Origin of the sequence: Kitasatospora sp. NPDC091335 (assembly GCF_044757205.1) — a bacterium.
Taxonomy (GTDB): domain Bacteria; phylum Actinomycetota; class Actinomycetes; order Streptomycetales; family Streptomycetaceae; genus Kitasatospora.
This window is the reverse complement of the sequence record NZ_JBIVUM010000002.1, coordinates 552,185-608,837: the sequence shown is the minus strand read 5'-3', so window position 1 is coordinate 608,837 and position 56,653 is coordinate 552,185. Positions and strand designations below refer to the sequence as shown.

Genomic DNA, 56,653 nt, shown 5'->3' with positions numbered 1-56,653 from the left:
CCCTGGAGCGCCAGGACGGCACGGCCTGGACCCCGGTGGACCTCAACCGGCGTGCCGTGGGCAAGCCGGACGTCGAAGGGAGCTTCGCGCTGCCCGCCGGGCAGAGCGTGACGCTGAAGTACCGGATGAAGCTGACCAAGGAGGACGGCGCCGGGGTGATGCCGGTGGTCGCGGAGGCCCTGCTGATCCCCGCCGAGGGCGTGCCCGACGTCCTCGGCGAGCGCAGCGTCCCGCTGCGGGTGACCGCGAAGTAGCCTGCCGCGGGCCCTCGTCGAGGCGCCGTGACCTGTGGTTCTCCCCGGTCGCGGCGCCTTTCGGCGTTCCGGGGAAGGCCGCGGAGAACATCCCGGACCCGGCTGCCGGCCGCGACCCCACGGTGGGACGGACGTGGCGGCGGACCGGCGCCGATGACCGAGGGCCCGGCCTCCCACTGCTCGGGAGGCCGGGCCCTCTCGGCTGCCGGCGGCCGGGTGCCGGTTGCCGGCTGCCGGTTGTCAGGCGCCCGTTGTCAGCTGCCGGGGCTCAGGCGAGCGAGGCCATCCAGGCCTCGACGTCCTCGGAGCGGCGGGGCAGGCCGGCCGAGAGGTTCTCGTTGCCGTCGGCGGTGACCAGGATGTCGTCCTCGATCCGGACGCCGATGCCGCGGTACTCCTCCGGCACGGTCAGGTCGTCCTGCTGGAAGTACAGGCCGGGCTCGACGGTCAGCACCATGCCGGGCACCAGCAGCGCGTCGACGTGCTCCTCGCGGCGCGAGTGGGCGCAGTCGTGGACGTCCAGGCCGAGCATGTGGCCGGTGCCGTGCAGGGTCCAGCGGCGCTGGAGGCCGAGCTCCAGGACCTTCTCGACGTCGTACACCGAGGCGTCCAGCAGGCCCCAGGCGAGCAGCCGCTCGGCGAGGACGCGCTGCGAGGCCTCGTGGAAGTCGCGAAACCGGGCGCCGGGCTTCACCGCGGCGATGCCGGCCTCCTGGGCCTCGTACACCGCGTCGTAGATCGTGCGCTGGAGCTCGGTGAACCGGCCGTTGATCGGCAGGCTGCGGGTGACGTCGGCGGTGTAGAGGGTGTGGGTCTCCACGCCCGCGTCCAGCAGCAGCAGCTCGCCGGGACGCACGTCGCCGTCGTTGCGCACCCAGTGCAGGGTGGTGGCGTGCGGGCCGGCCGCGGCGATGGTGCCGTAGCCGACGTCGTTGCCCTCGACCCGGGCGCGGCGCCAGAAGGTGCCCTCGATCCAGCGCTCCGAGGTGCTGACGGCCTGGCCCAGCTCGCGGACCACGTCGGTGAAGCCCTTGACGGTGGCGTCGCAGGCGGCGCGCAGCTCGCCGATCTCCCACTCGTCCTTGACCAGCCGCAGGCCGCTCAGGAACTCCTTGAGCCCGGCGTCCCGGTCGGCGTCCAGGGCGTCGGCGAGCGCGTCCTCCAGGCCGGCGTCGTAGCCGCGGACGATCCGGGTCGGCACGGCGGAGTCCGCGGCCTTCGCGGCCAGCTCCTCGGCGGCCTTGCGGACGTCGCGGGCGGGCAGGCCGAGCAGCTGCTCCTGCTCGCTCAGGCTGTGCCGGCGGCCGACCCACAGCTCGCCGTTGCCGTCCAGCCAGAACTCGCCGTCCTCGCGGTTCGAGCGGGGCAGCAGGTAGAGCGTGAACTCGTGGCCGGCCGCGCCCGTCGGCTCGCCGACCAGCACCGCGTCCTCGGTCCGGTCACCGGTGAGGTGGACGTACTCGCTGGCGGCGCGGAAGGCGTAGTCGCAGTCGTTGGAGCGCACCCGCAGGTTGCCGGCCGGGACGACCAGACGCTCGCCGGGGAAGGCGGCGGACAGCTTGGCGCGGCGCTCGACCGCGTACGGGGCCTGGGCGACCGGGGCGAGGCCGTGCAGCTCGGTGTCGGCCCAGCCGGACTTCATCGAGTCGGCCAGCGCGTCGGAGATCTCGCCGTAGAGGCCGTTCTTGCGGCCCTTGGGCTGCTCGGCCTCCTCGCCGCCCTCGGCCTCGGGGTTCTCGGCCACCGCGGGGGTACGGTCCTCGGTCACGTGCAACGCCTCCTTGGGGGTGGTACCGCCGCCCCTCGGGGGAGGTGTCGGATCGCGACACGCGCGGGCGGCCGTGCGTCCATGGTACGGACGCCCGGCCGCTCGTCTGTTCGGGCCCGGTCGGAGCGGCCCGCGGGACGCCCCGGAGCGGGCTCCGGCCGGCCGGAGCCCGGCCCGGGCTCAGTCGAAGCGGGCCGCCAGCAGCATCAGGTCGTCGGTGTCCGCGCCGACGGCCTCCGGGGCCGGGCAGACGGCCAGCAGGTGGGCGCAGAGCCGGTCCGGGTCGATCCGCACGTCGCGCGGGGCGTCGGCGGCGGCCCGGCGCAGGTTGGCCTGCCCGGCGTGCAGGGTCGGGCCGCAGCGACGGGCCAGCCCCTCCGTGTAGAGCAGCAGGGTGTCGCCGCGCTCGGCGGTGAAGTCCACCCCGGGGGCCTCCCAGCAGGTCAGCATGCCGAGCGGGGCGGAGAGCGAGGTCTCCACGAACTCGGCGCCGTGCCGGCCGACCAGGACCGGCGGGCAGTGCCCGGCGCCGGCCAGGGTGATCCGGCGCTCCTCGGGCTCCACCCAGGCGTAGACGGCGGTGGCGGTGCGGGTCGGCTCGGTGGTCTTGAGCAGCAGCTCCAGGTCGCCCAGGACGGAGACCGGGTCCTCGCCCTCCAGCACCGCGTACGCCCGTAGCGCGGCCCTGATCCGGCCCATCGCGGCGGCCGCGCCGGGGGCGGAGCCGGGGCCCGCGCCGGGGCCGTCGCCGGAGACGGAGCCGACGGTGAGGCCGATGGTGCCGTCCGGCAGCGGGATCGCGTCGTACCAGTCGCTGCCGCTGGAGCGGTCCAGCCCGGCCGGGACGATCCGGGCGGCCAGCCGCAGCCCGGCCGCCTGGGGGAGCCGGTCCGGCAGCAGGCCGCGGCGCAGCGCCTCGGTGGTGCGCGAGATCCGGTCCGCCTCCAGTTGCTTGGCGAGCAGCGGGGAGGCGATCTCGCAGTAGTGGCGGGCGAGTTCGCGCTGGCACTCGGTCGGCTCGGCGGGCTCGTCGTAGAACCAGAGGGCGGCGGCCAGCGGGCCGTCCTCTGGGGTGGCGAGCGGCAGGCCGAAGGCGCCGCCGAAGCCGAGGTGGACGGCGAGTTCGCGCAGCCGGGCGCCGATGGCCGGGTCCTCGGCGAGGTCGCGGGAGTGCAGCTGGGCGGGCCGGTCCCGTTCGCGCAGCAGCCGGGCCAGCAGACTCTGCTCGGTCGGGACGGTCTCCAGGGCGCCGAGGCTGGCGCGGTCGAGGCCGTGGCCGACCGGCTGGCCGGGGCCGCCGCCGGGCAGCCTGGTGACCAGCATGCCGCGGCGGGCGCCGAGCAGGGCCGCGCCGGAGGCGAGGACGGTGTCCAGGGTGGCGGCCAGACCGCGGGTCCTGGCGAGCCGCTCGGTGTGCTCGTGCAGGCTGGTGATATCGGACAGACGTCCGGCCAAACGGTCCTGCACCGCGGCGGACGGCGCCGTGCGGTCGCCCGCCGAGCCGTCGTCCGTCGTGCCGTCCTGGGCGTCGGCGGGGCCGGTCCGTCCCGGCGGATCGAGGACGGTGAGCCCGCCTGCGCAGCCGGGCTCGCCCGGTTCGGCGGTCGTCGTCGAGGGGAGGGCCGTCGACGGGTGGGACTCGTTCATGCCGCCACTCCTGACGCGGTGCTACGTGCCATGCGAGACCCCCAGATAGGCCGATGTGGAGCGAGCACGGCCAAAGGGCGTGTTTCGCCTCGATTCGCTACTACTCGTCATTGATCGACAGCAATGCCACCACTTCTACACAGGCCATTCGGGGCATGTCCAGATCCAGGACGAGGCCGGTGCCCGGTTCCGCGTCCAGCGTGACCCGGCCGGGGGCGCGAGGGGGTCGTGCGCGCGCCGCACGGGCCCGGAGGCATGGAGCGGACCGCGAGCGGGCAGAACGGGGAGGACGGCCCGGGCGGCCGTCCGGATCGTATGTCCGTGCCGCCCGCGAGCCGGGCCGGCCGGAACTCTCTCACTCGTACGGTGGAACCAAGCGCGCCCGGGCGGCGTCCATCCGGTCGCGTACGGGATTCTCGTTCCAAGGGCTGTGCCGGTGCGCGGCCCTTCATGTCGTGCTCCACACCTGTTCCACGTCGTAGCCGCGCCGTCCGCCCAGCCGCCCCGCCCCGCCCCGCGCCGCCCGGGGCCCGCGCCGCGGCGGGCCCGCGCGGAGGATCCCGACGGACGCCGACGGGGCGGAGCGAAGCGAGCGGTCAGGGAAAGGAACGAGCGCCATGCGTGAGAACCCGAAGGACCGGTCGGAGAAACGCGCCGCCCGGCTGACCGCGGCCCTGACGGCCGCCGTCGACCACCGCTGGCCCGTGGTGCCGGGCGCCGTGCTGCGCGAGGGCTGCTGCTCCTGCGGCGACCCGGACTGCACCGTCCCCGGCGCCCACCCGCACGACCCCTCGCTGCTGGCCGCCACCACGGACGCCCGGATGGTGCGCTGGTGGTGGGAGCGGAAGAGCCCGGACGCACCGGTGATCGTCGCCACCGGCCCCACGGTCTCGGCGGTCAGCCTGCCCGCGGCGGCCGGTGCGCGGGCGCTGGTCTACCTGGGCGCGCTGCGGCTGCCGCTCGGTCCCGTGCTGGCGATGCCGGGCCGCTACGCACTGCTGGTGGCCCCGTACTCACTGGACGTGCTCGGTGAGATGCTCGCCCAACTCCCCTGGGTGCCCGGGTCGTTGCGCTACCACGGGCCCGGCGGCTTCCTGTCGCTGCCGCCCGGCGGCGCGGCCGGGCCGGTGCGCTGGGTGCTGGCCCCGCGGCCGGGCGCCGGCGGCGGGGTCTGGCTGCCGCAGGTCGGGCCGCTGCTGGGGGAGTTGGTGGAGGCGACGGTCCGGTTGAACCACGGACGTTCGGCCTACTGAGGATCACCGGAACCGGGCCTGCATCGGGGCCGTCCACCGGGGTGTTACGGAAAACAAAAGATCCGGCCGCTGGCGACGGGGGATGCACCAGCGGCCGGACTCTTTAGACAGTAACAAGGATCCGCGCCCGCGCCAATTTCCAAGACGCCCTCCACGCCCGGAAATTGCGCGTTCAGCGCGACAATGTGACGCGTATCACGCGGATCCTGCGCGCTTTAGTTCAGGGTGACCTGACGGTTCACCAGGTTCGCGCGGGAGCGCCGCTCCTCGGCGGTCAGCGGGGTTCCGTCGGCGAGTACGGCGACGAGCCGCTCGGCGAACTCGGCGGCCGGCTTCTCGCAGTCGGCGGCGGTCATCGTGAGCGGGAGGTCCCACACCGGGACGGTCAGGCCGTGCGCGCGGAAGGAGCCGACCAGGCGGGTGTCCTGGCCGAGCGAGGCCTCGCCGGCCGCGTTCAGCCGGGCCAGCGCGTCCAGCAGCTGCTCCTCCGGCACGGTCATCACCCAGCGCAGGTGGTTCTTGTCCGGGGTGCCGCACCAGTAGGCGGCGTCGACGCCGGCGAGCTTCTCGGTCGGGATGGCCGAGGCGTTGGCGCGCTCCAGGGAGGCGGCGACCTCACCGGTGGCGGACTCGGCGTCCTCCAGCCAGAACTCGAATCCGGTGTGCACCACGGGCTCGAACCCGGCGGTGGTGTCCAGCAGGTCCTGGAGGCGGCGGCCGCCGGGGACGGTCCGGCGGGCCGGCACCGGGCTGCCGGGCTCGGTGGCCAGGGCCAGCTCCAGGGCGTCCGCGAGGTCGCGGCTGAGGTCGCCGGAGGCGGACTGGGTCTGGAGGCCGAGCAGCACCGAGCCGTCCTGGCGGCGCAGGGCCGGCCAGGCCAGCGGCAGCACGGTGGCCAGCGTCACCGACGGGACGTCGCCGCTCGCGCCCTCGGCCACCCCGGCGGCCAGCTTCAGCGGCACCGTGGCGGCGGGCACCAGCTCGCGCAGCGCCACCCAGTCGGCCTCGCCGGGCAGGCCCTCGAACGGGCGCTGCACCAGCTCCTGCACCGCGTGGGAGGCCTCCCGGCCGTGACACGCCTTGTACCGGCGGCCCGAGCCGCAGGGGCAGTCCTCCCGGGCCCCGACCACGGGGATCTCGCCCGTGACGGCGGTGGTGGACTGGCGCTGCGGCGCCTTCTTGGCGGCCTTCTTGCCCATGGTGCGGCTCTCCCGGGAACGGTGGTCCTGTGTTCCGGGAAGCCTAACGACACATTCCCCGGGCCCGGCTCACGCGCTACGGGCATCGCCTCCGGTGCGCCGGGCGTGCCGGGCTCTGGCGGGCAGCGCCGCCCAGACCGTGACCTCGCCGGGCGCGTCGCGCACGCCCCAGTCGCCGGCCAGCTGGTCGACGATGCTCAGGCCCCGGCCGCCGCGCGAGGTCAGCGACGGGCTCGCGGGCAGCGGCCGGGTGGCCGCCCCGCCGTCGGTGACCTCCAGGGTGAGCACTCCGTCGGCGTGGATCTGCCAGCGGACCAGCACCCCGCCGGCCGGCTCGGCCGGGCCCTCGGCGGGCTCCCGGCCGCCCGGTGCGGCGTGCGCCCCGGACGGGACGCCGACCAGCACCTGCCCGAGCACCTCGGCCTTGGCGCTGCGGCCCAGGGCCGGCAGCGGGCCGAGCGGACGGGCGTACCGACAGGCATTGCTCAACAGCTCGGAAAGGATCAGAACAGCATCATCGATGACCGGTTCCGGTATCTGCCGGTCACTCAGATCTCGACGCAGTCGGCGCCGTGCGACCCCGACACTCGCTGGGCCGTGCGGCACTGCCATGGTCGATGAAGTCGGCACTTCACGCGCCACCATCAACGCCACCCCCGGACCTCCTTCAGCGTATGCCGAGGGAGAGATGCCCCTTGGTAATGCGTCGGAAACGAGCACCGGACGATCCCGCGAGCCCATTTCGAGCGAAGCGACCGAAGGTGGACATCAGGTCATTCCGTGCTCACCCTCTGTCGCTCGCGCGCAAGAATTCCGGCAATTTCGTGCGAGGAAGGTTTGACTGCTGACCAGAGCGATCAGTCTGCTGCGGTGTGGCGCCGGGCGTGATGCCGGGTACGGCCGTGGGTACGGTGCCTGCGCCCGCTCACCGGCCGAGCTGCGCCAGCACCTCCGCGGGCCGGTTGGTGATGATCGCGGACACCCCCAGCTCCAGGCAGAGCTCGACGTCGGCCGGCTCGTCCACCGTCCACACGTGCACCTCGTGCCCGAGTTCGCGCAGCCGGGTCACCAGCTGCGGGCGGGCCCGGACCAGCTCGATGCCGGGGCCGGCGATCCGGGCCCCGCCCGGCAGCGGCGAGTCCGCGCGCAGCCGGCCGAGCAGCGGCAGCGTCCGCTCGAACAGGAAGACCCGCCGGAACCCGGGCGCGGTGGCGGCCACCCGGTTCAGCGCGACCGAGGAGAAGCTCATGATCCGGGCGGACGGGCGGTCGCCCTCCGGGGTCGCGCCGATCTTGAACCGCTCCAGCGTCCGCAGCAGCTCGGCCTCCACCCGGCCGCGGAAGCGCACCGGGTGCTTGGTCTCGATCGCCAGGTCCACCGGGCGGCCGCACTCCACCACCAGCTCCAGCAGGCGCTCCAGCCGCAGCACCCCGCGCAGCTCGGGGTCGGTGCTGGGGCGGCCGGTCTTCCAGGCGCCGAAGTCGTACGCCTCCAGCTCGGCGAGGGTCATGGCCGAAACGGTGCCCCGGCCGTTGGAGACCCGGCCGATCCGGCGGTCGTGCACGCAGACCAGCGCGCCGTCGGCGGTGACCCGGACGTCGCACTCCAGCGCGTCCGCGCCTTCGTCGAGCGCGCGCCGGTAGGCCGCGAGGGTGTGCTCGGGCAGCGCGTGGGAGGAACCGCGGTGGGCGATCACCTGGACGGGCGGCACGGTGCGCGCCGCCGTCGAGGACAGGTCTGGGCTGGTCACAGGGCCAACGATAGGCGGCGGAAGTGACGCGCAGACCAAGACGGCCCCAACCTGTGGGGCCGTCTTCGGGCGGTGGTGGCGCTGCCGGCCCCGGCGGTCGTGGCCGCTCCCGGGGGGCCCGGCAGACCCCGGTGAGCGCCGCCGGTGGCAGCCCCCGGCGTCAGCGCGCGGCGCGGCGGGTGAGCGGGGTGAGCGCCCAGGTGGCCAGGGCCGGCACCAGGAAGGCGAACAGCGAGGCCGAGGTCCACTCCTGCGGGGTGAAGTGCAGTGCCTCCCGGGCGGAGGTCCAGAAGTCCGTCCACCAGTCGGCCACCCCGGTCGGCGCGATGAGCTGGTAGACCGCGAAGCCCAGCGTCCACGGCAGCAGCATCAGCCAGCGGGACGGCGCGTCGGCGGAGAGGTTCCAGCCGTGGCGTCCGGCGCCGAAGAAGTAGTCCACCGCCAGCACGGCCAGCAGCGGAACGAACACCGAGCCGATCAGGCCGAGGAAGTTGCTGTAGGTGTCGGTGAACTGGTCGATCCGCAGCGCCAGCACGGTGGTCAGCACGCCGATCGCGCCGGAGAGCACCCGGCGGTCCGCCCTCGGCAGCAGGTTCTGCACCGACATCGCGGTCGAGTACACGTTGGCGAAGGACTGGTCCGTCTCGCGCAGCACCAGCACCAGCAGGAACAGCCAGCCGGCCCAGACCCCGAGGAAGGAGTCGAAGATCCGGTTCGGGTCGCCGTCCGACTGGAGCAGCGCCATCAGGCCGAGCACGTAGCACCAGACCTGGGCGATGGTGTAGCCGGAGAAGCTGCCCCAGAACGCCGAGCGCGGGGTGCGCGAGTGCCGGGTGTAGTCGGCGGCCAGCGGGACGAAGGAGACCGACATCGCGATCATCGCGTCGGTGGCGCCCAGGAAGCCGTGCCAGTTGCCGGCGCCCGGGTCCGGCACGCCCTGGCGGCCCAGCTGGACGGTGAGGTACACCATCGCCACCGCGACCGCCCCGGCCACGAAGCGGCGCAGCACCGCGATCGAGCCCAGCGGCCAGATCGTCAGCGCGGTGGTCAGCGCGCCCGCGAGCAGGACGAACAGCCAGCGGTAGCCGGTGGTGTGCGCGACGGTCTGCGCGCCCGCCGAGATGGTCAGCAGCTCGAACACGCCCCAGCCGACGCACTGCACGATGTTCAGCACCGTCGGCAGGTACGACAGCCGGGTGCCGAACAGCCCGCGCAGGTTCGCCATCGCGGGGGCGCCGGTGCGGGCGCCGATCAGCGCGGCCACGCCGAGCATCGCGGTGCCGACCGCCGTACCGACCACGATCGCCGTCACCGCGGCGGCCAGCGACAGCTCGCTGCCGGGGGCGCCGAGCACGGTGGCGGCGGTGGTGAAGCCGATCAGGCTGACGCCCAGGTTCATCCAGAGCGCGAAGTGGTCCCGGAAGCGCAGCGTGCGCGGCGGCTCGGTGTCCAGGACCAGCGGTGCCTCGACGTGCTGCGCGGGGCGCTCCAGGACGGCGGCGGCCGCCGGACCGGGGAGACCCTCGGACGCGGGATCGGGGAAACCCTTGGACGCGGGTGCGCCCGAAGAAGAGGATGGCGAAGCAGGCGGCATGGCCGATACTCCCTACGCCGGCATTACCCGGACAGGTTCCGGCGGTCAGCGCCCCCTCGAACGTCCGTCACTCCGGTGGCGTACGGTCGACATGCGCACTCTCAGCCTGGTGGGTCCAAGCTCCCGCGTGTCAGTTTGGAGCGACAGGCTAACCGGGACGGGGGCGAACGCCCAAGGCCGAAGGACGTGGGGTCCGCATCGCGGGACGTCCGGCGGGGGAGGGGAGCCCCGGCCGTCGGCACCGGCTAAGGATTCTTATGAGTTCTTCAGAGGGGTCCTTACGGCAATCGAATCGACTGTGCGAAAAACTATGGTCCTTGGTTCTGTCAGCTATGGAGGTCGTCCGTGAGCACTGAGCGCGAGGTTGGGCCCACCGGGCCGCAGGGGGAGCAGCCCGCCGGCCAGGGGGCGGCCGAGGCCGTTTCCGAAGGCCCCGCTCAGGGCGGGCACAACCCGACGATGGCCTTCCGGCGGGTGCCCGAGCCGGAGGCCGCGGAGGCCGTCGCGCCCGTCGAGGCCGCGCCCGTCGACGCCGTACCGGTGGAGGGCGGGCACAAGCCCACCGTCGCCTTCACCAAGGTCCCCGCGCCGGAGGCCCCCGTGGCGCCCGCCGCCGAGGAACCGGCCGTCGACCCGGCCACCGGCTACATCGACGCGCCGCCGCCGGTGCTGCCGCCCGCCCCGCAGGCCCCGGCGGCCCCCGTCGCGCCCGCGGCACCGGCCCTGCCGCCGGCCGCCAACCCGTACGCCACCCCGACCCACGGCGTCCCCGCCGCCGGTGCGCACGAGGGGTACGGCGCCGCCGCGCACGAGGGGTACGGTGCGGCCCCGGTCGCTCCCGGCGGTCCCGCCGCGCACGGCCACCACCCCTTCGGTGCCGGCCAGCCGCTCGGCGGCTGGGGCCCGACCCACGACTCCACCGCCGGCGGCGCGGGCTACCCCGGCGCGCCGGCGGGTCCGCTCGGCTACCCCGGTGCTCCGGGCGGCCCCGGCGGTCCGCGCAAGAAGGGCAGCCGTCTGGTCGGCCTGATCGCGGCCGTCGCCCTGGTCGCCGGTGTGGCCGGCGGCGCGCTCGGCGTGAGCGTCGCCGACCGCGCCGACCGCAACACCGCCGCGGACGACCACCGCAGCACCACCGTCCAGGCCAGCGACACCCAGAAGAACGAGCCGGCCCCCGGCTCGATCGCCGCCATCGCGCAGAAGGCGCTGCCCAGCGTCGTCACCATCAAGGCGCAGGGCAACGGCGAGTCGGGCACCGGCACCGGCTTCGTCTTCGACACCGAGGGTCACATCCTCACCAACAACCACGTGGTCGCGCCGACCCTCAGCGGCGGCAAACTGACCGTCAAGTTCGCCGACGGCAGCTCCTACAACGCCTCGGTGCTGGGTCACGCCGAGGGCTACGACGTCGCCGTGATCAAGATCGACAACCCGCCCAAGAGCAAGCTGACCCCGCTGCCGCTGGCCGACTCCGACAAGGTCAACGTCGGCGACGCCACCGTCGCGATCGGTGCGCCGTACGGCCTGGAGTCCACCGTCACCAGCGGCATCATCAGCGCCAAGGACCGTCCGGTGGCCTCCGGCGACGAGACCGGCTCGCAGGCCTCGTACATGAACGCCCTCCAGACCGACGCCTCGATCAACCCCGGCAACTCCGGTGGCCCGCTGCTCGATTCGGGCGGCGCGGTGATCGGCATCAACTCGGCGATCCAGTCCAACGCCTCCGCCAACGGCCGGGCCGGCAGCATCGGCCTGGGCTTCGCCATCCCGATCAACCAGGCCAAGTGGGTCGCCGACACCCTGATCAAGACCGGCAAGCCGGTCTACGCCAAGCTCGACGTGCTGCGCAACGACGACTACAAGGGCGACGGCGCGCAGATCCAGACCAAGGACATCCAGGGCCAGCCTGCCGTCACCCCCGGCGGCGCGGCCGACAAGGCCGGCCTCAAGCCGGGCGACGTCATCACCAAGCTCGGCGGCGTCCCGATCGACAACGGCCCCGCCCTGGTCAGCCGGATCTGGACGCACAAGCCCGGCGAGACCGTCGACGTCGAGTACACCCGCAACGGCCAGACCCTCAACACCAAGGTCACCCTCGGCCAGCGCGAGGGCGACCAGCCGTGACCGCCGGCCGCACGGAATCGTGTGCGCCGAACCCCGCCGGACCCGTTAGGCTGACCTCCGCCTGGAGAGCTGCCCGAGCGGCCTAAGGGAACAGTCTTGAAAACTGTCGTGGCGTGACCCGTCACCGTGGGTTCGAATCCCACGCTCTCCGCTGGTGAGGAACACCCAGCTCAGGGCGGGTATCGGCAACAAGCCGATACCCGCCTTTTTCGATTCCGTCCCGGGCTGTCCCACCTGTGTGCCGGGTCCGGTCAGCATGTGTGGGCCAGTTGTGGGCCAGATTCTCGGTCTACTCGCCGCCGTACTCCTGGTCGAGGAACCGCTCGATCAGGGTGTTGGACCGGTCCTTCCGGCCGTCGAGCACCTTGGCGTAAAACTTGAAGAGCACCGTGATGCTGTGCCCGGCCCGGTGAGCGACCTCCGCCGGGTCGACGCCGGCCGCCAGCCACCCGGACACGCAGGTGGCCCGGAGGCTGTAGGGCACATCGGCGAACGGCGTGCCCACCTGCACGGGGGTGAGCGCCAGTTCCCGGGCCTTCTTCCAGACCTCCGAAGTCTCCTTGGTGCTGATCAGCCCACCCTCGGCGGCCTGGAACAGCCGTCCGTCGAGGCCCAGGCCGAACTCGTCCACGTGCTCGCGCAGCATCCGGACGAACACCGGGGGGATCGGGATCTCCCGGGTGGCCTTACGGGGTCGGTGCTTCAAGCCGCGCTCTTCATGGGACTGCCCGTCGTCGGTCCATCGCGATCCGACCCGAGGTGAGCTGCCGGGGGCCACGATGAGGCCCCAACCCGTCTTCGGGAGCGTGCAGTCGGCCAAGCGGAGGTGAGCGACCTCGGCCGGGCGCATGGCGGCCCAGTTGGTGCAGCCGTAGTAGGTGGCCAGGTGGCGCCCGCGCAGGCCGAGAGTCCGGACCGCTTCGATCAGCTCCCGAGCCTGTCGCGGCGCCGGAACGTATCGGAAGTCGATCTCGTCGTCCGTCTCCGGTGGCGTCCACTTCACGGACTTCAACGGGTTCGCCGTGAGGAGCTTCCGTTCGATCGCGTACCCGATCGCGCCGCTGAGGGTGGAGTACTTGCGCTTGATGGTGTTGTCCGCCGCGCGCTTCCCGTCCAGCTTGAGGGTGATGGCCGTAAGGGCCTCCCGGAGGGTGTCCGAGTCCTCCAACTGTGAGACGGGCACGGACTTCCGGGCGATCCAGGCGAGTGCGTCCGCGAACTTCTCCGGGATCTCGCCCTGGTGGTCGGAGACGTTGAACGCCCAGCACGAAAGGGCCGTCCGCAGCTCGGCCGCCGGCGGAGCCCCACGGTGGTCCGCGACGAGCGCCGGAGTGATCGTGGCGAGCCCATCGGCCCGCGCGGCACGCTCCTTTGCGGATGATCCCGGCCACGTGACCTTCGCGTACTTCTTGGCGTGCTCGAACCAGGATTCCTGCTTCTGCTGTTGCGTCAGCTTGCGCAGTTCGGACGCGGGCAAGCCGGTCTCGACGTCGAACTGCTCGCCGTCCTTCATGGCGGTGCGGAGTTCGGCCAGCCTGCCGGTGGCGAGGGTCTTGGTGACGTAGCTCTTCGAGTGGGGCTTCGGCCCGACCTTCCAGCGCAGTTCGAACGGCTTCTTCCGGTTGGAGCGTTGACGGATGGTGTACAGCTTCACGTCGTACGTCAGCACATGCTCTCCAAATGACGGAGCCCCGGCACTGGCCGGGGCTCCTAGGTGCTTCAGCTGTCGGTTCAGGCAGCGGAGGATCGCTCCTGGGCGGCCCACCAGGCGTCGAGGGCGCTACGCCGGATGCGCAACTGGCCGTTGGGGAGCTTCATGGTCGCGGGCCCCCTCCCCAGGGCGACCATCCGGTAGAAGGCGGAGCGGGACATGTCCAGCTCTTCGAGGACGGCGGCGAGCTTGAGCTTCGGGTCCTTCACGGGCATGCCGGTTCCTCCCGGGTTCAGCAGGGTGGGGTGTTGGAGGTCGATGGTGATCAGGACAGTCGAGTCGACGCCTCTCGGCGCGTGTGTCCTAGGTGCGGATTTCTGCGTCACAGCGTCACCTGCGTCATCTAGGGCTCTGATCTGCGGTTTTGTGTGACGCAGCGCCCGTCGTCCGCGTCACCCGTGCGTCACGGGCTGCGTCGCGCGGTGACGAGGCCGGTGACGCAGGTGACGCAGGATGACGCAGCGTCCGTCGTCTGCGTCACGGCTGTTGGCGCAGGTCAGAGGCTGCTTTTCGGGCCGCGTGACGCAGGTGACGCAGCGTCTTCCCTCTTAGGACAAAAGAGGGGCGGATTGCTTGTAGTTCGGTGCTCCTCAGAGCGTGAAGAAGGAGCCGCTTCGCGGCACGACCCTTTGGCGGCTTCGCCGAACAGCAAGAAGAGCACCCCGCGCGGACGCCGGTGCTCTTCTTGCTTGTCTGGGCGGCGACCCGGTCAGGGCAGCTGTTGCTGTTCATGTGGGGCGGGGGCGGCCGGGCGGGCCATTTCGAGGTAGCGGCCCTCTCGCGTGCGGCCGGTGTCGATGAGGACCTGGCGGGCGGCGAGGGTGGGTTGGAGGCGCTTGAGACGGTCGGAGAGGACTTTGCCGGTGGTCGGCCAGCCCTTGGGCAGGGGGCGGAGGTCGTCGCCGCTGTAGAGGCGGCTGAGGCAGTTCAGCCACTCGGTGGAGGTCATGCGCTGTGCCTGGCCCGGGGCGATGGTGTCGGCGTGCTTGAGGACGGTCTGCGCGAGCAGGTCACCCTCGATGACGTCGTCGTTCAGGTCGTCCAGGCCGGCCCGGTAGGCGGCCAGCGCCCCGAGGCCGGTCGCCGCGTCGAGTTGCGCGCACAGGTGGGCGAAGTCCGCCATGCGCAGGTCGGTGGGGGTCTCCGCCTCTGCCGCGCGGACCTTGACCGTGAGGTCGAGCAGGGACCCGAGGACGACGGGCAGCACCTCTTCGTACTCCGCCCACAGCTCGGCCTCGGTGCGCCGGACGCGGGGCCGCTCCAGCCGCAGGGGCAGGAGGCGTTCGGCGAGGTCGGGGCGGATGACGCCGACGTCGATGCCGGTCAGGAGCAGGGGCCGGCGGTAGGCGGAGCGGTGCACGTCCCCGTCCGTGAACAGGGCACGCTTGACGGACTCGGCTCCGGTGACGATGCAGCACATGGCGTCCGAGAGGTCCGGGGTCATGTGGGAGAGGTTGTCCAGGGCGGTGACCCATCCGGCCGCGACCGCCGCGATCAGGTTCTCCTCGTCCTTCGGGGCCCGGCGCAGGTCACCGCTCATGCCCTCGATGATCCGCACGAGCATCCGGCCGCCGGTGGACTTGCCCGCGCCCTGCGGGCCGGTGAGGAATGGGGCCGGGACGGGCACGGACGGGCCAAGACAGCCGACCAGCCAGGCCAGGGCCAGGCACTCGGTCGTGGCATCGGCGAAGTTCGTCAATCGCAGCAGCAGGTCGATGCCCTTGCCGTCGGTGTCCTTGGCCGGCAGCGGCAGTTCGCCGGTGAGCTGGGTGCGCCGCCAGCAGACCTCGCTCGGGTCGGGGGTGGCGATGTCCCAGCCGGTGGGGTGGATGCGCACGGACAGGCCGTCGGCGCGGCCGAGGTCGAGCCACGTGGCCCCGTCGAAGCCGGGGGCGACTCGGATGTGGACGCTCTGCACGTCCTCGGACAGGGCGAGCGCCTCGATCAGGTCCAGCGCCTCCTTGAGCGCGGACCCGTTGAACACGCCGACGCCGTCCCGGTAGAGGCCGACCATGAGTTCCTGGCGGTGGCTTCCGGTCGTGCCCTGGGAGCGGATCGGCCGGGCCACCGGGTGGCCCATGCGCTGCGCGTACACGGTGCCGTCGGCGGTGCGGAAGTACCGGAAGTGCGCCTGCGCGTAGTCGGCGATGACCTCGCGGGCGGGGGTCTTCTCGTCGTCGGCCACGGCTACAGTCCCAACCGGTGAAGGGCGTTGGTCCAGGCGTCGGCGCAGTGGCGGGGCGATTCGCCCTTGGCCTGCGCGGCGGTGAACAGCCGCGCGGTGTGCGCCTCGGTCAGGCACCCGCATCGGCCGTGTGTGGAGAGCACGGCGAGGAACGTCGCGAACACGGTGGCGTGCACTGCGGCGGCGGCCTCGGTGATGCGCTGCTCGGCCATGGCGATGCCACGGGCGAGGTAGGTCGGGGTGCGGTGGGGGCAGGTCCCGCCACCAGCCGGTGCGGGCACCGTGACGGCGGCCGGGCGGACAGCCGCGGGCTTCTTCACGACCAGGGCGCGGACGACGTCCGGCAGGGCAGCGATCGTGCCGGTGCCGGGACCGAGCCACCGGGCGTAGGCCATGGTGGACTTGACGTCCACGCCCGGCCGCACGGCGTTGGCGGAGGGCATGGTGCCCCGGTAAATCCAGTGCTCACCCCGGGTGGTGCGCACGGTCCGGGTGGCGGGCAGGAGCTCGTGTGCCCACGCGATGGCCTCGGCGTCGTCGAGGTCGACGACGGTCACCCCGGCGCCGCCCGGGTGGTACGCCACCGCCGCCGCTTCCCGCCACGCCCACGTCCACTCCGGCGAGCCGATGACGGCGGGGTCGGTGGTGGCGGCGGCCCAGCCGTGGCACGGCAGCGGGCAGAGGCAGGGCCCGGGGGTCTTCATGTTCGGCCGTCCGCCGCACGCGGTGCGCTCGCAGGCCCGGCAGTTGCCGAACGGCACCTTCCCGGCCCGCAGCGGCAGCACAGGCACGCCGAAAGTCGCCAGGAAGAGCGCGGCGGCGAGCGGCTGCTCTCCCCTGATCGTGGTCGGTTGGGTCATGCTGGGGGTTCTCCTCGTCTCGATGGGGCGGGGGAACCGGAGCGGCCGGGAAGCCTTGGCCGGAGTGCCGGCCGCTCCGGGCGAAGTCAGTCCTGGTCGGCGCCGCAGACGCAGTGCTCGGGGTCGGCGCCCTGCCCGATCTGGCAGGCGCAGTAGATGAAGCCGAACGGCACGCGGGTCGGCTCGCCGCCGGGGCAGTTGTCGCATTCACCCGGGGCCCAGTCCTCGATGCCCTCGTTGGCGAACTCGTCCGGGTCGTAGTCGTAGTCGTAGTCGTCGTACACGGGCAGGCCTTCCGGTCAGGCGGCGCGGCGGGCGGCGGGGAGCTGGTGGACGGTGGCGAGCCGGATCGCCGGGGCGGTGGTGGCCGGGGTGGTGACGGGCTCGCCGCCGTCGGGCGGGGCCGCGTCGCCGGTGGCGGTGGTGCGGGCGGCGCGGTCGGCGGCGGAGGCGGCGAGGGCCCGGCGGACGGTGGCGCTGTCGGCGGCGGCGCCGCGCTGGGAGGCCACGATCGGGATGCTGAGGAGAGCGCCGGGGCCGATGAGGACGGCGGCGGCGATCAGGTCGCTGGTGGTGCTCATCGGGGGCCTCCCGTGCTGGCGGTGTGGGCGAGGACGTCGAGCAGGTCGGTACCGAGGGCGGCGAGGCGGTGTTCGATGGCCTGCCAGGAGTCGGGGTCGATGTGCATGAGGGCGGCGAGGGCGGTGGCGGGCTCGCGGTCGGCGGCGGCCTGGAGGGCCTCGCGCAGGTGGGTCGCGGCGAGCGGGCGGATGGTGTGCGGGGGCATGGGGGTCTCCCTTCCGGGTCTGGAGGGCGGGGCGGCGAGCGGGGTGTCAGGGACCGGTGTCAGCGGGTGTCAGCGCCGCTGTCAGGGGCCCCTGACACCCGCGTTTGCCTAGGGGAATGGGTGTCAGGGGGTGTCAGGCGTCAGGGGGTGTCAGACCAGCGCCGGGGCGGGCACGATCCGGTAGCGGCCCTTCTGCGCGGAGGGCACCAGACGCCCCTCCTCGACCAGGCGCCGGAACTCCCCGGAGACCCACGGGCGGGAGCGGCCGAACTCGGCGGCCTGGTCCATCACGTCCTTCGGGCCGATCACCATCACGCCCGTCGCCTCGAACTGCGCGACGATCGCCTCCATCGCGGCGCGGGCCTCCTCCGGGGTGAAGTCCGGGGCGGTGGACTCGGGGCCGAACGTGATGCCGGCCAAGGCCTCGGGCACCGGGGGGAGTTCGGCCTGCGGGTCGATGCCCTCGTCCTCGGGGTCGACCCGCCGCTCGGCGTCGGTGTCGTCGTCCTGCTCGCCGCCGTCGCCGTCCGCGTACACGCTGTCCCCGTCCTCGTCGGTGGCGTCCTGGGTGTGGCGGTCGGTGTAGGCCTTGCCGGCGGTGGCGGCGGCGGCCTTCGCGGTGACGGGGTCGACTTTGGCGCCGTGGCGCACCGCCCACGCGGCCAACTGCTCCATGACGCGGGCGGCCTGGCCGGTGAAGCGGAAGGTCCGGCCGGGCGAGCTGTAGCGCTGCTCGGGGACGCCGGGCGTGACGAGGTAGCAGTACCCGGGGCGGCGGTTGGCCCAGGCGCCCGGGTGGGCGCCGGCGTCCAGGACCGGGGCGGGCAGGGCCATGCCCTCGTCCCGGGCGTCCAGGCCGAACACGAGCGCGGAGGGGAGGCTGGCGCGGGTGCTGGTGCTGATCTGGTCGTGGCTGGGCCGCTGAAGGCTGATGACCAGGGCGGCACCGGCGGCGCGGGCGAGCTGGGCGATCTCGGTGAAGCCCTCGTCGCCCATGAACCGGATGGTGGCGGCGGCTTCCTCGAACCAGCCGACCAAGAACGGCATGCCCTCGCAGCCGCAGGCGCCCCGCTTCTGGCACGAGTGCTTGGGGTCGTTCTGCTGCTCGGCGGCGGCGGGCACCCACTGGCGGTAGCCGTGGGCGCCGAGCCAGCGAGTGCGGGCGGGGATGACGGCCTGGAAGGCGCTGACCATGGTCTCGGTCTCGGCCCCGCCCTCCACGGCCCAGTCCAGGCCGGGCCGCAGCGGGCCGAAGTCCTGGAAGCTCTTGGGGTCGGACAGCCAGACGATGACGTCGCGCCGTCCCATGATCTCGGTGAGGACGTTGAGCGCGCCGTCGCCCTTGCCGGAACCCGTCATGCCGCAGATGAGCAGGTGGGTGCCGTTGCGGCCGATCTCCGGGTCGCCGGGCAGCCACAGCTGGAGCGGGGAGCCGTCGTCGTAGCGGCCGATGACCAGCGGGTCGGCGATCGACCCGCCGACGTTGGTCGGCATCTCCCACTCGACCACCTCGGCGAGCATGTCCCGGGGCACCACGACCAGGTCCCCGCGCCGGGCGGAGTCGGGGTCGGGCAGGTAGCGGACGGCGGTGGTGGAGACGTCCAGGGCGGAGGCGATGTTCGGCAGCGCCCGGGTGACGTCGTCGTTGGTCATCTCCCCGGCGGGGAGGGTGAGTTCGGCGGTGACGCGGTTCGGCTCGATCTCGGTCTTCCGGATCTTCGCCCCGGCGAGCTTCACCTTCTCCAGGAGCGAGGTGTCCGCGCTGTCGGCCGCGGCCTGCACGGCGTCGGGGTTCCGGCGCAGTATCTGCCTGATGTTCCAGGACAGGGCGAGGATGCTGCCGCCGAGCCAGAAAGCGCCGAACGTAAAGTCGGTCCAGCCGCCGAGCGCGGTCGCGGTGAACCACCCGGACCCGGCGGCGACGGTCACGGCCGAGTGCAGGCGCCGCTGCGGCGAGGTGGTCTTGCCCGCCCACGCGGTCGCGGCGGTGATGCCGACCGATCCGAGGGTCAGGCCGACCGCGTATCCGGCGGAGTCGTGGGCGGGCACCCACGCCAGCGTGCCGGCCACGCCGGTCGCGGCCACCGTGATCCACGGCGGGGTGTAGGGCTTGGCCCGGTGGGCCAGCCACGCGGCGACGCCCTTGCCGGTGCTGGCGCCTTCCAGGGTCTCCCGGTGCTGCACCTCCGGGTCGGTGCTGTCCTTCTTCGACATGGGTCGTGCTCCTCTCAGAACTGGAACGGACGGTGCTGCCGCTGGGCCGGGCGGGGGGCCATGACGTCGGCGTACTCGCGCTCGTAGGCCGCCCACGCGGCGGCGGCGTCCTTCGCGGCGTCGGTCAGGGCGTCGGCGGCCTTGGAGAGCTTCTTGGCCACCTCGCGGGCCCGGCGCCTGCGCTGGAACGCGTGGTCGCCCGGGGCGCCCGGGGCCTGCTCCAGCGAGGCCTTGAGGATCTCGGACGCCACCTCGACCTCGATCGAGGAGTAGGTGCCGAAGGCGCGCAGGGCCTCGCAGTAGGAGCGCACGTCCTCGGTGGAGTAGAACGCGGGCTCCGGCAGGACCAGGGGCGAGGTGCGGTCCACGCCGGTGCCGGGGTTCGCGGCGGCGCCCATCCGCGGGGAACCGGCCCCGCCGGCGCCGCCGGAGGTCTTGTTGATGTTGATGTTGAGCCCGGGGGCGAACGTCGCCCCCGAGCCGAAGCCGTTCCGGGTGCGGCCGTTGCTGTTCCCGTCGCTGTTCGGCGACGTGGTGTTCACGGTCATCGCGGGCCTCCTGGTGGGCCGGGACTGTCCCGACTCCCCACCCCCGCACGACCCCGAAGGGCCGGGCGAGGACGGGCAATCGTCAGCCGGTCAGGCGGAGGCGACGATGGCGGCGACGGTCTCGAAGGCGTGGTGCCAGGCCTGGTCGAGGGCGTAGGCGCCGTTCATGCCGTGGTCGGTCAGCCTCACGAAGTTGCTCTTGCCGGTGGCGTCCGCGAGGCGGCGCAGGGGCTCGCGCCGGTCGGCGACGTAGTGGGTGACGGCGCTGAGCGCGAGGGCGGCGGCGACGGGGCCGGGCCGCAGACGGACGCCGAGCAGGCGGGACCCGGCGAGCAGGGCGGCGGCCTGCGTGGCGGTGTAGGAGGCGACGTGCGCGGCGCAGGCGAGACGACCATCGGCTGCGCGGTGGACGGCGGTAACCCATCCGGTCTCGTCCGTGTCGACCACCGGGGGCCGGTCGGTGGCGCCCTTGATACGGGCCTGGTGGTCGGTCTGGATCCAGTGGTCCGCGACGTCGGCGGCGGCGCGGAGCAGGGCGTAGGCGGCGGCGAAGCGGGCAGCGCGGACGCTGGTCATGGAGCACTCCAAGGTGGCTGGGGTGGAGCGAAGTTGGGGGATTTCAGGCCGCGAGGTCCATGCCGTCGGCGCAGGGCAGGCAGGTGCCCAGGTGCGCGGGGAGCACGTAGCCCGCGTCCCTGCCGCATGCGGGGCAGGTGCGGCGGGCGGTGTTCGCGGCGGCCAGCGCCCGGCGTCGTCCCTCGGTCATGGGGCGGACGGGCGCGGCGAGGGTGAGGCGGTAGAGGTAGGCGACCCGCACGCCCGACTTCGAGCGGCGGGAGCGCCACATGAGCTGCGCGGCGACGTCCTGTCCGTTGGGGCGCAGGCCGCGGGCGCGAAGCTGTCGGCGGGTGAGCAGGCCGTCCGGGGCCATCCTCCACGGGTAGGTGGGGATGCCCCCGGACCGGTTGCCCTCCGGGTCCCAGAACCGGAGCCGGGCCACGACTACTCGCCGATGGTGGCGCGGGAGTCGTGGTAGCCGGTCAGTCGCAGCGGCACGCTGGCGTAGGTGGTGGTCGCTTCGAGCCAGCCGAGCGTCCCGGACTTGGTGGTGCTGGACTTGGTGGTGTCGTGGTTGATGGTGGCCGGGTCGATTCCGAGGGCCTGGCGCCACTGCTCGAAGTGGTCGAGGCCGTGGTGCAGGGCGATGTTCAGCCCCCACGCGAAGTCGTGCGTGCCGGGCACCTTCAGCTCCTCCAGCCGGATCGCCGGGGTGGGCAGGGTGGCGTGGGCGGTGAGGAGGGACATCAGCGCTCCGGCCGCGTTGAACTGGGTGCCGGCGATGCCGCGGTTGTCGGTGCCGGTGGTCACGATGCCTGCTCCTCGGTGTGCGGGGTGGTGGTCTCTTCGGTGTCGGTCGGGACGGCGTGCAGGGCGGGCCGCTCCGTGCCGGCCGTGCCGAACTCCCGGTAGCGGGCGGCGACCCATCCGGTCGACCAGCCGGTCAGCTCCGCCGCCCGGCGCTGCGGGATACCGAGCGCCACGGCGGTCTGAACGATCAGCCGGGCCTCGTCCTCGGGCAGTCGCTCGGCCGTCGCGGGCGCGGAGAGGAGTTCCTGCCGCAGTCGCTCGGCGTCCTGCTCGGCGCTCTGCTCACGCTCGCGCTCACGCTCGCTCACCTCGCGCTCACGCTCGCTCACCTCGCGCTCACGGCGCTGTCGTTCGGCGCGCTCGGCATCCGTACGGCGGGCCCGATCGGCGCGTTCGTCATCAGCCATCCGCAGCTCGTGCTCACGCTGCTGGGCGGCCATCCGCTCGTCGTGCTCACGGCGCTCACGCTCGGCCCGGTCGGCCCGGTCGAACTCGGCCAACCGCTCCTCGCGTTCCTGCTGGCGGCGCTGCTCGGCGCGGCGCTCGCGCTCGGCCCGCTCATCGCGCTCACGGGTCTCACGGGCGGCCAGCGCGGCGGTGATGGCCCGCCGGTAGGCGAGCGAGGCCTCCGCCGTGACGATCAGCAGCAGTGGCGCCACCGAGTGGACCGCCACCCCGACCTTGTCGTGGTCCAGGGCGGATTGACCCACGTTGAGCAGCACCGTCATGGCGCCGGTCATCCAGCGCAGCACGGCCGGCCATCGGCCGCCGTCGCCGTTGAGGCGGGCGAGCGTGCTGTCCAGGCGGACCACGATCACCACCGCCGCGTCCACGACCAGCGGCAGGATCGGGGCCGTCCACTCCCAGCCCTTCGGGCTGTGGTGGGACATGAGTGGGGTCACCGTGAGCACGCTGTAGAGGACCGCGCCGAGCGTGATCGCCCACGTGCCCACGTTCAGCGCGCGCTCGGCCGAGCGGATCTGTTCCTGGCCCATCGGAACCCTCACCGCGACCACCGCCAGGCGTGCGGTGAGCGCGTCGTGAGCGCGGTGAGCATCGGGGCGGTCATCAGTGAGCACCCCCAGCGGCACGCCGCTCACGGGAGGCGGCGCGGCGGCGGCGCTGGCTGACGCTCCACCGCTCGTCGGCGGTCATCCCGCCCGCGATGCCGTGTCGTTCGCGCCGCTCCAGGGCCAGCTCCAGGCACATCGTGCGCACCGGGCACCCGGCGCAGATCATCTTGGCCCGGCGCTCGGACCATTCGGCCGCCGCACGAGCAACCTCGATGGCCTCGGTGTCCTCGATGTCCTCGTCGGGCTCCGGGTAGAACAGGTCCGGGTCCGCGCTGGCGCAGGCGGCGCCGGGCAGGGTGCCGTCCGGGTTGGGCCGGTACTCAGCGAGCCGGGCGGCCAGCGGGCGGCCGGGCCGGTGCGGGGCGCGGGTGCCGGTGAGGTGCAGGCAGCGAATCATCAGGCGGCCGCCTTCCAGGTCAGCACCCGGCGGCGCTCGGCCGTACGCATCAACGCGGACGCGAAGCCAGCCGCCGGACCGTCCAGGTCCCGCAGGACCGCCCGGGCGACGTCGAGCCGGACGATCCGGTCCTCGTCGGAGTCGTCGGCGCTGCCGTCGAACAGCTCGACGTCGACACCGAAGCCGAAGTCGGCGCCGGTCCCGAACGCGAGTTCCGCGAACTCTTCGGGCGTCGCGGCCTCCTGGCCTGCAACAATGAGCTTCATGGGTTCACCTCGTCGATTCAGGGGGTGAGCCCGCAGGGCCGCCGCGCGTTCCTTGGCCGGAGCGCGGCGGCCCGCCTCATGCGGGCTCGGCTTCTCGTCGTTCACGAGCGGCCGCGGAACCCGACGCAGGCCCGCCGCCACGTGGGCGGCCGGCGCGCGCCGGGGACCGTGATCGCTGGTAACGCGACCGGGATCGGTGAGCCCCGCCCGCTGGTCAGCGGCGGGGCCGGGTACAGCTCTGGGGCATGCCCATGGGCGCGTCCTCCTCAGGTCAAAGCCCCAGGTGGGGCTGTGGATTGGGGGTGCCCGTCCTACGGGCTTCAGGTCTCTCGGGCCTGGTCCGGTGCCTCTCTCTGCTCGGCACCAGCAGGGCGGCGCACTCCCCGGATCGGGGTGTGCTGCGTGGCTCGCTGCCGCCGGCGACATCACCCGGTCGCCTCGGGGGCGGTCTGTCTCATCCCGCCACGTGCTTTGGGACTCCGCTGTACTCCCGGTTTCGCCATCCAGCCGTACAAATCGGCCTGGTCAGCGTCCCGTTCGGCCCCACACCCCCGAAGGGGTGGCATGCCACTGCGTAGGGGGAGGGCGTCGTCCATCGCGGCGGCTCTCCCCCGGTTCCTCAACCTAGGCGCCTACCGCGACCGCCGCCCTCGCGTCGGTCCCGCACGATCACTGTTCAGTTCTCAAAGAACCGCGATGCCGAGCAGTCCGTAGGGCGCGCGGCGAAGCCGCCTTCCCCCGACAACCGTCGGTCGCATTTGCCCAGCTCAGGGCAGCCCAAAGAAGGGCCTCAAGAGCTGATGGTGTTTGCAGCGGGCCCGCTTGATCGCGGCCCCGTTCTGCTGCGGCAAGCCTGCTCCGGCGCACAGCGCCAGACCAATGACGGCCTGTCATATGAGGCTTTCCGCCGAGGCGTTGCCCTCACAATGAACATGGTGCACTTAGTGCGCCAAGTTGGCAAGTGCTTCGCCGCAGCGAGCCTGCGGCACACTGGTGCACTAAGTGCGAGACGTCGACTGGAGGATCACTGGTGACCGAGTTCCAAGGCGAGCCGGCCTATCTACAGCTAGCCGATGACCTGCGGGAACAGATCCGCAGCGGCAAGCTGGCCGCAGGCTCCGCACTGTCGTCAACGCGGAAGCTGATGGACGACCACGGTGTGTCGAGCACCGTCGTGAAGGCTTCCGTCTCGCTGCTTCGCGCCGAGGGCTACGTGGTCGGACATCAAGGGAAGGGAGTGTTTGTCCAGTTCCCGCCGCGCCTTGCCGAGCATTCCCGAGGGGCCGCCGACTGGGCCGTGCCGGCTCTGCAGGCCGGACAGGCGATCGAACGGGCCCTTCGTGAGTTGGCCCGCGTCGGGCGCGAGACCGCAGATGCCGAAGCGGCTCTCCAGCGCTGGCGGGACGCGGTCGATGCGCTTCCCGACAGCGTGAAGAGCCGCTTGGCGGAGTAGGGCAGAGCTAGCCTCGGCTGGTCGCCGCCCACCCGTCTCGGATCAGGTCCTGGAGGCCGGACCGCTCGGGCTTCCACCCGAACTCGGTCGTGATCCGGGTGAGGTCGGCGACCAGCCGAGGCGGTTCCGGCTGCGGAGGACGGTGAACCACCGGCACGGGCCGTCCGGTGACCTGCTCCACCGCCTCGACAATCTCGCGCATGCTCGTCGGAGTCGCGCCCACGTTGTAGGCCCGGTGCGCGAAGTCTCCGGCGTGCAACGCCAAGACGTACGCGCGGGCCAGGTCATCCACGTGGACGAAGTCCCGGACGGCACTCCCGTCGCCGTTCATCTCCAAGTGCGGGTAGCGGCCGGCCGCCACAGCGAGCGCCTTCGGGATGATCCGGGACTCGTCGGCGTCCCCCACCCCGCCCACTGAGCCTGCGATGTTGAAGCACCGCAAGCTCACCGCCTGGATGGTGCCGCGCTCCCCCGCACGCTTGAGCAGCTCATCTGCGGCGAGCTTCGAAGCGCCGTACGGGTTGCTCGGAGCAGGTACGACGTCCTCGCCGATGGGCTGCCGCTCAGGGGCGCCGTAGATCGCAGCCGTCGAACCGAGCACGACTACAGGGCTCTGCGTGGCAGCTCGTCCGGGCAGCGCGGCCAGCAGTACCGCAGTGCCGTTGACGTTGACGTCGTGGTACTCGTCGGGCATCTCGAAGGACTCGCGCACCCGCGTGAGCGCGGCCAGGTGGCAGACGGCGTGCACGCCGCGCACGGCCGACGCGACGGCCTGCTCGTCGCGGATGTCGCCGTGGATCACCTCGGCCACCGGCAGCTCGGGGAGCGGGGCGCCCGGGGGTCGATGGGTCAGGGCGACCACCTCGTGGCCCGCCTCGGCGAGTCGTCGGACAACGGCGTTGCCGACGAAGCCGAAGGCGCCCGTCACGAGTACGCGCACGGATTTCCTCCTCAGTTCAGGATCAGTCCGCGATGCTGCCACGCCAGGTCGAGGCACGCGGCGGCGGCAGACGCGAGCGGTTCATTCTCCAGCAGGTGGCGGATGTTGGCCTCGGTGAAGTCGATCCCGCCAGCATTGCCCGTGCCAGCGATGACGCTGCCCTCGGTGTTGCGGGAGACCATGCCGGAGAACACCGTGTCGTAGACGTCGGCGTCGATGACCACGACGCTGAGGATCTCGCCCGCCAGCGTGAGCGGGTCCAGGCCGATCCCGAAGCAGTACGGCCGGACCTTGCCCGCGCGTCGGGCCTCGTTGAGCGCGCGGAACGGCTCGACCCCGTCGTAGTCGATGGGCTCGCCGCTGCTGCCGTCGGCCTCGGGGTCGCCCAGGAACTCCTCCGCGTACTCGCGGAGCACGTTGCGCCAGAGGTCGAAGTCGTTCGACTGGTCCCACGGCATCACCGAGGACGGCTGAAACACCCCGGCGGGCATGATGTGGTACGTCCCGCCAGCCAGCGCCACGTTGCTCGCCGCCCGGTGGTGCAGCGGGAACGACGCCGTGCCGTCCGGAGCCAGCCGGATGGTCAGGGTGTCGATGGACGGCAGTAGCGGACGACGAGCGAGGTCGAACGGGTCACCGACCAGCGCGCGGAAGGGGAGCGCGTCCCAGTTCGGCTCCCCGATCCATGCGGGGTCGCTGCCCGTCGCCAGCCACGCGCCCGCCAGCTCGTGGGCCACGCCCTCGCAGACATCCGCCATGTCGAAGTAGGTCGTGTAGCCGAACGACAGCTTGGGCCGGCTGTCGACCTGGGCGACGTCGAGGAGCCGGAAGCTCGGCCGGTTCACGAACAGCGACGGCCGGTCGACCATGCGAATGGCCTGCGAGTACCGGGCGAACCGCCCGCCGTTCGCTGCCAAGGGCCGGACGCCCTCGGACTCGGTTTCGGCGCCAACGACCTCCGGCGGAACTGTCTGCGTCAGCCACGTGAGGTCGATGTCGCCGAAGTCCAGGGGGCTCGGCCACATCCACCCGGTCGTCGTGAGCACCGGGCTGTTTCCTGCCCGGTCCACGTCGGGGTACAGCCGGGCAGCAGCCTTGGTGAGCTGGCTCCGGTGCCGGTTCAGGTCCCGGCGAGTCATCCGCCAACGGCGCTGTTCCTCGACGGCGATTTGCGGGCCGCTCTCGTCGCCGGGAACCGAGACGACGGCCGCCTCGGCGGCCGGCAGCAGGCCTAGCTCGTCCTCGGGCAGCCCCAGCACCTGGGCCAACCGCCGGAGCTCGTCCATGTCCTTGATCACCCGCTTCCCGCGCTCCAGCAGCGAGACGTACGACTGGTCGTAGCCGAGCAGGTCGGCGAGGTCCTGCTGCTTCAGCTTGTGCAGAGCTCGGTAGGCCTTCAAGACGTCGCCGAGGTTGGACCCGTCCGGCGGCGCAGTGCGCTCGGCCGAGGCGGAGAGCCAGCTGACCGGCCCGGCCGTCGCGGCAACCGGAGCGACCGGGCCAGCGAGTCCGATCGCCCGGCGGCACGGGCTGCACACGGTGTCGGTGTTGCTGCGGCTCAGCCGGGCGCCGCATCGGGTGCAGACGGCGGGCGTCTTGGCTGCGATGGTCATGAGGCATCTACCCCTTCAGGGATCGGCCGATCACGGGGTGGGCCGCCTGCAAGACGGCGCCGCGCGTCGGAGACATTCAACTGCACCTGCGGCGCAGGCACGCGCCCTCTTGGCGCTTTATGGCTGGCGGCCCGACGGTCGATGCCGATCTTGGGCCAGTTGTGGGCCATGGCGCGGCGATGGGGGCGTTGATACGGTGTTGCCCCTGGTCAGGGCCAGTGCGGACGGCACGACGGAATTGTTCTTGAAAACTGTCGTGCGGTGACCCCGTACCGTGGGTTCGAATCCCACGCTCTCCGCCGGTAGGAGAACCACCTGCTCAGGGCGGGTGCCGAGACCACTCGGCACCCGCCCTCGGTGGTTCCGGGGCGGGGGTTGACCCTGACACGGTGGCAGGGGGTGGAGTGGTCGCATCATGTTGAACATCGGAGACTTCGCCAGCCACGGCCGGGTGTCGGTGCGGATGCTGCGCCACTACGACGCGATCGGGCTGCTCCGGCCGGCCCGGGTGGACCCGGTCAGCGGGTACCGCTTCTACGAGGCTTCCCAACTGGCCCGGCTCAACCGGGTGATCGCGCTCAAGGAGCTCGGCTTCACCCTGCAGCAGGTGCGGGCCGTCCTGGACGAGCGGGTGGACGCGGCCGAGCTGCGCGGGATGCTGCGGCTGCGGCGGGCCCAGCTCGCCGAGGCGATCGCGGCCGACGAGCTGCGGCTGGCCCGGGTGGAGGCGAGGCTCCGGACGATCGAGAGCGAGGGGACCATGTCCGCGCACGATGTCGTGGTGAAGCCGGTGCCGTCCGTCCGGGTGGCCCAACTGACCGGTGTGGCCGCGAGTTACGAGCCGGGGGACATCGGGCCGGTGATCGGGCCGCTGTTCGCCGAGCTGTGCCGGCGGCTGGACGAGGCCGGGGTGGAGGCGGCCGGACCGTCCGTCGCCTGCTACCGGGACGCGCCGGAGGGCGACGGCACGGTGCTGGTCCTGGCGGCCGTCCCGGTCGGGGCGTCGGTGCGGCCGGGCGCGCACGGCTTCGAGGTGCTCGACCTGCCGCCGATCGATCGGGCCGCGACGATCGTGCACCGCGGCCCGATGGACGAGGTGCTGGGCACCGGCCAGGCGCTGGCCCGCTTCATCGAGGAGAACGGCTACCGCTCGGCCGGCTACGCCAGGGAGTTGTACCTGGAGTGCCCGGAGGACCAGGCGGGGTGGGTCACCGAGCTCCAGGAGCCGGTGGTCCTCCGGTAGCCGGGCTTGCCCTCGACCCGGTCGAGGGCCCTAGCGTCGCCCGGCATGACCACTGCCACCGCCGGTTCCGGTCCGTCGTCGCGGGCCGCGCTGCCCCGGACGTACCTGCTCCGGGCGCACGGCTGGACGGCGGGCACGGCGGGGCTGGTGAGCGGCGGGCAGGCGGCCGGGGTGCTGACGGTGGCCGGCCTGGTCGCCTGGCGGGGCGGGCTGCCCCGGGCCGGCATCGGGGGGCGGCGGCCGGGCTCGGTACGGCGTCGGTGGGGATCGCGCTGCTGGCGACGGCCGGGTGGCCGGCGGCGGCGGTGGTCGGCAGCACGGTGACGGGCCTCGGCTCGGGGCTCTTCGCCGGCCACCTCGGACCGCTGGTGCAGACCGGTGCGCGGCCGTCCCATCTGTCGCGCGTCCAGGCCCTGTTGACGCTCGTGCAGAGCGCGGCCCTGGTGCTCTCGAACGCCCTGCTGGGTCTGCTCGCGGACGCGGCCGGCGCCACCCTGCCCACCCTCCTCTGCGCCCTCGCCACCGCCGGTGCCGGTTTCACCGCCCTGGCCACCCCGGCCCTCCGCCGGGCCTGAGCCGGCCCGCGCCGCCGGCCCTCCCCTCCGTGCCCCGCGCCGTGGCCCACTTGCCCGGGCACCGGTCGGCGGGCAGAGTGCGGAGGTGGGGGCGGTCGGGTGGTGAGTGGAGGCGGCGATGAGTGATCTGACGGACCGACTGGCGCAGGGCCTCCCGGAGGGGGCCGTCGTGGTGGATCCGGACGTGACCGCCGCGTACCGCCACGACATGGCGGGCTTCTGCGCGGCCGGGCAGCCCGCCGTGGTGGTGTTCCCGGAGACGGTCGAGCAGGTGCAGCACGTGATGCGCACCGCGACCGGGCTGCGCGTCCCCGTGGTGCCGCAGGGTGCCAGGACCGGGCTGTCGGGCGCGGCGAACGCGGTGGACGGCTGCGTCGTGCTGTCGCTGGTGAAGCTGAACCGGATCCTGGAGATCGACCCGGTGAACCGGATCGCGGTCGTCGAGCCCGGCGTGGTGAACGCCGAACTCTCCAGTGCTGCACTGGAGTTGGGTCTTACGTATCCGCCGGACCCGTCCAGCTGGGAGTCCTGCACGATCGGCGGCAACATCGGCACCGGCGCGGGCGGGCTCTGCTGCGTGAAGTACGGCGTCACCAGCGAGTACGTGCTCGGCCTGGACGTGGTGCTGGCGGACGGGCGGTTGCTCTCCACCGGCCGCCGGACCGCGAAGGGGGTGGCCGGGTACGACCTGACCAGGCTGTTCGTCGGCTCGGAGGGCACGCTCGGTGTGGTCGTCCGGGCGGTTCTGGCGCTGCGGCCCGCGCCGGCCCCGCAGCTGGCGCTGGCCGCGGAGTTCCCGAGCGCGGACGCGGCCGGGGCGGCGGTCTGCGAGGTGATGGCGCGCGGTCTGACCCCGTCGCTGATGGAGCTGATGGACGCGGTCTCCGTGCGGGCCGTCAACGAACTGGGGCGAATGGGACTGCCGGAGTCCACCCAGGCGCTGCTGCTGGTGGCCTTCGACGGTCCGGACCGGGAGGCCGAGCTGGCGCGGGTCGCGCAGCTGTGCCGGGAGGCCGGGGCGACCGAGGTGGTGCCGGCCGAGGACCAGGCGGAGTCCGACCTGCTGCTGGCCGCCCGGCGGCTGGCGCTGCCGGCCCTGGATCGGCTGGGCACCACGATGATCGACGATGTGGCGGTGCCGCGTTCCCGGCTGGCGGAGATGCTGAACGGCGTCGCGGTGATCGCCGGGCGGCACGGGCTGACCATCGGGGTGGTCAGTCACGCCGGGGACGGCAACACCCATCCGATCGTCATCTTCGACGCCTCGGACGCGGAGCAGACCGCCCGCGCCCAGCGGTCCTTCGACGAGATCATGGCGCTGGGGCTGGAGCTGGGCGGCACGATCACCGGGGAACACGGGGTGGGGCTGCTGAAGCGGGACTGGCTGGCCCGTGAACTGGGCCCGGTGGCGCTGGACCTGCAACGGCAGCTGAAGGCGGTCTTCGATCCGCTGGGGATCATGAATCCCGGAAAGATGATCTGATTTTCTCTAGAGCCTCTCCATGTACCTCCTGTGCCTGTCCGCCGTTGTGGGGCCGGGGTGTCGTTCGGCCGGTCGGCGAATGGCGGGAAAAGTCGACACGGGAGGGTGATCGAACTTTTCAGGGGCGCGTTCGCGGTTCGCATGCGCTGGGGTGGTGCGCTCGGCGGTTCGTGCGGGGCTGTCGCGCTGCTCTCCGGGGCGCCGCGATCGGCGGCGGTTCGGGAGAATTCCCAGCTCGATCGGGGTGTATCGGCGGGCTGTCCGCTTTTCCTGACGTTATGCGCAGCCCGGGTGGATATCACGCGAACGGGCGAAATCCGCTGTGTGAGCTAGCGCTTTGTCGATTTGTTGCGGAAGTCTGTCTTCCGGCGTCGCAGCCCGCAGGTGTTCGTCTGGCCGGCGAACCTTGCGCACCTTGATCGACCATTGCGCGATGAACAGCTTCTTGGAGGAATTTCATGGCTCGCATCCACACCCGCAGGGGGGCCGGGCTCCTGCTCGCCGGCCCGCTCGCGGCCGGTCTGCTGCTGATCGGTGCCGGTGCTGCCGTCGCCGACGACGGCGCGGGCGCCGAGTCCGGATCCGGGTCCGGGTCCGGGTCCGGGTCCAACGCCGGTGTGGCTTCCAACACCGGTACCGGCAACGTGTTCGGCGGGGTGGACGGCAACTACGTCTCCACCCAGCAGACCGCCACCGGCGCCGGTGCCTCGAACCAGGACAACACCCTCGCGGTGAAGGACAACACGGGCAACGTCCAGGCCGGCCAGGACAGCAAGAACGTCAACGTCGTCGTCGCCCCGACCTTCAACTGACCGCACCGACCGACCGCACCGACCAACCGCATTGACTGATCGACCGACTGATCAACTGACAGGCCGACACATCGACAGACCGACAGGCCGAGCAGCCGGATCACGGCACCGGGCACCACGGAAGGCGGGGGCGCCGGACGTGGGCGGCCACGGGTGGGCTTGAGCACCCGCGGCGGGCCCGGAGCAGACCGGAACGGCCGGAACGGACACCGAGGACCGACGCATCACGACAGAGGGAACAGCGCATCGACCGGTCAGCGGAAAGGGTCACCGCGAAACCGGCCTCGTGGGCGGTGCCGCCATCGGCACCGCCCACGAGTGCGTCCGCTGCCCGATGCCCACGGTGCCCGACGCCCCCGGCGGCCACTGCGTCCGCTGCCCGATGCGTCCGCCCCCGCCCGGATTCCCGCCGCCCGCCCGGGATCACCCCGCCGACCGGCCCGGATCCGTCCACCGAGGGCCCGCGCCCGGAGCCGTCGGTGCACGACGGTACGGTTGCGCTCCGACAGCGCACCCACGTGCCCGGGCCCGGAAGGACCGGCCCGGCCGGGGCGGCGACCGCGGCAACCGGAGGGAAGGGCGCGCGATGGCGGCGGAGGAGGAGGGCCTGAACGGCCCGGGCGAGGCCGGGCCCGCACCCGAGTCAGGGGCGGTGCCGGCACCGGAGGCGCGTCCGGAGCAGTCGGCCGATCCGGTCCGCGAGCACCGGCCCGAGTCCAGGTCCGTCCCCGAGCTGCTGCTCGGCCGTCCGCCGATGGCCCGCCCGCTGCCGTCCTTCGACCACGAGGCCGCCCCCGCCGAGCCCGGCCCGCTGTTCGTGGACTGGCTCGCCACCGCGCTGCACGCCGGCGTGCTGGACCCGCAGGCCTTCACCCTCTCCACCGTCGACGCCGACGGCATGCCGGACGCCCGGGTGCTGGTCCTGCGCGACATCGACCCGGCCGGCACCGGCTGGAACTTCTCCGCCGCCGCCGACAGCCCCAAGGGCCGTCAGCTCGCCGACCACCCGGCCGCCGCGCTGACCGTCTACTGGCCGCAGCTCGGCCGCCAGGTGCGGGTGCGCGGCACCGTCGAGCGGGCCGCCGACCTGGTCGCCGCCGCCGAGTTCGCCACCCGCTCGCCCGCCGCCCGGGTCGGCGCGCTGGTCGGGCGGCAGAGCGAGTCGCTGGGTTCGCTCGCCGAGTACGACGAGGCGGTGGCGGTCGCCCGCCGCCGGCTGGAGACGCACCCGGACGCGGTCGCGCCCGGGCACGCGGTCTACACCCTCTGGGCGCACGAGGTGGAGTTCTGGCAGGGCGACGCCGAGCGCCGGCACGTCCGGCTGCGCTACACCCGTACCGGCCCGGTCAGCTCCCCGGAGTGGTCGCGCACCCTGCTCTGGCCGTGAGGCCGCAGCGCCGCACTGCCGCAACGCCGTGAGCCGCAGCACCGTGAGCCGCAGCGTCACGGCGCCGCGGCATCGCGGCGCCCCGAGGCCGTAGCCCCGTCACCGCCGCCCGGTCAGCGTGGCGCCCACGCTGGCCGCCACCACGCAGCCGATCCCGGCCAGCTGCGGCGCGCCCAGCAGCTGGCCCAGCACCACCAGCCCGACCAGCGCGCTGACCGCCGGCTCCAGGCTGACCAGCACGCTGAACACCCGCTGCGGCATCCGTCGCAGCGCGGTCATCTCCAGCGCGTACGGGATCACCGGCAGCAGCAGCGACACCCCGGCCACCGCGGCGAGCAGCGCCAGGGGCGAGGCGTCGGGCGCGGTCAGCCCGTGCCAGGCCTGGCCGAGTCCGAACGGTGCCAGCGCCAGCGCGCCGACCGTCATCGACACCGCCAGGCCCTGGAACCCCTGGAAGGCCGCGCCGACCTTGTCGGTGAACAGGATGTACGCGGCGTAGCAGGCGGCCGCCCCGAAGGCGTACAGCAGCCCGACCGGGTCGAGCGACCCGCCGCCCTCGCCCTCGCCGAGCAGGGTCAGCAGGACCACGCCCGCGGCCGCGAGCAGCGCCCAGAGCAGGTGGCTGGCGCGCCGGGCGAAGACCAGGGCGACCGCGAGCGGGCCGAGGAACTCGATGGTCGCGGCGGTGCCCATCGGCAGCCGGTCGATCGCCGCGGCGAACAGGAAGGTCATTCCGGCCGAGGCGACGCCGAGCAGAGCGGCCGCGGCGAGGTCGCGCGGGCGCTTGTCGCGCAGCTTCGGCCGGGTGACGGCGAGCAGGATGACGGCGGCGAAGCCGAGCCGCAGGAAGGTCGTGCCGCTGACCCCGAGCGGGCCGAACAACGGCTTGGACAGCGCGATGCCGGTCTGCACCAGGAACATCGCCGTCAGACAGAGAAGCGGCGCCGGGATCCTCTCCGGGCGCCGCAGGACCTTGCCGAACCGGCCGGTGGACCGACCGGGGTGGACTTCGGGTGGCGCCGCGGAGCCGGACGCCCCACCTCGTCGCCAGCCTCCCCGCTCGCCGGCAGGCTCGCCCTTGGGGGCGGGCGGCATGGCAAGGGCCTCGGCGACGGCGGCGGCCGACGACGAGGCGGCGGGGGTTTCGCTGGTATGGGAGGTGGGCATATTTGTGAGTTTGCCGTAAGGAGTGATGAACCGGCAAGCTCGTTACAAATATCGGGACGGATACGGACGGGTGCGTCCGAAAGGGTGGACTCGCACGGGCGCTGCGGCGTGGTTGCCGGGATCGTCCGACGGACCGTCAGTATCAAGGCGGGGTGCGCCATCTCCGCCTCGCCTCCCGCCTCGCCTCCCGCCTCGCCTCCCGCCTCGCCTCCCTCCTCGCCTCCCTCCTCGCCGCCGCCCTCGTGCTCCCGCTGGCCGACGACGGAACGGTCGTGCGCGCCGAAGCCGCCGTTCCGGCCGCCGTCGCCGCTCCCCGCATCCGGGCCGTCTCGCTTCCTGACCGCGCCGGCCCGCCCAGGGCCCGCGGCAGCTGGGGCGGTCCCGCCTTCGACGCCTGCACCGCCCCGCCGCTCGACACCCTGCGGGCCTGGCGCGGCGCCTCCCCGTACGGGGCGGTCGGCATCTACACCAGCGGCTCCCAGCGCGGCTGCGCCCAGCCCCTGCTCACCGCGGAGTGGGTGCGCCGGGCGCGGTCGATGGGCTGGCGGTTCCTGCCGGTGCACGTCGGACGTCAGGCGCCGTGCGCCGACCCGAGCCACAAGCCCGGGCGGATCGACCCGGCGAAGGCCGTCGAGCAGGGCCGGGAGGAGGCGGGCGAGGCCGCCGGGGCGCTGCGCTCGCTCGGGTTCGCCAAGGGCAGCCCGGTCTACCTGGACATCGAGGCCTACCCGCTGCGCGACCCGCTCTGCGGTCAGGCCGTGGTCGACTTCACCCTCGGCTGGACCGCGGGCCTGCACGCCGCCGGCTACCGCTCGGGCTTCTACTCCAGCCTCGACTCCGGCATCGCGGACCTCGCGGCCGCCGCCCGGGCCGGCGGCTCGCCGATGCCCGACGCGCTCTGGTACGCCCGCTGGGACGGCAAGGCCGACACCGACGGCTCCGGAGGCCTCGCCCCCGACCTCTGGAGCTTCCACCAGCGCGTCCACCAGTACCACGGCAACGTCGAGGAGAGCTTCGGCGGCGCCGCCCTCACCGTCGACCACAACCACGTGGACGGCCCGACCGCCGACTGAGACCCGCAGGTAGGGTGACCCCCGATCGAGCACGGGGGAAGCGGCATGGCGAACGGCCAGGGGCAGGGGTACGGCGGCGCGGGCGGGTACGGCGCGGCGCCGCGGCAGAACCCGTACGGACAGGCGCCGTACGGGCCGAACCCCTACGCGCAGCCGGTACCGCCGCCGCAGCCGTACCCCCAGCAGCACCCACATCCCCAGCAGCAGCCGTACCCGCCGCAGCCGTACCCGCCCCGGCAGCCGCAGCCCGTCCCGCCGCAGCAGGCCCACCCCGCCGCCCGACAGCCGTACGCCGCGGCACAGTTCGGCGCCCCGCCGCACCCCGGAGCCGGCCGCCCCGGCGGCTTCCCCGGCCCGGCCCCGCGCCGCAACCGCCTGGCCGTGCTGCTCCAGTTCCTCCTCCAGTGGATCTACGCCCCGCTCTGGGTCCTCGCCCTGGTGCTCCTCTTCGTCGTCCTGATCCTCGCGGACTACAACGGGGGAGGCCCCAGCTCCGACGGCTGGCTGAAGGTCAACCGCGGCTTCATCCCGCCGCGCCGCCTGCGGGCCGAACTCACCGGCCGCCCGGAGGACTGGGAGCGCTACGCCACCCCCGTCCTGGCCCGCCGGATCGCCGCCGCCGAGGCGGCGTACGCGGCCGGCGACGGCGAGGTGCAGGCCGACCTCGGCCGGGTGGTGACGGCCGGGCTCGCGCTGCGGCTCTACCGGGGCCTCGGCGCGGACGGCGTCGTCCGGCTCGCCGAGCGGTACGGCTGGCACGGCGTGGCGTCCGGGACCGACGCCGGGCACGTCCGGCTCGCCCGCCACTTCCCCGCCCCGGCCGGCCTGGACGTTCCCGCCCCGCAGGACCCGCCCGCCGCCCCCGGCACCCCGTGGGGCCCGCAGCCGGTCCGCTTCGCGCCGCTGCTGCCCTTCGTCTTCCTGCTCCAGATCGTCTACGTCCCGGTGTACGGCCTGCTCACCTGCTGGGTGAACCGTCCCGAGCCCGACTACTGGGACCGCTGGGGCGCCCGCTGGACCGTCGGCCCGCGCGCCTTCCGCGCCGAGTTCACCGGCAGCCCCGCCGCCTGGGACCGTCACATCCGCCGCATCCTCAAGCGCGACACCGACCGCATCCGCGCCGCCACCCGCACCCCCGACGGCGGCCCGGTGAGCCGCATCCACCTCAAGCGCGCCACCTACCGCGGCGCCGGCGCCCACCAGGCCCTGCGCCTCGCCGCCGAACAGGGCTGGTCCCTCGACCCCGCCTACACCCCCGACCCCGCCAACTCCCTCCGCCTCCACCGCCTCGACCGCCCCTGACGGCCGCCCCTGACCGCCCCTGACCGCCCCGGCTCCGGGCCACGGCGGTCGTCGGGCCTGCCCCGGCCCACCGTCCTCCCCGAAGCGGATCACGGAACCGGGACGAATCCGTGATCCGTGCAACGGGGCCGGGATACTGACAGCGGGGAGCGGGGGACGGCAGAATCGGGCAGGTCCGCGCGCATTACCGCCCGGTAGGTGCCCGCAGTCGCTGCCGCCAGTGCCGCCAGGTCAAGGAGGACCCGTGTTCAGCACGATGCAGGACGTTCCGCTCACCGTCGCCCGAATCCTGGAGCACGGGTCCACGATCCACGGCCGCTCGACCGTGACCACCTGGGACGGCACCGGACCGGTCGTCCGGACCTACGCCGAGGTGGGCGCCCGCGCCGCGCAGCTCGCCTGGGCGCTGCGCGACGAGCTCGGGTGCACCGACGAGAGTGTCATCGCGACGTTGATGTGGAACAACGCCGAGCACCTGGAGGCGTACCTCGCCGTCCCCTCGACGGGATCGGTCCTGCACACGCTGAACCTGCGACTGCCCGCCGGGCAGCTGTCGTTCATCGTCAACCACGCCGCCGACCGCGTGATCATCGTCAACGGCACCGTCCTGCCGCTGCTCGCCGCCGTGCTGCCGGACCTCGCGCCGACCCTCAGGCACATCGTGGTGAGCGGCCCCGGCGACCGTTCGGTGCTGGCCGGCTTCGCGGGCGAGGTGCACGACTACGAGGAACTGATCGCCGGCCGGCCCACCGAGTACCCGTGGCAGCACGACATCGACGAGCGGCGGGCCGCCGTGCTCTGCTACACCTCCGGCACCACCGGGGACCCGAAGGGCGTGCTCTACAGCCACCGCTCGGTCTACCTGCACTGCCTCCAGGTCAACACCGGCGACAACTTCGCCTTCACCCCGCGGGACACCGCGCTGCCGGTCGTCCCGATGTTCCACGTCCAGGCCTGGGGCATCCCGCACGCGGCCTTCATGTCCGGCGCCAACCTGCTCATGCCGGATCGTTTCCTCCAGCCCAAGCCGATGGCCGAGATGATCGCCGCCGTCCGTCCGACCGTCAGCGCCGCCGTCCCCACCATCTGGGCCGGCCTGCTGGACGAACTCGACGCGGGCGACTACGACACCTCCAGCCTGCGGATGGTCGTCATCGGCGGCAGCGCCTGCCCGCCCTCCCTGATGAAGGCCTACGACGAGCGCCACGGCATCCGGGTGCTGCACGCCTGGGGCATGACCGAGACCTCCCCGCTCGGCTGCTTCGCCCAGCCGCCGGGCGGCCTCACCCCCGAGCAGGAGTGGCCGTACCGGATCACCCAGGGCGTCTTCCCGGCCTCCGTCGAGGCCCGGCTGATCGGCCCGGGCGGCGAGCGGATGCCGCACGACGGCGCCTCGGCGGGCGAGCTGGAGGTGCGCGGCCCGTGGATCGCCGGGGCGTACTACGGCGGCGTCGGCCAGGACCCGGTCCGCCCGGACGACAAGTTCTCCGAGGACGGCTGGCTGCGCACCGGCGACGTCGGCACCATCACCGCGGACGGCTACCTGACCCTCACCGACCGGGCCAAGGACGTCATCAAGTCCGGCGGCGAGTGGATCTCGTCCGTGGAACTGGAGAACGCCCTGATGGCCCACCCCGACGTGGCCGAGGCCGCCGTGGTCGCCGTCCCGGACGAGAAGTGGGGCGAGCGCCCGCTGGCCACCGTGGTGCTGCGCCCCGGCGCGACCGTCGGGCTGCGGGAGCTGCGGGCCTTCCTGGGCGAGCGGGTCGCCTCCTGGCAGCTGCCGGAGCGCTGGTCGATCGTGGAGTCGGTGCCGAAGACCTCGGTCGGCAAGTTCGACAAGAAGGTGATCCGGGCCGGTTACGCGGCGCAGGAGCTGGACGTCACGGTGCTCGGCAAGGAGTGACCACGAGAAGGGCCGGCCGCCCCCGTACGTACGGGGGCGGCCGGCCCTTCGGCGTACCCGGGGGTCAGCCCGCGGCGGCGACGCCCGCCTCGCCCATCGCGCCGATCCGCCCGAGCAGGTCGACGATCCGGGACTGGACGTCCTCGCTGGTCGAGCGCTCGGCGAGGAACAGCACCGTCTCGCCGGTGCGCAGCCGGGGCAGTTCGCGCGGGTCGAGGTCCACCGAGGTGTAGACCACCAGCGGGGTGCGGTGCAGCCGGTCGTTGGCGCGCAGCCAGTCCAGCAGGCCGACCCTGCGGCGGCGGATCTGCAGCAGGTCCATCACCACCAGGTTGGGCTGCACGCTGCTGGCCCTGGCCACCGCGTCGTTCTCGTCCACCGCGTGCTCGACGTGCATGCCGCGCCGCTCCAGGCTGCTGATCATGGCGGCGGCGATGTCGGGGTCGCCCTCGACCAGCAGCACCCGCGGGGCGTGGTGCTCGCCGTCGCGCGGGGCGAGGGCGCGCAGCAGGACGGCCGGGTCGGCCCCGTACGCGGCGTCCCTGGTGGCCTGGCCGAGGCCTGCGGTGACCAGGACGGGGACGCGCCGGTTGAGCGCCGCGGTGCGCAGCGACTGGAGCGCGGTGCGGGTGATCGGGCCGGTCAGCGGGTCGACGAAGAGGGCGGCGGGGAAGCCGGCGGCCTGGGCGTCCACCTCCTCACGGGAGCGGACGATGACCGGGAGGTAGCCGCGCGACTGGAGGGCCTGCTTGGTGGCCGGGTCGGGCTCGGGCCAGACCAGCAGCCGCCGGGTGTTGGCCAGTTCGCCGGACGGGGCCGACGGCTGTTCGGCGGCGGGCCGCTCCTCGGCGGCCGGGAGTTCGGCCATCGGGCGCGGTGCGGTCCGCCCGGCGTCGGCCGGGACGGGCGGCTGCGGCGCGGCCGCGGGCAGCGGCGCGGGGCCGAGCTGGCGCGGCGGGGCGAGTTCGCCGAGGCCGGTGCCGACCGGGTGCGGCCCCGACGGCTCCTCTGCGGCGGGCAGCGCGGCCCGGGCGGGCACCAGCGCGGTGCCGGGGGAGGCGGGCTCCGTCCGATCGGCCTGGCCGGCCGGTCCGGAGGCGTTCACCAGTGCGTCGGGCCCCGGCCCCGGCGGGACGGCCAGCCGGCGGCGGCGCCCGGTCGGCGCGGTGGCGGTGGCCGGTTCGGGCAGCGCGGGCGTGGGACCGGCCGGCAGGGCGTGCTCCAGCCCCGGGTAGACCGGGGCGTCGGCGGCCCCGGGCAGGGCGGGGCCGCCGGAGGACTCCTCGGCCGGGGGCAGCGCGCGGCGGCGCCGGTGCTTGGTCTCGCCGTGCGCCTGCTCCTGAGCGGCCTGGGCGGACTGGTCGGCCTCGGTGACCGGGGTGCCGCCCGGCGGGGTGCCGTCCGTGGCGGGGTGCGCCGGGGCCGGGCCGAGTGCGAGCGGCTCGCGCCCGCCGGGCCGGCTCGGCTGCGCCGCCCGGTCGCCCTCGACGGGCACGGCGTACGCGGGGCCGGAGCGGCCGTCGTCCTTGCCCCACGGGTCGCTCTGCGCGCCGTCGGGACCGGCCAGGCCCTGGCGGCCGTACGCGGGGTCGTTGCCGGTGCCGTTCCACTGCTCGGGGACGGCCCGCTCGACCCGGGCGGGGGCGTTCGGCCACTGGTCGGCCGGAATGTCGGGGGTGCCGGGTGTCCCGGCGGTGCCAGGAGTGGCGGGGGCGACGGCGCCGGCGGGAGTTCCGGGCGCCGGGGTCTCGGTGCTCGGCCGGCCGCGGCGGCCGCGCCGCTCGGCCGGGGGCTCCTCGGCGGGCGCCCGCTCCGCCTCGGCGCTCTCCGGTCCAGGCTGCTCGCCGGCCGCCTCGGGCTCGGCGGGCTCACCGCTGCTGGGCAGCTGCGGGATGCCGGGGAGCTCGGGCAGGACGGCGCTGTCGCTCTCCTTGGGGCGGTCGGAGCGGCCCTCGGCGGAGGCGCGTTCGGCGGCGGCCTTCGCGGCGACCGGGTCCAGCGGCAGCTCGACGACGTACGTGGTGCCGGCCTTGCCGGGCAGCTCGTGCGGCTGGAGCACGCCGCCGTGGCGCTCGACCACCGCGCTGGCTATCGGAAGGTGGACGGGGCTGCCGCCGACGCCGGGGCCGCGGATCTCGACCCGGGCGACCTCGCCGCGCTGGGCGGCGGCCAGCACGACGGTCGGCGGTTCGGGGGCGGGCGGCAGCGCGGGCGCGGCGGCGCCGTTCAGCCCGGGCACGGCCAGACCGGGGGAGAGGGGGACGGGGGCGTCCAGCGCCAGCCCGATGCCGCTGACGTCGGCGACCAGGTGGGCCAGCGCCTGGGCCAGCCGCCGCTCGTCGGCGATCACCTCGACCGCGGCGGCGTGCACCGAGAACCGGACCCGGCCGGGGCCGACCAGTTCGCCGGCCTCCTCGACGGCCCGGCGGACCACCTTGTCCAGGCCCACCGGCACCCGGGGCGCGGTCTTCCGCCCGCCCTTGCCGTCCTTGCCGGCCTTGGGCTCCTTGCCGTCCTTCGCGCTCTCCCCGACGCCGTCCCTGGCCTCGCCGCCGCCGCTCTCGCCGGCCTCGCAGCGCTGGTGGTCGAGGACTCCGTCGATCAGCTTCCCGAACCGGCGGCACTCGGCGGCCAGCCGGCGCAGCGTCCAGTTGGCCTCCGGCCAGAGCTGGCCGGCCGGGTCGGCGGCGAGCGCGTCGAGCCGCTGGTTCAGCGCGTTCAGGGCGCCGCCCAGCTCGCTCTCCAGGACGGCGGTGAGGTGCTCGTTGCGGGCGACCAGGGCGAGTTCGCGGCTGCGGTCGGTGAAGGTCATCACCGCGCCGACCAGCTGGTCGCCGTCCCGGACCGGGGCGGTGGTGAGGTCGACGGTCACCGGCCGGCCGTCCTTGCGCCACAGCACGGTGCCGCGCACCCGGTGCTTGCGCCCGGAGGTCAGGGTGTCCAGCAGCGCGGACTCCTCCAGCGCCAGCGGGGTGCCGTCGGCCCTGGAGTGCTGGATCAGCGGGTGCAGCTCGCGCCCGCCCAGCTCGCTCGCCCGGTACTCCAGGATGTGCGCCGCGGCCGGGTTGACCAGCACGCAGCGGCCTTCGAGGTCCACGCCGAGCACGCCCTCGGCGGCGGCGCGCAGGATCATCTCGGTCTGCTTGTGCTGGCGGCGCAGCTCGGCCTCGACGCCGAGCCGGCCGGAGAGGTCGCGGACCAGCAGCAGGAGCAGGTCGGAGGAGGAGGGCGAGTTCTCCCGGTACGAGTCGTACGGGGAGCGCGCGTAGCCGCGGCCGTCGCCGTCGTCGGCGAAGTCGTTGCCGGAGACCTCGACCGGGAAGGTGGTGCCGTCGGTGCGGTGGGCGGTCATCCGGACCGGACGGTCGGGGGCGTCGCCGTCGCGGGTGGCCGGGCGCATCGAGCCGGGGATGCGGCTGGGGTCGAACTCGGGCAGCAGGCCCAGCACGCCCATGCCGACCAGTGAGGTGCCCGGTGCCTGCAATGCCTGGACCGCCGCGCTGTTGGCGTCCACGACGGTGCCGTTGCTGTTCACCAGCAGCAACGCGTCGGGCAGGGCGTCGAGTATGGCGGCGAGGCGAGCAGCGCCTCGGATCGGCCTGCTGCTCACGTCGACAGGTCTCCTCGGCTCGGGGCAGCTCCTCCGGAGACGGCAGTATCTCATTCTTCTTTGCGGCGGGGACGACCCGCCTAGTAACGTTGGCAGCGGTTGGTGCCGAGCCCCAGGGTTATGGCATCATCACTGGCACACGGAACGAGTCCGCTCGCGCGGGTACGGTCCGTGTGGGGAGGCTTCGCCTAGTCCGGTCTATGGCGCCGCACTGCTAATGCGGTTTCGGGGTTATTCCTGATCGAGGGTTCAAATCCCTCAGCCTCCGCCAGTCGGGAGCCCCCGTCGACGATCTCGTCGGCGGGGGCTCTTCGCGTTCCCGGTGCGGGTTCGGGACGGGAACGGGGCAGGTCCGGGGCGGTGGCCTGGTCGTGGCGGCGCGGGGTCGAACGGGCTCCGGCGGGGCCGGCAGGGGCCCGGAACAACCGATTTCGCCCTGCGCCGCAGGTCATGTAATGTTGTCCCCGCAACGCCCCGGAGGCAACGTTCACCAGGGCGAGCGCTCATAGCTCAACGGATAGAGCACTTGACTACGGATCAAGAGGTTGCAGGTTCGAATCCTGCTGAGCGCACCAAACTCCGCAAGATCGGGTTCGCCCGTTCCTTGCGCTCATAGCTCAACGGATAGAGCACTTGACTACGGATCAAGAGGTTGCAGGTTCGAATCCTGCTGAGCGCACCAGCAAGAAGCCCCCGGCCATCGGCCGGGGGCTTCTTTCGTTCCCGCCGGGCCCCGCCGGAAGCGTCTCCGCGGAATCGAACACAGGGTTCCGGTGAATGGTCGGGTCCAGGATGCCGGGGTCTGCCGGATGGGTCCTGAAGTCCCGTTCCCGCGTCCGTTCGGGTGGTGTCGATTGCCGCCTAATGGATGAAATGCAGCCGTTTCGGGTACATCCCGTCCTGCCGCCCCAATGACCGCCGAACGGGTGGGACACGGCCAAAGGCGCAGGTGTCGCAGTATGACCGGCCCAGGATCGTGATTCCTTTTTGTCCGATCTTGTGCAGACTGCCCACCACCCCGGCAGCGATCGCGAAGGAGAGCCGGATGAGCCGACAGTTTCCCCGCACGGCCACGGCCCTGGCCGTCCTCGCGACCGGGCTGCTGACCGGTTGGAACGCCCCGCTCGCGGTGGCCCGGCAGTTCCCTGACACCTGGTCCGCGGAGCACCGGCAGGACTACGGCAACGCCTCGCACCTGGTCTCCGACCTCCTCCTGGGCGCCGACCCGGCGATCGGCTTCCCCACCGAGGCCGCGATCGGCCGCTACTACCGGCTCACCGTCCCGGTCGCGGTCGGTGACCGGCCCGCGACCCTGGCCGGCTGGATCGACTTCGGCCACACCGGACGGTTCGACCCCGCCGAGCGGGTGCAGACCGAGATCCGGCCCGGCGCCGACACCGCCACCCTGGAGTGGACCGTCCCGCCCGGTGCGGTCTCCGGCGTGACCTGGGCCCGGCTGCGGATCGGCCGCGACGCCGGACAGCTCGTCACCTCCGGCGGCTTCGCCGACTCCGGGGAGGTCATCGACCAGCAGGTCGAGCTGACCGTCGGCGCCGCCCGGCCGGAGATCGCCGAGCCGCTCGACGGCGCCGTCCTCTCCGACGACGGGCCGCGGATCAGCGGCGGCGGCGCCCTGCCCGGCGCCGGTGTGGAGGTCAGGGAGGGCGACACCGCGCTCTGCACGGCCGAGGTCGAGCGCGGCGGCGGCTGGTCCTGCCGCCCCGGCACGGCGCTGGCCGCCGGGCCGCACGTCCTCACCCCGGTGGAGACCACCCGCGGTGGCGTGGTGCTGCGCGGCGAGCCGGTCAGGGTCACCGTGAGGACCGCGCCGCCCGTCGCCCCCACGCTCTCCATCGCCGGGTACACCAACGACCCGGGGCTCCGGCTCACCGGCACCGGCGAGGCGGGCAGCACCGTCTCGGTCGTCGACCAGGGCTCGGCGGACGAGCTGTGCATCACGGGGGTGCCGGCGGACGGCCGCTGGTCCTGCCTGCCCGTCGAGAACCTGACGGACGGGAAGCACCTGCTCACCCCGGTCGCGGTCGACCCGGCGGGCAACCGGACGGCCGGGCAGCCGGTCGCGCTGGTCGTCGACACCGCCCTGCCGGACCGGCCGGTGCTCACCTCGCCGGCCTCGGGGGAGACGGTGCGGGTCATCCGCCCCAGGCTCGCCGGACGGGCGGCGCCGGGCTCGGACGTGCTGGTCACGGTGCAGGCCGGTGCGGGTACGGAGCCGGAGCGGCGGACGGTGCTGTGCGGGGCGACGGCGGCGCTCGACGGGAGCTGGACCTGCACGGCCAACCGGGACCTGGTGGACGGGGAGCAGTGGCTGATCGTCACGGCGACCGACCGGGCGGGGAACGGGACTTCGGCGGATCCGGTGCCGGTGCGGGTCGCCGGGGTGGCGGCGGTGCCTACGGGGGCGGTGCCCACGACGGCGGTGCCGAGTCGGGGGGCGACGCCGAGTCCGGCGACGGCGAGCCCGACCGGGCCGGGTTCGGCCAGGCCCGGTGCTCCGGTGGCATCCGGTCCGTCCTCGGCGGTGGTTCCGTCGAACCAGGTCCGGCCGAGCCCCACCGAGCCGAGCCCCGCCAGGCCCAGCCCGAGCGCGCCGGTTCCGGCGGCCGCGGCCTCGCCGAGCCCGTCCTTCGCGGTGGTGCCGATCGTCGTTCCGCCGCTGGGTGCCCGGCCGGTGACGGTGGGTCCGACGCAGTCGGGCCCGGCGTCCTCCGGTCCGTCGGCGAAGCCGTCGGGTCCCGCGAAGGCGACCCCGAGCGCGGCGGCCCCGGTGACCTCGGCGACTTCGTCGGCCTCGGCGGCGGTCGCCGGGCTCCCCGCTTCCGCCAGGCCCGTCGTCCCGACTCCTTCGACCGTCGCCTCCGCCTCTCCGCTCAGGGCCCCCGGCCTCGCCGCCTCGCCGACGGCCGTCGCCGCGGTGAAGTCCGCGCCCTCGGCGGCCGGACCCGCCGACCCGACCGGGTCCGACGAGCCGGCCGGGGGCGCGAGCCGGCCGCCGGCCGCCCCGCCGGCCGCGCCGTCGACGGAGCCCGGGCAGGGTGCGTCCGGCAGGCCCGCCCAGTCCGGCTGGCGCGGTGGACTCGCCGGAGTCCTGCTGGTGCTCACCGGTCTCGGCCTGATCACCCGTCGGGTGTTCTCCCACCGGACCGGTGCTTCTCGGCGCTGACCCGCGCCGAACCGTCCCGACCATCCGTTCATGTGCCTGCGCGTCAGGTCGGCTTTGGATGATTCGTCAGTAAATGTCGACACACCTCTACTCAAATGTCGCATTTGATGACGTATGAACTTAGCCTAACCCTGGCACTGCCCGTCAGATCCGGGCCGCCCGTTGCGCGACACACCGACCCAGAGGACCCGTGCATGGACGTCACCCGCGATTCTTCGCAGCGACCCGACAATCTGCCCAAGGCGCTCCCCCCGGCACTGCCGGAACGTTCCGCCTCCGGCGCCAGCCCGCTGGCCAGGACCACGGCCGTCAAGACCGTCAAGGCGGGCGGCCCTGCCGACAGCGGCCCGGCGACCACCCCGCTGGCCGTCGTCCCGAGTCCCTCGCCGGCCGGTTCCGCGGACCTGCGCGACCCGCTGGAGACGGCCGCCCCGGAGACCGTCGAACTCCTGGAGACCGCTGCCGGGGTGCCGACCGCCACCACCTCCCGGCGCCCGCCGCGCGCCGACCAGGCGGTGCGCGAGCACCGCGCCACCTCGCTGCCCGGCTGGATCGCCCTGCTCGCGGTGCTGATCGGCGTGGCCGGGGTGCTGTTCGTGCTGCTGCGCACCGGCGTGATCCCGTACTGGGACGTGCTGCCCGACCTGCGCGGCAGCGCCGTGAAGGAGAGCGGCCGGGTGGAGGTGGACGCCCGGTCCATCGCCGCGGCGGCCACGGCCGGCCTGCTGGTGGTGTTCACGCTCGCCGGGCTGCTGGCCAACGCGGGCGGCGAGACCCGGGTGCTGACCCGCTGGGGCCGCTACCGGGGCACCGTCCGCCGGACCGGCCTGGTCTGGGTCAACCCGCTGCTGCGCCGCCGCCGGGTGGACGTCCGGCTGCGGCACTGGCGCAGCGAGCCGGTCAAGGTGGTGGACCGCACCGGCACGCCGATCGTGGTCCGGCTGCTGATCGTCTGGCGGGTCAAGGACACCGCCCGGGCGCTGCTGGCGATCGAGGACCACGAGAGCTACCTGCGCGAGCAGGTCCAGGCGGTGGTCACCCGCACCGCGTCCACCCTGCCCTGCGACAGCAACGCGGCGCCCGGCCCCGCGCTGCGCGACGGCCAGTGGTTCGCCGACGAGATGACCAGGGCGCTGGCGGCCGAGGCCGCCCCGGCCGGGCTGGAGGTCTACTCGGTGCAGCCGCTGGCCCTGGACTACGCGCCCGAGGTGGCCGAGTCGATGCGCCGGCGCCGACTGGCCGACCTGGACGCTGGCCTGCGGACGGTGCTGGTGGACGACGCGGTGGAGGCGGCGGCGCTCGCCGTCCGCCGGCTGGAGCGGGCGACCGCGCACGAACTGGACGAGGCCGCCCGCAGCGCGCTGATGGAACAGCTGCTGGTCGCCTTCGTCGCCCCGGCCGGAGTGGCCGCCTCGGTACCGCCCCCGGCCAGCCGTGCCGGACGGAAGGAAGGACGACCCGCATGAGGATAGCCACCGGCGCGTACGTCGGAGCCGGTACCGGCTCCGACGCTGATCCCGGTCTGATCGGCTTCGAGGAGCGCCTCGGCAGCATCCCCGCGGTCGCGGGCTGCGGCTGCCCGAACTGCGCCGCCAGGCCGCGCACCGCCCGCTCCGCGACGGCGGTCGGCGGCAGCCGAATACACCGGGCCGTGCGGAGCACCTGCCTGGCCACCACCGTGCTGGCGGGTGCCGGCGTCGTCGGCCTGACGGCCGGTGCCGGATCCGCCCAGGCCGCGGCCGGGAAGCAGGGGTGGGACGGTTCCAAGTACTGGTTCAAGAACGGCTCCGGCGAGTGGCGGTGGACCAGCCACCAGGACGTCTACGCGAGCCGCACCGGGCAGTCCGGCGGCTCGGCCGGCTCCGGCGCCCAGCCCGTCTCCAACGGTTCGGCCTCCTCCTCCGGGATGCGCCAGGGGTGGGACGGTTCCAAGTACTGGTTCAAGAACGGCTCCGGCGAGTGGCGGTGGACCAGCCACTACGACGTCTACGCGAGCCGCACCGGGCAGTCCGGCGGCGGTTCGGCCCCGGCTCCCGCGCAGCCCGCGAACCGTCCCGCCACGAATCCGGCGCCGGCCTCCGGGAGCATGGAGTCGGCCATCGACTACGCGCTCGCCCAGCTGGGCAAGCCGTACGTCTGGGGAGGCAACGGCCCGTCCGGGTACGACTGCTCGGGGCTGGTCCAGCAGGCCTACCGGCGTGCGGGGATCAGCCTGCCGCGGGTGGCCGACGACCAGTACGCGGCGACCACGCCGATCAGCTCCGGGCAGCTGCGCCGCGGCGACCTGGTGTTCTGGTCCGACAGCGGCCGGGCCTCGGGGATCCACCACGTGGGGATCTACCTGGGCGGCGGCAAGTTCGTGGAGGCGCCGCGGCCGGGCACGACCGTCCGGGTCTCGACCCTCAGCCAGGGCTACTACCCGACCCACTTCGGGCGGCCGTAGTCCCGCAGCCGTGACGGGCCCCCGACAGCGCCGCGCTGTCGGGGGCCCGGACCGCGTTCAGGGCAGCTGCGGGGCCGAGCAGCCGTGGCGCTGGGCGGAGCGGGTGGCGAAGCCGCGCAGGGCGGCCTTCTCCAGGGCCGGGTCGGGCGCGCCGGTCCGGTCCCCGTCGAACACGGTGTCCACCGTGAAGAGGGCGGTGGCGCCACCGGGGCAGGCGGCGGCGGCCCAGGCCAGGCCGCCCTTGTCGCCGGCCGGGCCGGTGACCGGGTAGTCGGCGACCGCCGGGAGGAGAGCCGCGAACGGCGGGTAGTACGCCCCGAGGCGGAAGCGCGGGGTGTCCTGGCCGGCGTACAGGAAGCAGTCCTCGATCGGAGCGTTCGGGTCCGCGGGTGACTCGACGGTGACGCCGGGCAGTCCGGCGCAGGTGCCGCTTGCCGCGCCGTCCGGGACCTTGACGTACCGGGTGTCCGCCGGGACTTCGGCGATCTCCGGTCCGGAGGGCGCGGTGCAGCCCCAGACCCGGGCTGCGCCCTCCGCGGCGCGGGCGGCGACGCGGGCGAACCGGGCCCGCTGGGCCGGGTCGTCGCGGACGTACCCGCCGTTGGCGGGGACGGCCTCGACAGTGACCAGCAGGCCCGCCGTGTTCGGAGCGGGGCAGTCCAGCGGGAGTACGGCGGTCGCGCGGTCCCGGCCTTCGAGGTCCAGAACTCCCCGGCGGCCGTGGCCCAACGGCATCACCATGGTGGTGGCGAGGTTCGGACGGTACCGCTGGAGGTCGTGCAGGGCCCTGCCGACCTCTTCGGGGGCCCGGCCGACCCGGACGTTCAGGAAACCGCCGGAGGGCTTCCCGGCGTTGACCACGGAGCAGGCGGCCAGGCCCTCGGGCGCCTCGGCGTCCTCGCCCCGCGCTCGGTCCACCCCGAGCAGGGTCTTGACCTCGGCGGTGTCCACGCTGCCGTGGCAGAGCCCGGTCAGCGAGCGGCCGTCCTGCCGGCGGTCGTACCCGCCACCCAGGTAGAACACGGCGCCGGCGGCGAGGGCCAGCCCGACGCCGGCGGCGACCGGAAGCCGCCACCGCCGACGTGCCGCGCGCGGGCCCGCGGACTCGGGCGTCACTTGTTCTCGCCCCCACGGCCGAGGGCGGAGGCGGCGTCGCTGCGACCCGTGTTGTAGATCGTCCGCATCTGCTGCTCGTCCCAGTCGACGGCGGGGGAGTCCGGGTTGAGGCCGGCCCGCTGTTGCTGCCACCTCTCGACCATGGCACTGATCCCCTCGTGTCCGCTGCGGCCGTTGGCGCCGGTGAGGGTGTTCGCCTCGATCTTGCCGGCCGCGGCCGCGTTGATCTCCTCGGTGGCACTCATCTGCCACCCCATGATCCCGCTGCCGAGCAGACTCTGTGCCATGTCTGCCACACCGGGGACCGGGACCAGCTTCAGCGGGGTGCCGATGCCCTGGTACATGCCCTTGGCCCGCCAGGCCTCGACCTTGGTGTCGTCGTCGCGCTTGTCGAGGATGGCGTCGGCCTGGACGGCGTCGTAGACGCCGAGGGCGACCGAGGAGTTGGCCATCACGCCCTTCCACTCCTTCTCGCCCACGTTCGGCGGGAGTTCGGCGAGCTGCTGGGCGACGTGCACCATCTCGGCCTGCTGGACGATGTGGTGGGACTCGGGGTCGTCGGCGATGCCGCGCAGGACCCGGATCAGGGAACCCTTGTCGGTGGCCATCCTGGTCTCTCCGGTGACCGGGTCGATCCAGACGCCGCTGGCGCCCTCGCCCGCATGGTCCTTGGCGGCGCGGTTGGTGCCGGAGAGGATGTCGTGGGTGTCGGAGGCGTAGTCGGCCAGCGCGTTGGCGATCGGGCGCCGCATGCCGTCCGGGAGCTTCTCGTTGCCGATGCCGCCGTCCAGCATGTTGACGGTGTCGCGCATGACCCGGGCTTGGGCCTCGGTGTGGTGCCGGACGGCGTCCTCCTGGCCGGGGAGGTCGCCGGTGGTGGCGGCCTCGATGGCCAGGCCGAGCGAGTGCCGGCCCTGGACGTGCGTGCCGTCGCGGCCCATCTCATCGGGCCAGCGGCGCTCGTCCAGCAGGTACTTGAGGTGGTCGTTGGTCCGGGGGTCGCCCGGGTCCAGGAAGCGGGTGGAGGCCTGCGGGTTGTGGCTGAGCGACTCCATGAAGCCGGTCACCGCGTCTCCGCCTCGCCCGTCGCCGAGGTGGTCCCAGCTCGGCTGGGTCGAGTCGGGCGCCCAGATGAGCTGCGGGTCGGTCTTGGCGGCGCGTTCGAACTTGAGCAGGCCGTCGCCGTAGGAGTCGAGGAAGTCGGTGTCGTAGGTGCCGGAGCGCATCAGGCTGCTCATCAGCTGGTAGCCCCGCGGCGTCGGGCCGCCGCCCGGGTGGCTGAGAACCTGGGGGCCGAGCTTGAGCATCTCGTCCTCCCAGTCCTGCATGGGCTTGGAGTGGCTCTGGGTGGCGGTGCCCAGGGTCGCGCCCAGCGAGGCCTGGAGCTTCTTCACGGCCTCGTTGCGTTCCTTGCTGTACGCCCCGAACTTGCCCGGGTCGTTGGCGTCGCGCCAGAACTCCAGGGTGCCGCGCGGGCCGAGCGTGGTGGCGAACTGCTCGGCGAACGCCGGGTCGTTCCTGCGCTTCTCCAGCAGGGCGTTGAGCTTGGTCAGCTCCTCCACCGAGAGGTTGCCGCCGCCCTTGCCGGCCAGGGCGAGTGCGTCGGACAGATCCTTGCGGGCTTCGGTGGCGTCCTTGAGGGTGTGGTAGCCGTTGGCGTTGAACGAGTAGTCGTTCGCGCCGTTCGGGTCCGAGCGCAGCGCCCAGGCAGCGGCCTGGTCCGCGTCGGCGGCCTGCTGGAGCGCCGCTTCGAGGCTGTGGACCAGGTCCTCCACCGCGCGCTTGCGCTGCGGCAGGAAGACCCGCTCGTAGTCCGGGTCCGTCTGGGCGGACTTGTCCTTCAGCAGCGGATGGACGTCGGTGACCCTGCCGGTGCCGTCCACCTGGAGGTGGTTGGCCGGGCCGTCCTCGTCGGCGATCTTCTTCAGCCGGGTCTGGGCGGCGGCGAACTGCTGGGCGGCGTCGGCGAGCAGTCCGCTGATGTCGGCGGATTCCTTGCCGGCGGCGTCGATCTGCTCGGCGGCCTTCTGGATCTGCGCGCGGGCCTGGGTGGCGGCCTCGCCCTCCCATCCGGCGGCCAGCTTGTCGGCGACGTCGTTGGCCAGCCGGTCCTTCAGGCCGGTGTAGCGGGACTGGAGGGTCTTCCACTCCTCGGCTGCCGCGTGCAGCGGCTCGGTCTTGGCGTTGCGGACGATCTCGTAGCTCAGCACGGTGGTGGCCCCCTCAGTTCCCGCCGGACAGGTTCTGCTTGTTGGTGTTCTCGGCGGCCGTGTACTGGTCTGCGGTCTTCCGCAGGCGCTGGGCGAGGTCGTAGAGGAGGTTGCCGAGGGTGGCCACCTGGTTGTCCCAGCGGATGGAGCGGTTGCGCAGCTCGGGGCCGGTCTGCCAACTGGTCAGCGCGGCGTACGCGCTGGTGGTCTTCTCCTGGGCGGTGTCGTCGACGGTGTGGAAGTTGCCCTTGATCTCGTCGACGGTGCCGGCCCGCGCCTTCAGGTCGGCGGGGGTGACGGTCACCTTGCCGCCACCGCCGGTGCCGCCACCGCCGCCGGCGGAGTTGAGCCGCAGGCTCGCGTACTTCTTCCGGTCCTCGTCGTCGAACAGACCGTCCCAGGCGGGATTGTCGGTCAAAGCGTCCCCCGTATCGCCTCGTCTTGAGTGAAGTCTTGATGCGTTCACGGTAATTCGTAAATATGACTTTCCATCGGGTCTGATGGTTCCCAGGCGCGTTGCCGCCGCCGGAAGCGCGACAGGCCGCGAACCGCGCCCCGGGTGGGGCGCTGTTCGCGGCCTGCGAGGGTCCGGCGTGGAGCCGGGCGGGCTCAGGCGGAGGCGGCGTCCAGCAGTGCGGTCTGCTCCGGGGTGAGCTCCAGGGCGGCGCCGGCCAGCAGCGGCGGGAGCTGCTCGACGGTGCGGGCGCTGGCGATCGGGGCGGCGACCGTCGGACGGGCGGTGAGCCAGGCCAGGGCGACGGCGGCGAGCTCCACCCCGTGCTCGGCGGCCACGGTGTCCAGCGCCTCCAGCACCCTGGGGCCGCGCGGCTCGGCCAGGTAGCGGGCGGCGCCCTCGGCGCGGGCGCTGTCCACGCCCGCGCCGCCCGGACGGTACTTGCCGGTCAGGAAGCCGGAGGCGAGCGCGTAGTACGGGACGGTGGCCAGGCCGTGCTCGGCCACCACGTCGGCCAGCGGGCCCTCGAAGGTGTCGCGGGAGACCAGGTTGTAGTGCGGCTGGACGGCGACGTACTTCGCCAGGCCCTCGCGCTCGGCGAAGGCCAGCGACTCGGCGAGCCGCTCGGCGGAGATGTTGGAGGCGGCGACCGCCCGGACCTTGCCCGCGCGGACCAGCTCGTCCAGCGCGGTGACGAACTCCTCGACCGGGGTGTCGTCGTCCCGGTGGGTGTAGTAGAGGTCGATCCGCTCGACGCCCAGGCGGCGCAGCGAGTCCTCGGCCGCGGCCTTGATGGTGGCCGCGCCCAGACCGCTCCGGTCGGCGTGCATGCCGACCTTGGTGGCGATCACGACGTCCTCGCGGTTGCCGCGGCTGCGCAGCCAGTTGCCGAGGACGGTCTCGGACTCGCCTCCGGTGTTGCCCGGGGCCCAGGAGGAGTAGACGTCGGCGGTGTCGACGAAGTTGCCGCCGGCCGCCGCGTAGGCGTCCAGGACGGCGAAGGACTGCTGTTCGTCGGCTGTCCAGCCGAAGACGTTGCCGCCGAGGGAGAGCGGGAAGACGGACAGGTCGGAGGTGCCGAGGCTCACCCGGCTGTGGTTTCCGGTCATGATCGCAGTCAACCGCATTGTGCGGCCCGGCATTCCGGGAACGGCGCGGTCTTGACGATGCTGTCATACCACCGTCGCACGTGGGAGTGGTGTGGCCCGCGTGACGGGGGTCCGGGGTGTGCCTGAGGTGGGCCGGTTCGTTAGAGTCCGTGCCATGGCTGACAACGACTACGACCCCGCCGGCAGCACCCAGATGTTCCGGGCGTTCGTCGACGAGACTCCGGCCCCGCAGGCGCCGGGCAACGTTTCCACCTACGGCAGCAGCAAGAGCGGCAGTCGCACCGGCGTGATCGCGCTGGTCGCCGTCGGCGTGCTGGTGGCGCTCGGCGCCGTCATCTGGCTGGCGGTCAAGTGACCCTCGCGCGGGTGACCCTGGTCCGGGTCACCCGCGTGACGGGAGCGGGAGGCCTCAGCAGGGCTTGCGCCAGGCGTTCAGTTCGAGCTTCTTCTGCATCGAACTGAAGCCCAGCGACTTGGCCTTGGTGCAGAACTGGTCCGTGCCGAGCTTGTACTCGACGTGGAAGACCGCCTTGCCCGCCTTGACGAAGGGCGCGACCCGGTCGCACTCGTCGAACTGCGCGCACTCCTCGTTGACCGCGAAGTCGAAGTCCGCGAGCAGTGCCGGGATCTGGTCGAGGTCGTTCTTCAGACCGATGGCCAGGCCGCGTTCGTGGGCGAGCTGTGCCAGCATCCGGTTGTACCTGAGCTGGTCATCGGGCGTCAGCGGGAAGCCGCTGTTCTGGTTGTAGGCCTCGATGGTGTCGGGCTCGACGGCGTCGAAGCCCTTGCTCCTGCACATGTCGAAGCGGGCGGCCATCAGCGGCTTCAGCTGGTCGAGCTTGCGGATGTCGAACCACTTCTCGCCCTTCCAGCCGGTGTCCGAGCCCTGGAGGGACTTGGCGAAGGCGGCGGAGTCGGGGCGGAAGTCCTCCCAGGAGCCGGCGTTGATGTAGCAGATCACCTTGCGGCCCTTGGCGTGCAGCGCGGCCACCACCGAGGCGTCGTTCTCGAAGCCGTCGATGTCGTAGACCGGGACGTCCACCGACTGGTCCACCGAACCGCCGAGCTGCCACTGCCAGGCCAGGCCGGGAGCGGGCTGCCAGCGGGTGCCGGCCGGCGGCGGTGCGGGGTTGCCGGGCGGGGTGCCGGTTCCCGGCGGCGTGGTGTGACCGGGAGTGCCGGGGGTGCCGGGGGCGGGGCCCGGGGTGCCGGGGGCGCTGGGTGTGCCCGGGGTGGTGGGCGGCGCGGGGGGCGGGGTCTCCGGGGCGGTGCTCGGGTCGGGCGTGCCGGGGGTACCGGTGCTGCCCGGGGTGGTCGGTGCGGTGGCCACCGGGGTGTTGCTCGGGGTGCCGTCGGCCGAGTCCTGGTCGTCCTCCGATCCCGAGCTGCTGCACGAACTGACCAGCAGGGCGGTGGCGGTGGCGAGCGACAGGGCGGCCGGAAGTAGCCGGTTGCGACGGTTCACGGTAGTCGGACTCCGGGATCGGGTCAGGTCAGTTCGGCGGCGTTCAGGCCGTACGGCAGGGTGCGCCAGGGGTTGTCCCCGGCTCCCGGTACGGCGCAGCCGACGCCGGCTCGCCGGGCGGCGATCAGGGCGGCGGCGTCCTGGGCGTGCTCGGTGGGGACGTCGTAGATCAGGTGGCAGAAGCGGGAGGCCGCGTGCCTGGCGGTCCACAGCGGCATCGTCATGGTGCGGTAGGCCTCCCAGTCGCCCTCGAAGGTGACCAGCAGGTCGGCCAGGCCGACCTCGGCGTAGCCCGGGTCCGGGTGCTCGCCGTGGCCGAACACCACGGTGCCGCAGCCGGCCGCGCGGGCGGCCGTGGCCAGCCGCCGGTAGTGCGCCAGCGCGCCCGGGTGGGTGGGCACCTGGTCGAGGTAGACGCCGGTGATGCCGTGTCGCTGACGATGCGTCAGGATGTCGCCCACCACGGCCGCGTGCGGCCGGCGGCCGTAGTCGGTGTCGGTGTAGCCGACCAACGGCAGTCCCGCGGCCCGGAGTTCGTCGGCCGCCTCGGTGAAGACGTGGTCCGGGACGTCGCCGGGGCCGTCGGCGAGGTTGAGCACGACGGCGGCGATCCGGGCGGGGTCGGCGGCGGCGACCGCCTGCCAGGCCGCCGGGTCCACCGCGGGGTGGACGTACAGCGGCACCAGCAGGCGGGCGTCGGGGGTGGTCCCGGCGATCATGCGACCACCGGGTCGGACGTGGTCCCCGCGGTGTCGAGCCACAGGTCGCGCAGGGTGTCGGCGAGGTCCGTCTCCGGCTGCCAGCCGAGTTCCCGGGCGGCGGCCGACACGTCGGCCTGCTGCCAGGAGACCGCGGCCGAGCGTTCGGAGCCCGCCCCGCTCTCGTCGATCCGGCCGGTGAAGCCGGTCGCGGCGACCAGCCCGTCGGCGATCGCGCGGACCTGCCGGGCGTGCCCGGAGGCCAGGTTGAGCACCCGGGGGAGCGGACGGTCGGCGGTGACGGCGAGACCGACCGCCCCCGCCACGTCCCGGGCGTCGACGAAGTCGCGGTAGGCGGAGAGGTCGCCGACCGTGATCACGCCGTCGGCGCCCTCGGGCGCCACCCGGCGCAGCTCGGCGGCGAGCCGGCCGGGCAGCGAGCCCGCCGGGGCGCCGGGGCCGACCGGGTTGAACACCCGCAGCACCACGGCGTCCAGCGGCGAGCCGGCCACCGCGAGGGAGCCGGCCAGCTTGGTCGCGCCGTACACGCCGACCGGGCGGGCGTCGGCGTCCTCGGGCAGCGACTCGCCCGGCGCGCAGACGCCGTACTCGCCGGCCGAACCGATGTGCACCAGACGGGTCTTCGGGGCGCCGAGGGAGAGCGCCTCGCAGAGCACCGCGGGGCCGCGGGCGTTCACCTCGGCGAGGGTGACCGCGCTGCCGGCCACCGCGCCGGCGAAGTTGACCACCACGTCGGGGGCCAGCGCGGACAGTTCCTCGCCGAGCGGGCCGGCCTGGGCGGTGGCCAGGTCCAGCCGGAGGTCGTGGGCGGGCCGTCGACCCGCGGTCAGCACGGTGGCACCGGGCAGTGACCGCAGGACGGCGGTGGCGTGACGGCCGAGGAAGCCGTCGCCGCCGAGGAGCAGAATTCTCACGCGGCCCGTCCGTCGCTCTCGGCGCCCACGGCGGTGGGCTCGGCGACCACGTCGTCCGGGGCGGTGCGGGCGGCCGGGATCGGCAGTTCCGCGACGCCCGGCGTGACACCGGTGGACTCGAAGGGCATCAGGACCGGCCGGATGGTGGAGAACTCGGCGTTGGCCCGGTCGTAGTCGTCGGGGCGGCCGATGTCCAGCCAGTAGCCGCCGAACTCGTAGGCGGCGGGCGGGGTGCCGGCGGCCAGCAGGTCCAGCACCAGTTCGTCGAAGCCCAGTGGCAGGCCGGGGGTGTACCTGGCGAGCGCCGAGCGGGAGACGCCGTACACGCCCATCGAGACGCGGTAGTCGATGCTGGGCTTCTCCTGGAAGCCGGTGATGAGGCCCTCGTCGGCGGTCAGCACGCCGAAGTCGATCTTGACCTGACGGGCGTAGGTGGCGATGGTCAGCGGGGCGCCGGACGCCTCGTGGTGCTTGAGCACCCCGGCGAAGTCCAGGTCGGTCAGGATGTCGCCGTTCATCACCAGGAAGTGCTCGGGCAGGCGCTCCTGCATGGTGAGCAGCGGGCCCATGGTGCCGAGCGGGCTGTCCTCGACGGCGTAGCCGACCCGCAGGCCCCACTGGGAGCCGTTGCCGACGTAGGCGCGGATGATGTGGCCGAGGTGGCCGATGGCCAGGGTGACGCTCTGGAAGCCCGCGGCGGCGAGCTGGCGCATCACGATCTCCAGGATCGCGTGCTGGTCGCCGATCGGAACGAGAGGCTTGGGAAGCGCGGTGGTGTACGGGCGGAGTCGGACGCCCTTGCCGCCGGCCAGGATCACTGCGTGCATGGTGTTTCCCCCACGGAAAGGATGTGCAGGACACGAACCTTGGTTACCAGGACGAGCATGATCGTTTCGGGGCGGGTCAGACGTTGTAGATGTCGGTCTTGTAGCGGGCCAGGTTGGCAGGGTCGCGGAAGAACTCGATGGTCTGCTCCAGGCCCTGCTCCAGGCTGTAGCCCGGTGCCCAGCCGGTGGCCTCGCGCAGCCGGGTGGCGTCCGCGACCAGGCGCATGACCTCGGAGTTGGCCGGACGGATGCGCTGCTCGTCCTCCTTCACCACCAGGTCCACGCCCATCAGCTTGCCGGTCAGGGTGACCAGGTCGCCGACCGAGATCTCGCCGCCGGTACCGGCGTTGAAGGTCCGGCCGACCACCGTCGCGGCGTCCGCGGTGCCCACGGTGCGGAAGGCGTTCGCGGTGTCCTTGACGAAGGTGAAGTCGCGGGTCGGGCGCAGGTCGCCGAGGGTGATCTCGGTCTGGCCGGCCGCGACCTGGGCGATCACGGTCGGGATGACGGCGCGCATCGACTGGCGCGGGCCGAAGGTGTTGAACGGGCGCAGGGTGACGACCGGGGTCTCGAAGCTGGCGTGGTAGCTGTCGGCCAGCCGGTCCCCGCCGGCCTTGGAGGCGGCGTACGGGGACTGGGTGTTGATCGGG

Annotated in this window: 49 protein-coding genes, 4 tRNA genes, 1 pseudogene and 1 riboswitch (2 of these 55 cut by a window edge); of the genes and pseudogenes, 20 read left to right on the top strand and 34 right to left on the bottom strand. The window is 73.5% G+C overall.

The features are described from left to right. Positions 1–254, top strand: partial view of a hypothetical protein gene (locus ACIQOW_RS07635; RefSeq protein ID WP_401080781.1) — the 3' end only. 1,195 nt of this gene lie to the left of the window's left edge; the window shows 254 of its 1,449 coding nt (coding positions 1,196–1,449); the start codon falls outside the window, past its left edge; it ends in the stop codon at positions 252–254. Between the two features lie 268 nt (positions 255–522). On the opposite strand, the gene ACIQOW_RS07630 is transcribed toward ACIQOW_RS07635, so the two are convergent. Further along, positions 523–2,022: an aminopeptidase P family protein gene (locus tag ACIQOW_RS07630; protein WP_401080779.1), complete on the bottom strand. Its 1,500-nt coding sequence runs from the start codon at positions 2,020–2,022 to the stop codon at positions 523–525. Positions 2,023–2,202: 180 nt separating this feature from the next. Beyond that, positions 2,203–3,669 carry a PP2C family protein-serine/threonine phosphatase gene (locus ACIQOW_RS07625; RefSeq protein WP_401080776.1) on the bottom strand — a complete coding sequence of 489 codons (1,467 nt, stop codon included), beginning with the start codon at positions 3,667–3,669 and terminating at the stop codon, positions 2,203–2,205. Positions 3,670–4,286: 617 nt separating this feature from the next. Here ACIQOW_RS07625 and ACIQOW_RS07620 point away from each other — a divergent pair. Further along, positions 4,287–4,922: a bifunctional DNA primase/polymerase gene (locus tag ACIQOW_RS07620; RefSeq protein WP_401080774.1), complete on the top strand. Its 636-nt coding sequence runs from the start codon at positions 4,287–4,289 to the stop codon at positions 4,920–4,922. 215 nt (positions 4,923–5,137) lie between these two features. Here the strand turns inward: ACIQOW_RS07620 and ACIQOW_RS07615 are convergent, their stop codons facing one another. From ACIQOW_RS07615 to ACIQOW_RS07600, 4 genes are all read right to left on the bottom strand, one after another. After that, positions 5,138–6,121 (bottom strand): DUF5926 family protein, encoded by a 984-nt coding sequence (locus ACIQOW_RS07615; protein WP_188295056.1) that lies wholly within the window; start codon positions 6,119–6,121, stop codon positions 5,138–5,140. A gap of 69 nt (positions 6,122–6,190) precedes the next feature. After that, the gene (locus ACIQOW_RS07610; RefSeq protein ID WP_401081356.1) at positions 6,191–6,766 is read right to left on the bottom strand and encodes an ATP-binding protein; all 576 of its coding nucleotides are present in this window, start codon (positions 6,764–6,766) and stop codon (positions 6,191–6,193) included. A gap of 280 nt (positions 6,767–7,046) precedes the next feature. After that, the gene (locus ACIQOW_RS07605) at positions 7,047–7,871 is read right to left on the bottom strand and encodes a glycerophosphodiester phosphodiesterase (protein WP_401080772.1); all 825 of its coding nucleotides are present in this window, start codon (positions 7,869–7,871) and stop codon (positions 7,047–7,049) included. Positions 7,872–8,031: 160 nt separating this feature from the next. Further along, entirely contained in the window at positions 8,032–9,465 is a 1,434-nt protein-coding gene (locus ACIQOW_RS07600; RefSeq protein WP_401080770.1) for a purine-cytosine permease family protein, read from the bottom strand. After that, positions 9,458–9,602: riboswitch (TPP riboswitch) on the bottom strand. It overlaps the preceding gene by 8 nt. Before the next feature lie 208 nt (positions 9,603–9,810). Here ACIQOW_RS07600 and ACIQOW_RS07595 point away from each other — a divergent pair. Together ACIQOW_RS07595 and ACIQOW_RS07590 are read left to right on the top strand one after the other, a co-directional pair. Continuing rightward, on the top strand, positions 9,811–11,589 hold the full coding sequence (locus ACIQOW_RS07595; protein ID WP_401080767.1) for a S1C family serine protease: 1,779 nt from the start codon (positions 9,811–9,813) through the stop codon (positions 11,587–11,589). Positions 11,590–11,652: 63 nt separating this feature from the next. Continuing rightward, positions 11,653–11,740: transfer RNA gene (locus ACIQOW_RS07590), tRNA-Ser, on the top strand. Positions 11,741–11,878: 138 nt separating this feature from the next. Here the strand turns inward: ACIQOW_RS07590 and ACIQOW_RS07585 are convergent. The 15 genes from ACIQOW_RS07585 to ACIQOW_RS07515 form a co-directional block, all read right to left on the bottom strand. Next, on the bottom strand, positions 11,879–13,258 hold the full coding sequence (locus tag ACIQOW_RS07585) for a tyrosine-type recombinase/integrase (protein WP_401080764.1): 1,380 nt from the start codon (positions 13,256–13,258) through the stop codon (positions 11,879–11,881). A gap of 62 nt (positions 13,259–13,320) precedes the next feature. Further along, positions 13,321–13,515, bottom strand: coding sequence for a helix-turn-helix transcriptional regulator (locus tag ACIQOW_RS07580; protein WP_401080761.1), 195 nt, complete (start codon positions 13,513–13,515; stop codon positions 13,321–13,323). A 494-nt stretch (positions 13,516–14,009) separates the two neighbouring features. Then, positions 14,010–15,485 (bottom strand): ATP-binding protein, encoded by a 1,476-nt coding sequence (locus ACIQOW_RS07575; protein WP_401080758.1) that lies wholly within the window; start codon positions 15,483–15,485, stop codon positions 14,010–14,012. Positions 15,486–15,487: 2 nt separating this feature from the next. After that, entirely contained in the window at positions 15,488–16,345 is an 858-nt protein-coding gene (locus ACIQOW_RS07570; protein ID WP_401080756.1) for a bifunctional DNA primase/polymerase, read from the bottom strand. 86 nt (positions 16,346–16,431) lie between these two features. Further along, positions 16,432–16,629, bottom strand: coding sequence for a hypothetical protein (locus ACIQOW_RS07565; protein WP_401080753.1), 198 nt, complete (start codon positions 16,627–16,629; stop codon positions 16,432–16,434). 15 nt (positions 16,630–16,644) lie between these two features. After that, complete coding sequence (locus tag ACIQOW_RS07560) at positions 16,645–16,926, bottom strand: hypothetical protein (RefSeq protein WP_401080750.1); 282 nt, start codon at positions 16,924–16,926, stop codon at positions 16,645–16,647. Beyond that, positions 16,923–17,132 carry a hypothetical protein gene (locus ACIQOW_RS07555; RefSeq protein ID WP_392868149.1) on the bottom strand — a complete coding sequence of 70 codons (210 nt, stop codon included), beginning with the start codon at positions 17,130–17,132 and terminating at the stop codon, positions 16,923–16,925. The genes ACIQOW_RS07560 and ACIQOW_RS07555 overlap by 4 nt, the downstream gene beginning before the upstream one ends. A 150-nt stretch (positions 17,133–17,282) precedes the next feature. Further along, a complete protein-coding gene (traB, locus tag ACIQOW_RS07550) occupies positions 17,283–19,346 on the bottom strand; it encodes a plasmid transfer protein TraB (RefSeq protein ID WP_401080746.1) in 2,064 nt (687 codons plus the stop codon). A 14-nt stretch (positions 19,347–19,360) separates the two neighbouring features. Next, positions 19,361–19,894: a plasmid transfer protein TraA gene (gene traA / locus ACIQOW_RS07545; protein WP_401080743.1), complete on the bottom strand. Its 534-nt coding sequence runs from the start codon at positions 19,892–19,894 to the stop codon at positions 19,361–19,363. A gap of 90 nt (positions 19,895–19,984) precedes the next feature. Further along, positions 19,985–20,470, bottom strand: coding sequence for a hypothetical protein (locus ACIQOW_RS07540; RefSeq protein WP_401080740.1), 486 nt, complete (start codon positions 20,468–20,470; stop codon positions 19,985–19,987). A gap of 43 nt (positions 20,471–20,513) precedes the next feature. Further along, complete coding sequence (locus ACIQOW_RS07535) at positions 20,514–20,825, bottom strand: RRQRL motif-containing zinc-binding protein (RefSeq protein ID WP_401080737.1); 312 nt, start codon at positions 20,823–20,825, stop codon at positions 20,514–20,516. A 71-nt stretch (positions 20,826–20,896) separates the two neighbouring features. Then, the gene (locus ACIQOW_RS07530) at positions 20,897–21,262 is read right to left on the bottom strand and encodes a hypothetical protein (RefSeq protein ID WP_401080734.1); all 366 of its coding nucleotides are present in this window, start codon (positions 21,260–21,262) and stop codon (positions 20,897–20,899) included. After that, positions 21,259–22,257, bottom strand: coding sequence for a DUF2637 domain-containing protein (locus ACIQOW_RS07525; protein WP_401080731.1), 999 nt, complete (start codon positions 22,255–22,257; stop codon positions 21,259–21,261). Before ACIQOW_RS07525 ends, ACIQOW_RS07530 begins: the two co-directional genes overlap by 4 nt. Positions 22,258–22,330: 73 nt before the next feature. Beyond that, positions 22,331–22,732, bottom strand: a complete 402-nt coding sequence (locus ACIQOW_RS07520) for a WhiB family transcriptional regulator (protein WP_401080728.1) — start codon at positions 22,730–22,732, stop codon at positions 22,331–22,333. Beyond that, positions 22,732–22,998, bottom strand: a complete 267-nt coding sequence (locus ACIQOW_RS07515) for a hypothetical protein (RefSeq protein WP_401080725.1) — start codon at positions 22,996–22,998, stop codon at positions 22,732–22,734. Before ACIQOW_RS07515 ends, ACIQOW_RS07520 begins: the two co-directional genes overlap by 1 nt. A 1,030-nt stretch (positions 22,999–24,028) precedes the next feature. Between ACIQOW_RS07515 and ACIQOW_RS07510 the strand changes: the two genes are divergently transcribed. Beyond that, a complete protein-coding gene (locus ACIQOW_RS07510; RefSeq protein WP_401080722.1) occupies positions 24,029–24,451 on the top strand; it encodes a GntR family transcriptional regulator in 423 nt (140 codons plus the stop codon). Positions 24,452–24,458: 7 nt separating this feature from the next. Here ACIQOW_RS07510 and ACIQOW_RS07505 read toward each other — a convergent pair whose 3' ends face one another. Next, positions 24,459–25,391: an NAD-dependent epimerase/dehydratase family protein gene (locus ACIQOW_RS07505; RefSeq protein ID WP_401080719.1), complete on the bottom strand. Its 933-nt coding sequence runs from the start codon at positions 25,389–25,391 to the stop codon at positions 24,459–24,461. An 11-nt stretch (positions 25,392–25,402) separates the two neighbouring features. Continuing rightward, positions 25,403–27,004: a helix-turn-helix domain-containing protein gene (locus ACIQOW_RS07500; RefSeq protein ID WP_401080716.1), complete on the bottom strand. Its 1,602-nt coding sequence runs from the start codon at positions 27,002–27,004 to the stop codon at positions 25,403–25,405. 415 nt (positions 27,005–27,419) lie between these two features. Between ACIQOW_RS07500 and ACIQOW_RS07495 the strand changes: the two genes are divergently transcribed. From ACIQOW_RS07495 to ACIQOW_RS07475, 5 genes are all read left to right on the top strand, one after another. Beyond that, the gene (locus ACIQOW_RS07495; protein ID WP_401080713.1) at positions 27,420–28,247 is read left to right on the top strand and encodes a MerR family transcriptional regulator; all 828 of its coding nucleotides are present in this window, start codon (positions 27,420–27,422) and stop codon (positions 28,245–28,247) included. Between the two features lie 260 nt (positions 28,248–28,507). Then, entirely contained in the window at positions 28,508–28,822 is a 315-nt protein-coding gene (locus tag ACIQOW_RS07490) for a hypothetical protein (protein WP_401080710.1), read from the top strand. Between the two features lie 118 nt (positions 28,823–28,940). Beyond that, positions 28,941–30,305: an FAD-binding oxidoreductase gene (locus ACIQOW_RS07485; RefSeq protein ID WP_401080707.1), complete on the top strand. Its 1,365-nt coding sequence runs from the start codon at positions 28,941–28,943 to the stop codon at positions 30,303–30,305. Between the two features lie 458 nt (positions 30,306–30,763). After that, positions 30,764–31,117 (top strand): hypothetical protein, encoded by a 354-nt coding sequence (locus ACIQOW_RS07480; protein ID WP_401080704.1) that lies wholly within the window; start codon positions 30,764–30,766, stop codon positions 31,115–31,117. A gap of 586 nt (positions 31,118–31,703) precedes the next feature. After that, positions 31,704–32,504, top strand: coding sequence for a pyridoxal 5'-phosphate synthase (locus ACIQOW_RS07475; protein WP_401080701.1), 801 nt, complete (start codon positions 31,704–31,706; stop codon positions 32,502–32,504). 99 nt (positions 32,505–32,603) lie between these two features. Here the strand turns inward: ACIQOW_RS07475 and ACIQOW_RS07470 are convergent, their stop codons facing one another. After that, on the bottom strand, positions 32,604–33,671 hold the full coding sequence (locus ACIQOW_RS07470) for an EamA family transporter (RefSeq protein ID WP_401080698.1): 1,068 nt from the start codon (positions 33,669–33,671) through the stop codon (positions 32,604–32,606). A gap of 152 nt (positions 33,672–33,823) precedes the next feature. Here ACIQOW_RS07470 and ACIQOW_RS07465 point away from each other — a divergent pair, with 152 nt between their 5' ends. The 3 genes from ACIQOW_RS07465 (at position 33,824) to ACIQOW_RS07455 (ending at position 37,952) form a co-directional block, all read left to right on the top strand. Beyond that, on the top strand, positions 33,824–34,744 hold the full coding sequence (locus ACIQOW_RS07465) for a glycoside hydrolase domain-containing protein (RefSeq protein ID WP_401080696.1): 921 nt from the start codon (positions 33,824–33,826) through the stop codon (positions 34,742–34,744). Positions 34,745–34,789: 45 nt separating this feature from the next. Continuing rightward, positions 34,790–36,046: a hypothetical protein gene (locus tag ACIQOW_RS07460; RefSeq protein WP_401080693.1), complete on the top strand. Its 1,257-nt coding sequence runs from the start codon at positions 34,790–34,792 to the stop codon at positions 36,044–36,046. Between the two features lie 244 nt (positions 36,047–36,290). After that, entirely contained in the window at positions 36,291–37,952 is a 1,662-nt protein-coding gene (locus ACIQOW_RS07455; protein ID WP_401080690.1) for a long-chain fatty acid--CoA ligase, read from the top strand. Positions 37,953–38,016: 64 nt separating this feature from the next. Here ACIQOW_RS07455 and ACIQOW_RS07450 read toward each other — a convergent pair whose 3' ends face one another. Then, entirely contained in the window at positions 38,017–41,562 is a 3,546-nt protein-coding gene (locus ACIQOW_RS07450) for a PAS domain-containing protein (RefSeq protein WP_401080687.1), read from the bottom strand. Positions 41,563–41,739: 177 nt separating this feature from the next. Between ACIQOW_RS07450 and ACIQOW_RS07445 the strand changes: the two genes are divergently transcribed. The 6 genes from ACIQOW_RS07445 to ACIQOW_RS07420 all read left to right on the top strand — a co-directional run bounded on the left by ACIQOW_RS07445 (position 41,740) and on the right by ACIQOW_RS07420 (position 47,189). Further along, positions 41,740–41,833: transfer RNA gene (locus ACIQOW_RS07445), tRNA-Ser, on the top strand. 228 nt (positions 41,834–42,061) lie between these two features. Further along, a tRNA-Arg gene (locus ACIQOW_RS07440) sits at positions 42,062–42,137 on the top strand. A gap of 31 nt (positions 42,138–42,168) precedes the next feature. Further along, positions 42,169–42,244, top strand: a tRNA-Arg gene (locus ACIQOW_RS07435). A 363-nt stretch (positions 42,245–42,607) separates the two neighbouring features. Continuing rightward, complete coding sequence (locus ACIQOW_RS07430) at positions 42,608–44,746, top strand: Ig-like domain-containing protein (protein ID WP_401080684.1); 2,139 nt, start codon at positions 42,608–42,610, stop codon at positions 44,744–44,746. Between the two features lie 194 nt (positions 44,747–44,940). Continuing rightward, entirely contained in the window at positions 44,941–46,212 is a 1,272-nt protein-coding gene (locus ACIQOW_RS07425) for an SPFH domain-containing protein (RefSeq protein WP_401080681.1), read from the top strand. Continuing rightward, positions 46,209–47,189, top strand: coding sequence for a C40 family peptidase (locus ACIQOW_RS07420; RefSeq protein ID WP_401080678.1), 981 nt, complete (start codon positions 46,209–46,211; stop codon positions 47,187–47,189). The genes ACIQOW_RS07425 and ACIQOW_RS07420 overlap by 4 nt, the downstream gene beginning before the upstream one ends. A 57-nt stretch (positions 47,190–47,246) precedes the next feature. On the opposite strand, the gene ACIQOW_RS07415 is transcribed toward ACIQOW_RS07420, so the two are convergent. The 4 genes from ACIQOW_RS07415 to ACIQOW_RS07400 form a co-directional block, all read right to left on the bottom strand. Beyond that, a complete protein-coding gene (locus tag ACIQOW_RS07415) occupies positions 47,247–48,305 on the bottom strand; it encodes a hypothetical protein (RefSeq protein WP_401080675.1) in 1,059 nt (352 codons plus the stop codon). Further along, positions 48,302–50,515, bottom strand: a complete 2,214-nt coding sequence (locus ACIQOW_RS07410; RefSeq protein ID WP_401080672.1) for a hypothetical protein — start codon at positions 50,513–50,515, stop codon at positions 48,302–48,304. The genes ACIQOW_RS07415 and ACIQOW_RS07410 overlap by 4 nt, the downstream gene beginning before the upstream one ends. A 13-nt stretch (positions 50,516–50,528) precedes the next feature. Further along, positions 50,529–50,933 (bottom strand): type VII secretion target, encoded by a 405-nt coding sequence (locus ACIQOW_RS07405; protein WP_401080669.1) that lies wholly within the window; start codon positions 50,931–50,933, stop codon positions 50,529–50,531. A gap of 191 nt (positions 50,934–51,124) precedes the next feature. After that, the gene (locus ACIQOW_RS07400; RefSeq protein WP_401080666.1) at positions 51,125–52,078 is read right to left on the bottom strand and encodes an aldo/keto reductase; all 954 of its coding nucleotides are present in this window, start codon (positions 52,076–52,078) and stop codon (positions 51,125–51,127) included. A gap of 154 nt (positions 52,079–52,232) precedes the next feature. Here ACIQOW_RS07400 and ACIQOW_RS07395 point away from each other — a divergent pair, with 154 nt between their 5' ends. Next, positions 52,233–52,433, top strand: a complete 201-nt coding sequence (locus ACIQOW_RS07395) for a hypothetical protein (protein ID WP_401080663.1) — start codon at positions 52,233–52,235, stop codon at positions 52,431–52,433. A 54-nt stretch (positions 52,434–52,487) separates the two neighbouring features. Here the strand turns inward: ACIQOW_RS07395 and ACIQOW_RS07390 are convergent, their stop codons facing one another. From ACIQOW_RS07390 to ACIQOW_RS07370, 5 genes and pseudogenes are all read right to left on the bottom strand, one after another. After that, positions 52,488–53,408: an endo alpha-1,4 polygalactosaminidase gene (locus ACIQOW_RS07390; RefSeq protein WP_401081353.1), complete on the bottom strand. Its 921-nt coding sequence runs from the start codon at positions 53,406–53,408 to the stop codon at positions 52,488–52,490. Positions 53,409–53,566: 158 nt separating this feature from the next. Beyond that, complete coding sequence (locus ACIQOW_RS07385; RefSeq protein ID WP_401080660.1) at positions 53,567–54,262, bottom strand: spherulation-specific family 4 protein; 696 nt, start codon at positions 54,260–54,262, stop codon at positions 53,567–53,569. Next, entirely contained in the window at positions 54,259–55,176 is a 918-nt protein-coding gene (locus ACIQOW_RS07380; RefSeq protein ID WP_401080657.1) for an NAD-dependent epimerase/dehydratase family protein, read from the bottom strand. Before ACIQOW_RS07380 ends, ACIQOW_RS07385 begins: the two co-directional genes overlap by 4 nt. Positions 55,177–55,301: 125 nt before the next feature. Beyond that, positions 55,302–56,003 (bottom strand): annotated as a pseudogene (locus ACIQOW_RS07375) (NDP-sugar synthase); the annotation flags it as partial. A gap of 76 nt (positions 56,004–56,079) precedes the next feature. Further along, positions 56,080–56,653, bottom strand: partial view of an SDR family NAD(P)-dependent oxidoreductase gene (locus ACIQOW_RS07370; protein ID WP_401080654.1) — the 3' portion only. It continues 419 nt past the right edge of the window; only the last 574 of its 993 coding nucleotides appear in the window; its start codon lies beyond the right edge, outside the window; its stop codon occupies positions 56,080–56,082.

Bases quoted from the DNA above. Each gene is read 5' to 3' on its own strand.
- ACIQOW_RS07625 (WP_401080776.1), bottom strand. From the start codon at position 3,669: ATGAACGAGTCCCACCCGTCGACGGCCCTCCCCTCGACGACGACCGCC.
- ACIQOW_RS07620 (WP_401080774.1), top strand. From the start codon at position 4,287: ATGCGTGAGAACCCGAAGGACCGGTCGGAGAAACGCGCCGCCCGGCTG.
- ACIQOW_RS07615 (WP_188295056.1), bottom strand. From the start codon at position 6,121: ATGGGCAAGAAGGCCGCCAAGAAGGCGCCGCAGCGCCAGTCCACCACC.
- ACIQOW_RS07610 (WP_401081356.1), bottom strand. From the start codon at position 6,766: ATGGTGGCGCGTGAAGTGCCGACTTCATCGACCATGGCAGTGCCGCAC.
- ACIQOW_RS07600 (WP_401080770.1), bottom strand. From the start codon at position 9,465: ATGCCGCCTGCTTCGCCATCCTCTTCTTCGGGCGCACCCGCGTCCAAG.
- ACIQOW_RS07580 (WP_401080761.1), bottom strand. From the start codon at position 13,515: ATGCCCGTGAAGGACCCGAAGCTCAAGCTCGCCGCCGTCCTCGAAGAG.
- ACIQOW_RS07570 (WP_401080756.1), bottom strand. From the start codon at position 16,345: ATGACCCAACCGACCACGATCAGGGGAGAGCAGCCGCTCGCCGCCGCG.
- ACIQOW_RS07560 (WP_401080750.1), bottom strand. From the start codon at position 16,926: ATGAGCACCACCAGCGACCTGATCGCCGCCGCCGTCCTCATCGGCCCC.
- ACIQOW_RS07555 (WP_392868149.1), bottom strand. From the start codon at position 17,132: ATGCCCCCGCACACCATCCGCCCGCTCGCCGCGACCCACCTGCGCGAG.
- traB (WP_401080746.1), bottom strand. From the start codon at position 19,346: ATGTCGAAGAAGGACAGCACCGACCCGGAGGTGCAGCACCGGGAGACC.
- traA (WP_401080743.1), bottom strand. From the start codon at position 19,894: ATGACCGTGAACACCACGTCGCCGAACAGCGACGGGAACAGCAACGGC.
- ACIQOW_RS07540 (WP_401080740.1), bottom strand. From the start codon at position 20,470: ATGACCAGCGTCCGCGCTGCCCGCTTCGCCGCCGCCTACGCCCTGCTC.
- ACIQOW_RS07535 (WP_401080737.1), bottom strand. From the start codon at position 20,825: ATGGCCCCGGACGGCCTGCTCACCCGCCGACAGCTTCGCGCCCGCGGC.
- ACIQOW_RS07525 (WP_401080731.1), bottom strand. From the start codon at position 22,257: ATGGGCCAGGAACAGATCCGCTCGGCCGAGCGCGCGCTGAACGTGGGC.
- ACIQOW_RS07520 (WP_401080728.1), bottom strand. From the start codon at position 22,732: ATGATTCGCTGCCTGCACCTCACCGGCACCCGCGCCCCGCACCGGCCC.
- ACIQOW_RS07515 (WP_401080725.1), bottom strand. From the start codon at position 22,998: ATGAAGCTCATTGTTGCAGGCCAGGAGGCCGCGACGCCCGAAGAGTTC.
- ACIQOW_RS07500 (WP_401080716.1), bottom strand. From the start codon at position 27,004: ATGACCATCGCAGCCAAGACGCCCGCCGTCTGCACCCGATGCGGCGCC.
- ACIQOW_RS07495 (WP_401080713.1), top strand. From the start codon at position 27,420: ATGTTGAACATCGGAGACTTCGCCAGCCACGGCCGGGTGTCGGTGCGG.
- ACIQOW_RS07485 (WP_401080707.1), top strand. From the start codon at position 28,941: ATGAGTGATCTGACGGACCGACTGGCGCAGGGCCTCCCGGAGGGGGCC.
- ACIQOW_RS07480 (WP_401080704.1), top strand. From the start codon at position 30,764: ATGGCTCGCATCCACACCCGCAGGGGGGCCGGGCTCCTGCTCGCCGGC.
- ACIQOW_RS07475 (WP_401080701.1), top strand. From the start codon at position 31,704: ATGGCGGCGGAGGAGGAGGGCCTGAACGGCCCGGGCGAGGCCGGGCCC.
- ACIQOW_RS07470 (WP_401080698.1), bottom strand. From the start codon at position 33,671: ATGCCCACCTCCCATACCAGCGAAACCCCCGCCGCCTCGTCGTCGGCC.
- ACIQOW_RS07460 (WP_401080693.1), top strand. From the start codon at position 34,790: ATGGCGAACGGCCAGGGGCAGGGGTACGGCGGCGCGGGCGGGTACGGC.
- ACIQOW_RS07430 (WP_401080684.1), top strand. From the start codon at position 42,608: ATGAGCCGACAGTTTCCCCGCACGGCCACGGCCCTGGCCGTCCTCGCG.
- ACIQOW_RS07425 (WP_401080681.1), top strand. From the start codon at position 44,941: ATGGACGTCACCCGCGATTCTTCGCAGCGACCCGACAATCTGCCCAAG.
- ACIQOW_RS07420 (WP_401080678.1), top strand. From the start codon at position 46,209: ATGAGGATAGCCACCGGCGCGTACGTCGGAGCCGGTACCGGCTCCGAC.
- ACIQOW_RS07400 (WP_401080666.1), bottom strand. From the start codon at position 52,078: ATGACCGGAAACCACAGCCGGGTGAGCCTCGGCACCTCCGACCTGTCC.
- ACIQOW_RS07395 (WP_401080663.1), top strand. From the start codon at position 52,233: ATGGCTGACAACGACTACGACCCCGCCGGCAGCACCCAGATGTTCCGG.
- ACIQOW_RS07385 (WP_401080660.1), bottom strand. From the start codon at position 54,262: ATGATCGCCGGGACCACCCCCGACGCCCGCCTGCTGGTGCCGCTGTAC.